Here is a 53039-nt window from a genome sequence, read left to right as displayed (position 1 = left end):
TTCGCGTTCGGCGGTGGCGTGTGGACGCCGTAGATGTCGAACATCGTCTCCATGAACTCACGAAAGACGACGCGGTGCTGGTCGGTGACGAAGTAGGCCTGGCCCGGGTGGCCGCGCCGCCAGCCGAGGATCAGGCTTTCGACGACGTTGTCGACGTAGGTGACGTCCGTCGTCACAGCCCGTGCCGCGCGGCCCGGATCGGGCCCCACGGCACCCCTCGGCACACCTCTCGAACGGTGACGCGTCGGCGTCAGCGGGAGCGGTTGGCCCACCAGGTCTGGCCTGCCTCGGGCAGGGTGGAGATCGGGTCGTAGTAGGGGTAGCGCCGCTGCAGAGCCTCGCCCCGGTCCTCGGCGTCGGCCTTGTCCACGCTGGTCAGGTAGTTCTTGGTCCAGTACGAGATCCCCAGCTCACGGTCGTAGTCGGCCAGCTGGTGCACCCACCGCTTCCCGACATAAGGCACGTCGCACACGATGCGCGGCGTCGCGTACCCGGGCAGGTACCCCATGATCGAGTGCTGCAGCTCCTGCGCCTCATGCACCGAAACCCGCCAGTGCTCCGCGTTCGGGATCATGTCGCACATGTAGAAGTAGTACGGCAGGATGTTCGCCTCGCCCTGCAGCGCGAAGCACAGGTCCAGCAGCTGCGCCGGCGTCGCGTTGACCCCGCGCATCAGGACGCCCTGGTTGCGGACGTCGCGGACACCCACGTTCAACGCCGTCTGGGCCGCCTCCGCCACCAGCGGGGTCACCGACTGGGCGTGGTTCACGTGCGTGTGGATCGCCAGGTTGACACCCCGGCGCTGGGCGGTCACGGCGACGCGCTCCAGGCCTTCGACGACCTTCGGCTGGAGCCAGTGCTGCGGCAGCGCCGCCAGGGCCTTCGTCGCCAGGCGGATGTCGCGGACCGTGTCGATGTCCATCAGGCGCATCAGGAACGACTCCAGCTGCGGCCACGGCACGTTGGCCACGTCGCCGCCGGAGACCACCACGTCGCGCACGCCCGGGGTCTTCTTCAGGTACGCGATCATCGCGTCCTGGCGGTCGACCGGCTTGAGCGTCAGCTTGTGCTTCTCGACCTGCTCGGTCGAGTTGCCGACCAGGTCCATGCGGGTGCAGTGGCCGCAGTACTGGGGGCAGGTCGAAATCATCTCGGCCAGCACCTTGGTCGGGTAGCGGTGGGTCAGCCCCTCCACGACCCACATCTCGGCCTCGTGCAGCGAGTCGCGTTCCGAGTGCGGGTGGCTCGGCCACGTGACGTCGCGGTCGCTCTTGACCGGCAGCATGTACCGGCGGATCGGGTCGGCGTAGAACGCCTCGGTCACCTTCGCCGGGTCGGTGCCCGCCGTCGGCGCCATCGTGTTGAGCATCTGGGGCGGCAGCAGCATCGACATGGTCGCCATCTCGCGCTGGTCGGCGAGCAGGTCGTCGTAGAAGCGCTCCTCCAGCAGGTCGCCCATCAGGGCGCGCAGCTGCTTGGCGTTGCGGACGCAGTGCACCCGCTGCCATTGCGCGTCACGCCACTCGGCCTCGGTCACGCCGTGCCAGCCGGGGAAGCGGCGCCAGTCGGGTTCCACCAGCTCGGCGCGGGCGTACTCGTAGGGCTGGTCGAAGGCGGCGGCAGGCGTCACAGGTTCCTGGGTCGCAGTCACTTGTACTCCTAGTCGTCGGGAACGCGTTAAAATATCCTGTCATATCGTTCTCGCGGAGTAAATCTTCCTGCCTGCTGGGGTGTCTTCACCCAGGTGCCGAGGGCCCCGCCGCCCGGGGGAGACTCAAGGGCGTGACGGACGAACACACGACGCTCCTGCTCGGCGGGCGCATCTACACCCCCGCCGGCCCGGACGCCACGGCGATGGCGGTCACCGGTGGCACCGTGGTCTGGGTCGGCCAGGACGCCCCGGCCCGCACCCTCCACCCCGGCGCCGACGTCGTCGACCTCGACGGCGCGTTCGTCGCGCCCGCCTTCGTCGACGCCCACGTCCACGCCACCGCCACCGGCCTGCACCTGAGCGGCCTCGACCTCACCGGCGTCCGCAGCGGCGCCGAACTGCTGGCCCGCGTGCGCGACGCCGTCGTCCCCGGCCAGGTCCTGCTCGCCCACGGCTGGGACGAAAGCGGCTGGACCGACTCCCGGCTGCCCAGCCGCGCCGAGCTCGACGACGCCGCCGGCACCACGCCCGTCTACCTCAGCCGCGTCGACGTCCACTCCGCGCTGGTCTCCACCGCGCTGGTCGAGCTGGCGCCGGCCGACCGCGACGCCGACGGCTGGTCGCCCGCGGGCCCGCTGACCCGCGCCGCCCACCACGCCGTCCGCGCGGCGGTGCGCGCCGCGATCACCCCCGAACAGCGCGAACGCGCCCAGCGCGCGTTCCTCGCCGAGGCCGCCGCCCAGGGCATCGTCAGCGTCCACGAATGCGCCGGCCCCGACATCTCCGGCCGCGACGACCTCGCCGCCCTGCTCGCCCTCGCCGGACCGGACACCCCCGAGGTCGTCGGCTACTGGGGCGAGCTCGGCGCGATCGGCACCGCCCGCGAGCTCGGCGCACGCGGGCTGGCCGGCGACCTGTTCGCCGACGGCGCCCTCGGCTCCCACACCGCCGCCCTGACAACGCCGTACGCCGACCACACCGGCTCCGGCACCCTCTACCTCGACGCGCACCGCATCGGCGAGCACCTGGCCGCCTGCACCGAAGCCGGGCTGCAGGCCGGCTTCCACGTGATCGGCGACGCCGCCGTGGCCGAGGTCGTCGAAGGCTTCCGGCTCGCCGAGAAGGAGGTCGGCCAGCGCGCGCTGGCAGCCCGGCACCACCGGCTCGAGCACCTGGAGATGGTCACCGCCGAGCAGGCGAAGCTGCTGGCCGGCTGGGGTGTCGTCGCCTCGGTGCAGCCGCTGTTCGACGCGCTCTGGGGCGGCGACAGCGGCATGTACGCCGACCGCCTCGGCGACCGCGCCGCCGGGCTCAACCCGTTCTCGACGCTGGCCGCCGAAGGAGTCCTGCTGGCCTTCGGCTCCGACGCGCCGGTGACGCCACTGGACCCGTGGGCGAGCGTCCGCGCGGCCGCCTACCACCGCACCCCGGGCGCCGGCCTGTCCCCGCGCGCCGCGTTCACCGCCCACACCCGCGCCGGGCACCGGGCGGCCGGCGTCAACGACGGCGTCACCGGCAGTCTCGTCCCGGGCGCGCCGGCGCACTACGCGATCTGGGACGCGACCGACCTCGTCGTCGCGACCCCGGACAGCCGAGTGCAGCGCTGGTCCACCGACCCGCGCGCCGGCGTGCCCCCGCTGCCGCGGCTCGAACCGGACGCCGCCCTGCCGCACTGCCTGCGCACGGTCCGCGCGGGTGAAGTCCTCCACGACACCATCACCTAGAGTCGTCTTCCGTGGCAGTCACCGTGGCGGACCCCGAACCGGGCGCCCCGCACCAACCCGCCCGTACCCGGCGGTTCCCGCGTGCCTGGCTGCTGCGCCTGGCCGCGGCACTGGTGTCCGGGTTCGCCTACTACCTGAGCTTCGCCCCGCGTCCGCTGTGGTGGCTGGCGCCGCTGGCGTTCGCCGGGTTCGCGCTCGTGCTGCGCGGCCGCCGGAGCTTCCGCGGCGCGTTCGGCTACGGCTTCGCGTTCGGGTTCGTGTTCTTCCTGCCGCTGCTGACGTGGCTGCTGGACTTCCTCGGCCCCGACTTCGGGCCGTGGCCGTGGCTGGGCCTGTCGTTCGCGCTGGCGCTTTACTACGGCCTCGCCGGCGGCCTCATCACGTGGGTGTCCCGCCTGCCGGCCGGGCCGCTGTGGGCCGCGCTGGTGTTCGTCGCGCTCGAGACGCCCCGCGCGTGGTTCCCCCTCGGCGGCTTCCCGTGGGGCCGGGTCGCCTTCAGCCAGCCCGAAGGCGCCTTCCTGCCACTCGCCTCGATCGGCGGCGCGCCGCTGGTCGGCCTCGCCGTCGTCCTCAGCGGCTTCTGCCTCGCCGCCTTCCTCGGACGGCTCTGGGACGGCCGTGAAGCGCTCATCGCGGCGCTGCGGACCCGCCCGGCCGTCTTCGCCGCCACCGGCACGCTGCTGCCCGTGGTCGCCGGCCTGGCGCTGTGGCCGGCCGTCGGCACCGGCGCGCAGGACGGCGAGCTCACCGTCGCGACCGTGCAGGGCAACGCGCCGGACATCGGCCTGGCGCTGCAGGGCGAACGTACCGTCCTGCGCGCCAACACCATCGCCGAGAGCGAACGGCTGCTCGACGCCATCCACGCCGGGAAGGTCCCGAAGCCCGACCTGGTGCTGTGGCCGGAAAGCGCGACGACCGTCACCGGCCCGGACCCGCAGGTCGACCAGCTCGTGGCGAACTTCGGCGTGCCCGCGCTGATCGGCGCGATCTACGAGCTGCCCGACCGGCACCTGCAGAACTCCGTCATCGCGTGGGACCCGCACACCGGGCCCGGGCAGCGCTACGCGAAGCAGCAGCTGGTGCCCTTCGGCGAGTACGTGCCCGCCCGCAAGCTGGCCGAGCTCGTCACGCCGTTCCTCGACCAGGAGACCGTCGACATGGTCCCCGGCGACGGCACCAACCAGGCCGTGGACGTCGCGGGCACCAGGGTCGGCATGTTCGTCTGCTACGAGGCCGCGTTCGACTACCCCGGCCGCGACGCGGTCCGAGACGGGGCCGAACTGCTCGTCGTGCCGACCAACAACGCCTGGTACGGCGAGAGCGAGATGAGCGTCCAGCAGCTGGCCATGTCGCGGCTGCGGGCGGTCGAGCACGGCCGCGCCGTCGTGGTGTCCGCCGTCTCAGGAGTGAGCGCGATCGTCGCCCCCGACGGAACGGTTACCAGCTCAACGGGCCTTTTCACCGCCGATTCCCTGGTCGGGCGCGTCCCGCTGCGGACGCAGACTACGCTGTCGGATCGACTCGGTGCGTGGACGGAGTACGGGCTGCTGGCACTGGCGATCGCCGGGGTGGCCGGCGGGCTCGTGCTCCGTTTTCGCACCCGGCGCACCAGCGCCGGCACGGCAGGGGAAGCGGCGGACTGACCGCCGCGGATATCGGAGGAGCACGGATGTCGCAGGCGCCGCGGGGGGCCCGGGAAATCGAGCCGGTGCTGGTGGTGATCCCGACGTACAACGAGCGGGAGAACCTCGGCCCGATCCTGGATCGCCTGCACAAGGTACTCCCGGACGTGCACGTACTGGTAGTGGACGACGGCAGCCCGGACGGCACCGGCGAGCTCGCCGACGAGCGCGCGGCCGCGAACAAGAACGTGCACGTCATGCACCGGACCGAGAAGGCGGGGCTGGGGGCGGCCTACATCGCCGGGTTCCGCTGGGGCCTGGCGCGGGAGTACAACACGATCGTCGAGATGGACGCCGACGGCTCGCACGCACCGGAGGACCTGCCGCGGCTGCTGGACGCCGTCGGTGACGCGGACCTGGCCATCGGGTCGCGGTACGTGCCGGGTGGCGCGGTGGTGAACTGGCCGCTGAAGCGCCAGGTGCTCTCGCGCGGCGCCAACGTCTATTCACAGCTCGCGCTGGGCATGCGGACCCGCGACATCACGGCCGGTTTCCGGGCCTACCGGCGTCCGGTGCTGGAGAAGCTGGCGCTGGACGAAGTCAACTCGCACGGCTATTGCTTCCAGATCGACCTGACGATCCGCACGGCCGAAGCCGGGTTCGAGATCGTCGAGGTGCCGATCACCTTCACCGAGCGCGAAATCGGCGAGTCGAAGATGGACGGCTCGATCATCCGCGAGGCGTTCCTGCGGGTGGCCACGTGGGGCGTGGAGCGCCGCTGGCAGCAGCTGCGGCGGCTGCTCAAGCGCGGCTGACCCGCGCGGTCACGATCCACGTCCGGGCGCCCAGCAGCACGCCGTCCGGAGTCTCGTACGCCGCGAACGCGTCCCGGAGGCGGGTCGCGGCGGTCGCGGCGTCTTCGGTGGGCAGCTCCTGGACATCCTTGAGACCGAGGGCGAACTCGCTCGCCATCGCGGCGTCGGGGCCGTAGCAGACGGGTTCGTGCAGCTCGGTGAAACCGACGTCGGTGAATCCGGCGGCCCGCAGCAGCGCTTCGGTGTGGTCCCGGTCGCCGAGGGAGAAGTGCGGCCCGGCCGGTGGCGGGGTGGTGCCGGGCGCGACGGCGTCGTGCAGCACCGAATACCACTCGTTGCGGGCCCGTTCCTGCCACACCAGCAGCACCAGGCGCCCGCCCGGCCGCAGCGCGCGGGCGAGGTGGGCGAACGCCGCGGGCGGGTCGGTGAAGAACATCGCCCCGAACCGGCTGAGCACGACGTCGAACGCCGCGGCCGGGAACGCGCGGGTCTGCACGTCGGCCACCTCGAAGCTCGCCCCGCCGAGTTCGCGGGCCTTGGCGATCGCCTGCTCCGAGACATCGACGCCCAGCGCGGTCGCGCCCGCCCGCGCGGCTTCGCGGGTGGATTCGCCGGTGCCGCAGCCGACGTCGAGGATGTCTTCGCCCGGCTTGACGGCGGCCGCGGCGCGGAACCGCTCGTTGTGCGGCCGCACCTCGGCGTCGAACAGCGCCGCGAACCGGACCCGGTGCTCACTCATGCCGTCTTCTCCCGTCATCGGCCATCATGGGGCCGATGACGACCATCGTGGCCTTCCACGCCCACGCCGACGACCCCGTGGTGCTCAGCGGCGGCACCCTGGCCCGCGCGGCGGCCGACGGGCACCGGGTGGTGGTCGTCGTGGCCACCGACGGCATGTCCGCGGAACACCCGACCCCGCGGTGGGCCGAACTGGAGGCGAGCGCGGCCATCCTCGGCGTCCGGCGCGTCGTGCACCTCGGCTACGCCGACAGCGGGCACGGGCCCGAGCTGTACCCGGATCCGCCCGGCCGGCAGCGCTTCGCCCGCGCGGACACCGAGGAGGCCGCGCACCGGCTCGCCGCCCTGCTGCACGAGGAAAAGGCCGACCTCCTGCTCGGCTACGACCCCCACGGCGGCTACGGCCACCGCGACCACGTCAAGGTCCACGAGGTCGCCCGGCGGGCGGCCCGGCTGACCGGGACGCGGCTGCTGGAGGCGACGATGCCGCGCGACGTCGTCGTCCGGCTCGTCCGGGTGGTCCGTGCCCTGCGGATCCCGTTCCGGTACGACCAGGCCGCTCTCGGCCGGCTCTTCAGCCCGGCCTCGGCCATCACCCACCGCTTCGACGTGCGGCGGTTCGCCGGGCGCAAGCAGGCGGCGCTGGCCGCGCACGTGTCCGACGTGCGCGGTGGCGGGCGGCTCGCGTCGGTGCTGCGGGTGCTCGTGTGGCTGCCGGCGCCGGTGTTCGCGCTCGTGGCCGGCCGCGAGTGGTACGTCGAGGTCACCGACCGGGGAACGCGACCCCGACCGCTGCCAGTTTCTGCACGTTCTGGTCGGACTCGCCGGCGTCGGTGATGACGCCGGCGATGTCGGCGAACGGCAGCACGGTGAACCGCGAGGCCGCCCCGAGCTTTTCGGCGCTGGCCAGCACGTAGGTGTCGGCGGCGCGGCGGGCCAAGGTGCGTTTCATCGCGGCTTCCTCGGCGTCGCCGGTGGTGAGCCCGGCGTCGGGGTGGACGCCGGTGACGCCGAGCAGGAAGACGTCGGCGCTGATCGCCTGGGCGGCCTCGGCCGCGGCGGCGCCGCAGGTGACCGCGGAGTGCCGGAACAGCCGCCCGCCGAGCAGGAAGACCTCGATGCCGGGGTGGCCGAGCAGGGCGACGGCGACGGTCGGGCTGTGGGTGACGACGGTGGCTTCGAGGTCTTTCGGCAGGGCGTTGGCGACGGCGAGGGTGGTGGTGCCGCCGTCGAGGATGACCGTCGAGCGGGGCCGGACCAGGCCGGCGGCGATCGCGGCGACCCGGTCCTTGCCGTCGACGGCGATCGCCGTCCGGCTCGCGTAGTCGGCGACGGCGGGGGAGACGGGCAGCGCGCCGCCGTAGACGCGCTGGCAGAGCCCGGCGGCGGCCAGGTCGCGCAGGTCGCGGCGGATGCTGTCCTCCGAGACGCCCAGTTCGGCCGCGACGTCCTTCGCCAGCACCTTGCCGTCGGCCGCGAGCCGGGCGAGCAGCAGGTCGCGGCGTTCACCGACCAGCATGCACAATCCTCCTTGTTTTTGCCGAGTCGTGCACATTATGGTCGGGGGATGACCTCATCGGCAAGCCTGTCGCGCAACCCGCGCGTCCGGGTCACCAACGTGGAACTGCTGTCGTCGGCCTGGTACGTGCTGCGCCGCACGACGTTCGACTACCGGCACGGCGACGGCCGCTGGACGACCGAACAGCGCGAAACCTACGACCGCGGCAACGGGGCGACGGTGCTGCTGTACGACGTGGCGGGCGGGACGGTGCTGCTGACCCGCCAGTTCCGCTACCCGGTGTACGTCAACGACCATCCGGACGGGATGTTCATCGAGGCCGCGGCGGGCCTGCTGGACGCCGACGCCCCGGAGACGGCGATCCGCCGCGAGGCGCAGGAGGAGACCGGGGTGCTCATCGGCGAGCCGGAGCACGTGTTCGACGTGTACACGAGCCCGGGCTCGGTGACCGAGCGCCTCCACTGCTACGCGGCGCCGTACGACCCGGCCGACCGCGGCGAGGGCGGCGGCATCGCCGAGGAAGGCGAGGACATCGAGGTGCTGGAGCTGCGCTTCGAGGACGCCCTGAAGATGATCGGGACGGGCGAGATCGCGGACGCGAAGACGATCATGCTCCTGCAGTGGGCGGCCCTGCACGGCCCGTTTCGCGGCACGCCGGCATAGCGCGTACCCAGAGGGTCGGCTCACGAACCGACCCTCTGGGTACGTGAGCCGACCCTCCGGGTACGCCGGTTGGTGGCCTGGGCATGCGAAAGGCCCCCGCGGGGGGAGGTCGCGGGGGCCTTTCCGTTGTGGTGGGAGCGGTGGCTACGGGCCGACGCTCAGGGGCTTAGGCGGACCGGGAGGTCCGCCGGCCCTTCAGCTCGGCGAGACGTTCGTTCAACAGGTCCTCGAGCTCGGGGATCGTGCGCCGCTCGAGCAGCATGTCCCAGTGGGTGCGCGGCGGCTTGACCTTCTTCTGCTCGGGCTGCCCGCCGTCCACGATCTCCGATTCGCTGCCGTGCAGGCGGCATTCCCAGACCGTCGGGATCTCGGCGTCGTCGGAGAACGGCACCTCGAACTCGTGGTTCTTCGGGCAGGCGTAACGCACGGTGCGGCGGGGGGCGAGGTCGTGGTTGCGGTCGGTCTCGTAGCTGACCGCTCCCAGCCGGCTTCCACGAAGAACACGGTCGGCCATGATGGGTCCTTTCAGTCAGCTCCGGGTGGAGCCTGGGTGATGCTCACCCTATGCAACGACTTGGGGCCCCCGAGGATTCCCGGGCTGCCATGTCGTTGCTCACGATGAGCTGCGTCACCCAACGGCATCAGCTTCCTCTAGTAGGAGGCGTTTCGCGCTTCGGCGTGACGTCAATACGGCCTTCTTAGTGCTGATATCCCCCGGATGGGCTACTGGCACCCACGTCAGGTCAACCGTAACTGACCGTGATGACCAGTAACCGGCCCCAAGTCACCCGCTCGAAAGTGGCGGCGACACAATACCTGATAACGCACAGTAGCGTTTTCGGCCTCAAAACCGGCCAAAGCTGAAGATTCAACTACGGATTGTTCGGTATCTGCCACCACAACGGTGTCGCCCTCACGCACGACCTCGCCGTCGAGCACCCGCGCGTTGAACCGTCCCGGCAGCCCGCACCAGCACAGCACCTCCACCTGAACCGGCTGCAGTTCGTCCGCCAGTTCGAACAGGCGAGCGGCCCCCGGGAACAACCGGCTCCGGAAATCCGTCGCGATCCCGAAGCAGTACACGTCGATCTCGACCTCGTCGGCCAGCTCCGCCAGCTGGTCGACCTGCCCGGGGGAGAGGAACTGCGCCTCGTCCACCACGACGTAGTCCACGTGCTGCCCGCGCGACCACTCCTGCCGCACCAGGTCCCGCACGTCGGTGTCCTCGCCGACCTCCACCGCCTGCCGGCTCAGACCGATCCGGCTCGAGATCTGCGGCGCGCCCGACCGGTCGTGGCGCACCAGCACCAGCCCGTGCCGGCCCTGACGCGCGTGGTTGTGGTCGATCTGCAGCGCCAGCGTCGACTTCCCGCAGTCCATCGGCCCGTAGCAGAACTTCAGCCTGCCCACCGGCGGCGTCCCGCGGCGCGAGCCGGCCGCGGGAACCGACGAGAGGGCGTCGGTCGGATCGGGGCCGGCGGCCCGGTCGTTCAACAAGGTCACGACACCCGACCCTATCGGTGGCTTGACGAGCCCGTCACCTCGCGCCACGTGACAGCCGAAAGAGCCACGTCACAGCACCTCCGGCGGAGTGTTGCCCGCCGCCACGATCGCCCGCCGCACCGGCACCAGCCAGACCAGCACCAGCCCCGCCGCGAAGAAGACCACCAGCGCGATGATCGCCAGCCGGAACGACCCCGTCGCCTGCCCGACGCCGGCGAACAGCAGCGGACCCAGCCACGACGTCCCGCGCTCACCCACCACGTAGAGCGAGTAGTACTGGGCGTCCTTGCCCGCCGGGATCATCTGGCTGAACAACGACCGCGACAACGCGTTCGTTCCGCCCAGCACCAGCCCGATCCCCACGGCCACCGCCAGGAACTGCGCCAGCTGCTTCGGCTGCACGAAGTACGCCCCGGCCAGCACCACCACCCACAGCACCAGGCTGCCCAGGATCGTCTTCTTGGCCCCGATCCGCCGCGCCACCAGCCCGTGCAGCGTCCCGCCCAGGTACGCCACGAACTGGATCACCAGGATCGTCACGATCAGGACCTCGTTGCCGAACCCCAGCTCGTCCTTGCCGTACTGCGCCGACACCGTCACCACGGTGTTGATCCCGTCGGTGAAGACCAGGTAGCTGCCCAGGAAGGCCAGCGTCAACGGATACGCCTTCGCCGCCACGACCGTCTGCCGCAGCTCCGCGAACCCCGCCCGCAGCACCGACCGCCCCGGAGCGACGTCGACCGGCGTGTGCCGGCGGGGGAGCGCCCGCACCGCGGGGATCGTGAACAGCGCCCACCACAGCCCCGAGGTCAGGAAGCAGATCTGCACCGCCGTGTCCTTGCTCACCCCGAACGCGTCATGGCCGAGGTAGAGCCCCAGCTGCAACACCAAAGCGAGCCCGCCGCCCAGGTACCCGAACGCCCAGCCCTTCGCCGAGATGTCATCCCGCTCGTCCGGCCCGCCGATGTCGACCAGGAACGAGTAGTAGACGACCAGCGAACCGCCGTAGCCGATGTTCGCGATGACGAACAGCACCACGCCCAGCTGCCAGTCCGAACCGGCGAAGAAGAACATCGCCGCCGCGCCCGCCGCGCCCAGGAACGCGAACCCGCCCAGGATCCGGCGCTTGTTGTGGCTGCGGTCGGCCACCGCGCCGGCGATCGGCAGCACCAGCACCTGCACCACCGTCGCCACCGACAGCAGGTAGCCCCACACCGAACCGGCGGGGAAGTGCAGCCCGAACAACGTCACATCGCAGTTGTGGAGCGTGTCCGCCTTGCCGGCCGCGTCGAGGCAAGCGCGGTCCCCGTTAAGGGTGAAGTTCGACTTCGCGTCCTCGGCCGCGATCGTGCTCATCGAGAGGGCCCCGAACACCGTCGTCGTCGACGAATAGAACGGCGAATTAGCCCAGTCGTAGAAATACCAGCCCCAGCGCTCGCGCTTGGTCGAGCGCGTCCCGGCCAGCGTCATCCACGGCTCCTTCACCTCGAAAACCAGCAGGTCAGCGCGGAGACTACTGGGGCGCCGCGAACCAGGGGACCGGACCACCCGAAACCGTGTCCGCTTTGTCGTTTCGTGCTCATCCGCCACTTACGGGGAAGGCGCGGTCCGCGCGTGACCGCGTGTCGCTGACTCCCGTGAAGAGTGTTTCGTGTGAGACTCAGGCGAGCAGTGTGTCTCTTGTGGTCACTGGGACACGCTCCTACTGTGCTTCCCATGATCCAGAACCGGAGACGCACCGCCGCGAGAATCTTCCTTCTCGCGATCGCCGCCCTGGGTCTGCAGCTCACCGTCCCCGCCGTCGCCTCCGCGGACCCCGCGCCGACGGCCTGGGCCAAACTCCGCATGTGCGAGTCGAGCGGCCGCTACACCACCAACACCGGCAACGGCTACTACGGCGCCTACCAGTTCGACCTGCCCACCTGGCGCAGCGTCGGCGGCACCGGCCGCCCCGACCAGGCCGCCCCGTCCGAACAGGACTACCGCGCCCTCTACCTCTACCGCATGCGCGGCTGGCAACCCTGGCAGTGCGCCGGCATGCTCAAGCTCGCCGGCGACGCCGACGCCCGCAGCAAACGCGTCCCCACCTACGCCGAAGCCGCCTACATCGGCGGCGGCGGACCCGCCCCCGCACCCACCCCGCCGCCCCCGGGCGGCAAACCGCCGTGGCCCGGCGTCGTCTACGCCTACGGCGACTGCGCCGCCCCGCTCAAAACCTTCCAGCTCCGCATGAACGCCTTCGGCTACGGCTTCACCGGCACCGGCTGCTACTACGACAAGACCCGCACCGCGGTCCTGGACCTCCAGCGCGCCAACGGCATCAAGGACAGCGGCCTGCTCGGCCCCAAGACCTGGGACGCCGCCTGGAACGGCAAACCACCCCGCTGACGCTCACGGCTCCTGCGACCGCTGCCACGTCCCCCGCTCGATCAGCACCTCACGCAGCAGATCCGGCCGGTCCGTCACGATCCCGTGCACACCCAGGTCCAGCAACATCCGCATCTCCGCCGGATCGTCGATCGTCCACGTGTGCACCTCGATCCCGCACCGCCCGGCCACCTTCAGGAACGCCTTGTCCACCACCTTCAACGCTCCCTGCCGCACCGGCACCTGCGCCATCGCGCCCAGCACCAGCCGCCGCAGCGGCAACAACGGGAACCGCCCACAGCTCCACAGCACGAACGCCGACCGGGGCCCCACCGCCGTCGCCAGCTTCGGCCCCGCCAGCTTCCGCAACCGCACCAGCCGCGCGTCCGAAAACGCCGCCGCGGCCACCCGGTCGTACGCCCCCGTCCGCTCCAGCACCCGCACGAACGGCTCCACCGCCTGGTTCGCCTTCACATCGATGTTGAACCGCGCGCCCGGCAGCTCCTCCAGCACGTCCTCCAGCCGCGAAAGCGCGACCTTCCCCCCGACCTTGACGTTCTTCAGCTGCTCCCACGTCTGCGTCGCGATCGGCCCCGACCCGTCGGTCGTCCGGTCCAGGTTCGCGTCGTGGTGCACGACCACCACACCGTCCGCCGTCGCGTGCACATCCGTCTCGAGGTACCGGTACCCCTCCGCGCACGCCCGCCGGAACGCCGGCAACGAGTTCTCCAGCCCCTCGAGCTCATCGAGGTGCCACCCCCGGTGAGCGAACGCACGGGGGAGCGGATCAGCCAGGTACGGAAACGACGCCTGCATCCCCCAAGTGTGCCCTTCCGCCATGACCCCGGCATGAGCAACCGGTGGCCAGCTAGGGTCTCCCTGGTGAGGGAAGCCGCCGAACTAGCCCAGCCCGTCCCCGCCGAAGTCGTGCCCGCCCGCCGCGGCGCGCCCCGGCACTGCGGCTGGTGCGGACGACGCCTCCCCGAAGGCGGCAACGTCGGCCGCCGCCGCCGCTACTGCGGCCAGTCCTGCCGCCAGCGCGCCTACGAACGCCGCACCGCACTGCAGCGCAGCGGACTGCCCGAAGACGCCGTCGTCCTGTCCGACACCGAGGTCGCCGCCCTCCAGGACCGGCTCTTCCAGCTCCGCTGCGCCGCGGAAGACATCGTCACCGCGGCCGACGACGGCGCCGACGCGGGCGAGCTGCGCAGCCTCGCCCACGAAATCGCCCGCGCCGCCAAGGACCTCGAACAACTCCGCTGACCACCCGCGCGGGGGAGACCTCGTGAGTGTCGAGGACGGTTAGAACGCCCTCGACACTCACGACCCCAGACCGTCCAACGCCCGGTACGTCCGGTTGCTCGCCGCCGCCGCACGCTGCTCCCGGCCCGTCGCCTCGATGTAGTTCTGACTCGTCGCCAAACTCGCGTGCCCCAGCAACGCCATGATCTCCGACGCCGTCGCCCCGTCCTCCGCCAACCGCGTCGCGAACGTGTGCCGCAACGCGTGCAGATTCGCCCCCACCGGCACCCGGTCGTGCAACCCCGCCCCCCGATAACACGACTTCACCAGGTACTCCAGCGCACCCCGCCCGATCGGCTCACCCGACCGGTCCAGCAGCAACGGCGAACCAGGGGAGAACCGCACACTCGGGAACCGCACCCGGCACGACTCCCGGTACCGCTCGATCAGCTCCGCCAGCACCGGCTGCACCGGAATCGACCGATCCCGGCTGCCCTTCCCCGTCACGTGCAGCCGCAGCTCACCCGCACGCCCCACCAGCGACCGCGCCGTCAGCGCCCGCATCTCCGCCGCCCGCAACCCCGCCACCAGCCCCAGCGCGATCACCAGCACGTCCCGCTCCGGCCACGGATCCCGCGCGCGCCGCGAACCCGCGGCCGCCGCCGACAGCAACTGCTCCGGAGTTTCCTCACCCCGCAACGGTTTCGGCGTCAACGCCGGCGTCCGCGGCCGCGCCACCGCGCCCATCGGGTTGCCCTCCAGCAGCCCGTCCGCCACGCAGAACGTCAGGAACTGGTTCCACGTCGACCAGGCACGCAGCACCGAGCTCTTCGCGTGCCCGTCGGCGAACACCCCGAACACCGCCCGCAGCGCCGGCCCGCTCAGATCGGCGACCTCCAGGTCCTCGGCCGGGCGGCCGAGCTCCGAAACCAGGAGAGTGGTGATCCCGGCGAGGTCACGGCGGTAGGCGTCGGTGGTGTGCGGGGAGTCCTTGCGGGGCCGGCGGGCCGCGAAGAAGGCTTGCTGGGCCTCGGAAACCTTCATGTGGATCTTGTACAGCACACCACCGACAATTCCGGTCGCCGGGTCACCGCCCATTTCATGCATAATAGTGATTATGCATGAAATGTCGGTTTAGCCCGGAATGAACCTCCCGGGGGATCCAGGCTCTCTCGACGACGTCTTCGAGGCCCGGATCGCCCCTTCGGCACGCGCGGCGGGATGCGTACATATGTTCGACCGCCGTGGAGCCGTCTGAGATGCCTTCGGGGCGACCGACCGCCGGGCGAGCTCCTAAGACGTCAACTTCGCCAGCTGCTGGCTTGCGACGCCGTCTACGACCTTCTTGGTTTCGTCACCGTGACGTTTTTAGGTCGGGTGGCAGCGCATCGGATCCACGGCCTCAGGGGATCCTCCTGCGGCCTCCGGAGGCGCCTCAGGGGCCACCTGAGCCCGGACGGCAGCAGAACGCCCGCCGCGAACCTCAGCAGGAGCCGTCCTGATGAACCGGACGCACCTCCGGCGAACCCGGCCCGTTGGCACCCCCTCCCGGCTCTCCGCCACGTCGTGTCTTCAAGTGCCGATAATGTACATTATGTCAAGTAAGGTCAGTGCCAGTCGCTGATCATCACGTCCCGTGGGCTCGGGGCGCCCTCCCCGGTCTCGGCGAGCTGCTTGAGGCTCAGGAGGTAGACGGCCCACTTCGTGCTGCAGTGGTGCATGAACTCGACCGGCTCGCGCCAGCCTTCGTGCTTGAAGAGGACGATCGTGTAGTCGCCGCGCTGTTCGAGCTCCCAGCGGATGGTCGTGCCGATCCACTCCGGCGGCCCGTCGACGACCTCCCAGCGGACGAGCCGGCCCGGGTCGAGCTCGACGACCTTCATGTCGAACCCGCCGGGGATGAACCGGAACGCGATGACGCCGCCGAGGTCGGTGTCCCCCACGGTCTTCTCGGTCCACCAGGCCGACAGGCCGTCGAGGGTGGTGAGTGCCTCGTAGACCTTCTCGGGTGAGGACTTCTCGATGCCGATGCGGTGCAGGATGTCCATGGTCGTGCCTCTCTAGAGGTTCTTCTGGATGGTCTCGGCGATGCGCTTGATGCGGCGGAGCCGGGCGTCCCAGGTGGCGCCGACGTCGGCGAGCTGCGCGACGGCGCGGGCCAGCTGGGCTTCGTCGACGCGGTAGTGCTTTTCGCGGCCGGCGGGTGTCGCGTGCACGAGGCCGGCGCGGTCGAGGACGGCGAGGTGTTTGGCGACGGCCTGGCGGGTCACCGGGAGGTGTTCGCTCAGGCTGGTCGCGGTGGCGCTGCCGTCGTCGAGGAGCAGGTCGAGCAGGCGGCGGCGGGTCGGGTCGCCGATGGCCGACCAGAGGTCGTCGTCCACGGCGGTGCTCACGGGGCCGTCGTTCCGACCTTGGCGGCGTAGCCGGGCAGGCGGGGCAGGAAGTGGTCCCAGCCGCTGACGTGGTCGGCGTACTCGGCGGCGATCTTGGCTTCGTCCCAGCCGCGTTCGCGGAAGCCGGTTTCGGTCATCCGGAGTCGGGTGCCGGTGCCCGAGGGCTCGAGTTCGAAGACGACGAGGAACGAGTTGCCGGGTGCGGCGGTCTCGCCGTCGGCGTGGGTCCAGCGGAAGGAGAAGAGTTTCGGGGGTACGGCGTCGACGACAGTGAAGCGGACCCAAGTGCCGCCGAAGCCGATGCGGCCTTCTCCCCCGGCTTCGACGGGGTATTCGGCCTCGTCGGGCCACCATTCGCGGAGGTGTTCGGGGCTGCTGACGACGTCGAAGACGACTTCGGGGGTGGCGTCGATGTGGATTTCGCGGTCGAGGGTTCCGTGTTCCATGCCGGCTCCTTGTGCAACGTTTGGTTGCGTGTCACGTTAGCGGTGCCGGCGGCGATACGCAACCATCGGTTGCATGAAGGTCCTTCTGGACCCAGGCGACGTCGCGCCACGCGCCGTGCTTCCAGCCGACCCGGCGGTAGACGCCCGCGGGTTCGAACCCGAGTGCGCGGTGCAGGCCCGCGCTGGCGTCGTTCGGGAGCGTCATCCCGGCGAAGGCGCGGTAGAAACCGTTGTCCCGCAGGCGTTCGAAGAGCGTCTCGTACAGTGTGCGGCCGGCGCCGGTGCGGCGGCGGCCGCGTTCGAGGTAGATGCTCGTCTCGCACGACCACCGGTAGGCGGCGCGTTCGGCGAAGCGGTGGGCATAGGCGAAGCCGGCGACGCGGCTGTCGTCTTCGAGGACGAACCAGGCGTGGGCGTCGTCGATCCTCCGGGCCATTTCGGCGGCGGAGGGCGGCTCGGTCTCGAAGGAGATGACGGTGTCGGTGACGTAGGGCGCGTAGAGGGCGGCGCAGGCGGCGGCGTCGGCCGGGAGAGCGTCTCGGATCAGCATGGCTCACATGGTAGCCAGATATGGTCGTATAGTATCAACCCATGACCGATCCCCTGACCGCTCGCCTGGCCACCACCGTGCACGCGGCGCGGACGTCCCTGGGGCTCTCCGCCGCCGCCCTGGCCGAGGCGTCCGGGGTTTCGCGGGCGATGATCGGCAAGATCGAGCGAGGCGACGTGCAGCCGACGGCGGCGTTGCTGGCGAAGCTGTCGGCCGCGCTCGGGATGACGCTCTCGGAGCTGATCGCGCGAGCCGAGGGCGACGAACGACGGCTGGTGCGCGCGGCCGAGCAGCCGGTGTGGGTGGATCCGGGCACCGGGTACCGGCGGCGTGCGGTCTCCCCCGCCGCCGGCCGCCCGCTGGAGCTGGTCGAGATCGAGCTGCCCGCGGGTGCCGAGGTGCCGCTGCTCGCGAGCGCGTTCCTGCATCAGCAGATCTGGGTGCTGGACGGGCACCTGCGCCTGCGGGAAGGCGCCGAGGTGCACGAGCTGGACGCCGGGGACTGCCTGCAGCTGGGGACCGCGCCGGAGCGGGTGTTCGCGAACCCGGGGTCGCTCCCCTGCCGGTACCTGGTGGCGCTGGTGCCGCGGGCCGGCCGCTAGCTCGGCGGGATGGCGTCGACGCCGGTCAGTTCGGCCGACAGCGCCCAGAGCCGCGCGGCCTGCTCGGGATCGACGGCGTAGCCGCGGACGCCGACGCGGTGGCGGACGGGGGTGACGCCGTCTTCTTCGAGGGCGGGCTCGGCGACGTCGCAGTCTTCGAGGTAGACCCCGCCGAGGCCGTCGAGCCGGGGCGAGGTGGCGGCCCAGACCTGGGTGGCGGCACCGGCTTCCGGTGTTTTGAAGTAGCTGGTGGGATTGCCGTGTTCGTCGACCCAGCCGTTCGCTCGCCACTCGTCCCGCGGGACGTGGCGCAGGAGGTTGGTCATGATCGAGCCGGGATGCAGGGCGAAGGCCCGCACCCCGCGGTCGCGGCCGAGCCGGTCGAGGTGGACGGCGAACAGGACGTTGGCGGTCTTGGCCTGTCCGTAGGCGAGCCACCGGTCGTAGCCGTGTCCGAAGTGGACGTCGTCCCAGCGGATCGGCGAGAAGTGGTGGCCGCGCGAGGACACGGCCACGACGCGGGCGCCGTCGGCGATGGCCGGCCAGAGGTGGTTGACCAGGGCGAAGTGGCCGAGGTGGTTGGTGGCGAACTGGGCTTCCCAGCCGGGGCCCACGCGGGTTTCGGGGCAGGCCATGACGCCGGCGCTGCCGACGACGAGGTCGAGGCGGCGGCCGGTGGCGAGGAAGCGGCCGGCGAAGGCGTGGACACTGGCGAGGTCGGCGAGGTCGAGTTCGCCGACCTCGGTGTTCGCGATCCCGGCAAGGGCTTCCTCGGCCGTGGCACGCCGGCGAGCGGGAACGATGACGTGGGCGCCGGCGCCGGCCAAGGCACGAGTGGTCTCCAGCCCGATGCCGGAGTAGCCGCCGGTGACGAGAGCGAGCTTGCCGGTCAGGTCGAGGCCGGCGAGGACCTCGGCCGCGGTGCTGGTGGCGCCGAAACCGGAGCCGATCTTGTGCTGCGGAGTGGTCATGGTCCGACCGTAGGAGCTGGAGCGCGCTCCAGGGCAAGGGCGAGATGGTGGTGTGGAGCGGGTTCTGGTGCTGGGCAGCGACGGCGAACACGGCGGTGCTGCTGAACCTGTCGCTGCCGCGGTGTGCGTGGCGGGCGTTGCGCGGGGGCGCGAGCGGTGGGACTTCTGGTCGTGGCTGCTGACCTGCCGAAGGCCGCCTGTCGAGCCATAGTCAGGAACTACCCTTTTGCCATGGTGGAAGTGACCGTGGAAGAGACCGTGTCGTGCACTGCGGACGCCTTTCTCGAGCTGGTCATGGACCCGCGGCGGTACGCGGAGGTCGACCGCAAGCTGGGCCGGATCGACTGGGTGCACCGGGACGGGGACGTCACCGAGTTCCGGTTCCGTTCGGCGTTGCCCGGGCTGGGGCCGGGCCCGAAGATCGTGTCGCGGATGACCTTGACGCCGGGCGAGCGCGTGGAGGTGCGCCTCCCCGACCGGCCGGAGAACCGGCTGGCCCGGCGGTTCTCGACGTTCGAAGCGTCCTTCGCGTGCGTGCCGGCCGACGGCGGGATCCGGGTGACCCGGCGGATCGCGTTCGGGTTCGCCGCTCCCCTGCGCTGGCTGGCAGAACCGGTCCTGCGGCGGAAGCTGCGAGCCGACGTCGAGGCTGAGGTGCGGGGCGCGAAGCGGCTCCTGGAGCGTTGACTGAAGTAATGAATCAGTGCTTCACTTCTTGACGTGCCCTACCGCCGCACCCCGAAGGTCCAGGAACGTCTCGACGCCCAGCGCGAGACGATCGTCGCCGCGGCGACCGAACAGCTCGCCGAGCACGGCTACAGCGGCTGCTCCGTCTCCGCCGTCGCCGAGCGGGCCGGGGTGGCCGTCGGGAGCGTCTACCGGCACTTCCCCACCAAGGCCGACCTGGTCGTGCACGTGTTCCGGCAGGTCGTGACGCGGGAGGTCGAGGCCGTCCGGGCCGCGTCCGCCCGGCCCGGCGAGCCCGCCGAGCGCGTCTTGGCGGTGTTCGAGACCTTCGCCCAACGCGCCCTGAAAGCCCCGAGGCAGGCCTACGCCCTGCTGGCCGAACCGGTCGACGCGCGGATCGATGCCGAACGGCTCGAGTTCCGGCGGGCGTTCACCGAGGTCGTCGCCGAGCACGTTGCGGCCGGCGTCAAAGCCGGTGCGGTGCCGCCGCAGGACGGCCGGCTCACCGCCGCCGCGCTGGTGGGTGCCGCCGCCGAAGTCCTGATCGGCCCGTTGACCAGCGGTAACGCCGGTGACGTCGCCGAGCTCCGCACGTTCGTCGTCCGCGCTCTAGGAGGTTCCGATGCCCGCCACGCATGAGGTCACCAACCAGGTCCCGCCGCTGCAGGGCCACGACGTCGCCGACGACCCGACGCTGCTGGCCGGGCTCGAGCGGGCCGGCGCGGGCTGGGCGTCGGACGAGCTGCACGAGCTGGGCCGGCTGGCCGGGAGCGAGCAGGCTCAGGAGTGGGGCCGGGTGGTCAACGAGAACGAGCCGGTGCTGCGTACCCACGACCGGTACGGGCACCGGATCGACGAGGTCGAGTTCCACCCGTACTGGCACGACCTGATGACCGTCGCGGTCAAGCACGGTCTGCACGGCACGCCGTGGCAGGACCCCCGCGCAGGCGTGCACGCGGCCCGGGCGGCGAAGTTCTACGTCTGGGGGCAGGTCGAGGCCGGGCACAGCTGCCCGATTTCGATGACATACGCGGCGATTCCGGCGCTGCGGGCCAACCCGGAGCTGGCCGCGCGGTACGAGCCGCTGCTGGCGGCGACCGAGTACGACTTCGGGCTGCGCGAGCCGAGCACCAAACGCGGCCTGGTCGCGGGCATGTCGATGACCGAGAAGCAGGGCGGCTCCGACGTCCGCGCCAACACGACCACGGCCACCCCGAGTGCCGACGGCAGCTACACCCTCGTCGGGCACAAGTGGTTCACCTCCGCGCCGATGTCGGACATGTTCCTGACGCTCGCCCAGGCTCCGGGCGGGCTCTCGTGCTTCCTGCTCCCCCGCGTCCTGCCTGACGGCTCGCGCAACCCGATCCGGCTGCAGCGGCTGAAGGACAAGCTGGGCAACCGGTCCAACGCGTCCTCGGAGATCGAGTACGACCACGCCGTCGGCTGGCTCGTCGGCGAAGAGGGCCGCGGAGTCCGGACCATCATCGAGATGGTCAACAACACCCGCCTGGACTGCACGCTCGGCAGCGCGTCCGGGATGCGGCTGGGCGCGGTCCGCGCGGTCCACCACGCGACGCACCGGCACGCGTTCGGCAAGGCGCTGGCCGACCAGCCGCTGATGGCGAACGTGCTCGCGGATCTCGTGGTCGAGTCCGAAGCGGCGACGACGGTGGCGATGCGGCTGGCCGCGGCGGGCGACCGGCGTGACGACGAGCAGGAGCAGGCGTTCCGGCGGCTGGGCCTGGCGGTGTCGAAGTACTGGGTGTGCAAGCGGGCGCCGATGCACGCGGCCGAAGCGCTCGAGTGCTTCGGCGGCAACGGGTACGTCGAGGAGTCGGGCATGCCGCGGCTCTACCGCGAGGCGCCGCTGTCGTCGATCTGGGAGGGCTCGGGCAACGTCGCCGCGCTGGACGCGTTGCGCGCTATGGGAAAGCAGCCGGAGTCGGTGGCGGCGTTCTTCGCCGAGGTGGAGCAGGCGGCCGGCGGCGACGCGCGCCTGGACGACGCCGTCGACCGCGTCCGCAAGGAGCTGACCGACCTCGACGCGATCGAGTACCGGGCGCGGCGGGTGGTCGAGGCGATGGCGCTGGTGCTGCAGGGATCGCTGCTGGTGCGCCACGGGCACCCGGCGGTCGCGGACGCGTTCTGCGCGTCCCGCTTCGGCGGCGACTGGGGTATCGCGTTCGGCACGCTGCCGGCCGGGGTGGACACGGGCGCGATCATCGACCGCGCGGCGGTCCGCTGACCGACGTGCGCTGAAGGTGCCTTTCAGCCGAGCGCGTCGAGGGCGCCGGCGACCGCCGCGGCCTTGAGCTCCTCGACGGGGGCGTCGGGGAACTGCATGCAGACGTCCTGGAGGCCGCCCAGTGCCAGGATGGCGCGCGCCTGGTGTTCGAGGGTCGGCGAAGGGCCGCAGATCAGCTCGGTGAGCCGGGTCCGCCAGGCGAGCACCCGGTCGATGAGCCCGAGGTCGGCCAGCGTCGGCATCTCGGCCAGCAGCATGATGACGTCCGCGCGGTGGCGGTAGTTGAAGTCGAAGAACCCTTCGATCAGCTCCCGTACCGGCGCGTCCCCGCGGGCTTCCTGGCCGAGGAGGAAGTTCTCGCCGTCGTCGAGCATGGGCTGGACGATGCTGCGGACCAGTTCGTCGCGCGAGGGGAAGTGGTAGTAGAGCGCGGGCTTGGTGATGCCCAGCCGGTCGGCGATGTCCTGCAGGCTGGTGCGCTGCACGCCTTGGGTCGTGAACAGCTCGCGTGCGACGTCGAGGATGCGCTGCTTGGTGTCGGAGGGTTTCGGCACGACCCCAGCATAACTGACTTAACGATAGGTAAGGACCTGTGGTACAACTTACCTACCGTTAAGTCAGGGAGGTACTCATGCGGATTCTGATCTCGGGGGCCAGCATCGCGGGTCCGGTGCTCGCCTATTGGCTCACCCGCCACGGCTTCGACGTCACGGTCGTCGAACGCGCCCCGGTGCTGCGCAAGACCGGCGGCCACGCCGTCGACCTGTTCCGGCCCGCCATGGACATCACCGAACGGATGGGCGTGCTCCCGCGCGTCGAAGCCCGCAAGACCGGCACCACCCGGATGACGCTGCACCGCGAAGGCGCGCGCCGCCCGGTGCGGGTGGACCTGGCGAAGATCTACCGCGCCACCTCCGACCGGCACGCCGAGATCATGCGCGACGACCTCAGCGAGATCTACTACGACGCCGGCCGCGACGACGCCGAGTACCTCTTCGGCGACTCGATCACCAGCATCTCCCCGGACGGCGACGTCACCTTCGAGCACGCCGCGCCGCGCCGGTTCGACGTCGTCGTCGGCGCCGACGGGCTCCACTCGAACGTGCGCCGCCTGGTCTTCGGCGAGGAAGCCGGCCTGACGAAGTTCATCGGCGCCTACCTGGCCGTGCTCTCCATGCCGGACACCACCGGTCTCGGCGACGGCGAAACGGTCCTGCACCTCGGCCCGGGCCGGACCGCCGGCGTGTACAGCGCCCGCCACCTCGACGAAGCCCGCGCGGTGTTCCTGTTCCGCCGCGACGAGCCGCTCGACTACCACCACCGCGACGTCGCGCGGCAGCAGGAGCTGCTGCGCGAGGCCTACGCGGGGATGCACCCGCAGGTCGACGGCTGGCTGGCCGAGCTGACCGGCTCGGGCCCGTTCTACTTCGACTCGATCACCCAGCTCGGCCTCGACTCGTGGTCACGCGGGCGCGTCACGCTCGTCGGCGACGCCGGCTACTGCCCCGGCCCGGCGGTCGGCGGCAGCACCAGCCTCGCGGTGCTGGGCGCCTACGTCCTGGCCGGCGAGCTGGCCGCGGCGGGCGGCGACCACGAACGCGCTTTCGCCGCCTACGAACGGGAAATGGGCGAGCTGGTGCGCAAAAGCCGGGCGTTCGCCGTCGGAGCCGCCCGGAGCCTGATCCCCGGTTCTCGCGCCGGGGTGTGGGCGCTGGCGCGCGGCGGCCAGCTCGTCTCGGCCCTGCCGGCCCGTGTCACGACGGCGCTGGCGAAGCTCAACACCGGCGGTGTGCGGATGCACGACTCGATGCGGGTCAAGGACTACGCGGTCACGCCCGTGCGCTGAGCCCGTCGGTCAGGATCGCGACCATCCGCTGGTTGTACTCCAGGTCTTCGCCGCGCACCGGCTGGCACAGCAGAGCCACGGCGTGCAGGAGGTCCTTCGCGCTGACGTCGGCGCGGACCTCCCCCGCCGCGGCCGCCGCGCCCAGCAGGGCGCCCAGGACCGGTTCCATCCGCTCCATGAAGTAGCCGGGCAGCGCGTCGAACGCCGGGTCGCCCGAATGCAGGGCCGCGGCGAACCCCCGCTTCGTGCCGACGAAATCGGTGTAGCGGCGCAGCCACTTCCGCAGCGCTTCGCCCGGCTCGTGGCGGGCGCTCAGCGCCGGTCCGGCCTGCGCCACGACGTCGATTTCGCGGTGCAGCACCGCCGCGATCAGGTCGGCGCGCTGCGGGAAGTGCCGGTAGAGCGTGCCGACGCCGACCCCGGCCAGGTCGGTGATCTCCTTCGCGGGCGCGTCCACTCCCGAGGTCGCGAAGACGCTCTTCGCCGCTTCGAGCAGTGCGTCGACATTGCGCTGGGCGTCGGCACGCCGCCGGCGCGGTGCGGCGCTCTCGGTCATAACCCTCCTCGGGGTAGCTAAGCGGAAAGGCTTTCCGTATAGTTGCGGAAAAGCTTTCCGCTTAAGGCTACCCGAGGAGTCCCCATGCAGTACCGCACCCTGGGCCGGACCGGCATCAAGGTCAGTCCCTACGCCCTGGGCACGCTGATGTTCGCGACCTCGATCGGCAACGCCGATCCCGCCGACTCGGCCCGCGTCCTCCACAAAGCACTCGACGCCGGCATCAACTTCATCGACACCGCCGACGCCTACGGCGACTCCGAAGAGATCGTCGGCAAGGCACTGGAAGGCCGGCGCGACGACGTCGTGCTCGCCACCAAGTTCGGCCGTCCGACCGGCCAGGACCCCAACCACCAGGGCGCGTCACGGCGCTGGATCGTCACCGCGGTCGAGCACTCGCTCAGGCGCCTGCGGACCGACCACATCGACCTCTACCAGCTGCACCGCCCCGACCCCGGCACCGACATCGAGGAGACCCTCGCCGCGCTCACCGACCTCCTGCGCAGCGGCAAGGTCCGCGCGATCGGCGCGTCCGGTACCCCCGCTTCCGGCATCGTCGAAGCCCACTGGGCCGCCGAACGCCACGGCCTCACCGGGTTCCACACCGAGCAGCCGGTCTACTCCCTGCTCAACCGCGGCATCGAACGCGAGATCCTGCCCGTCAGCCGCCGCTTCGGCATGGGCACCCTGGTCTGGGGTCCGCTCGGCCAAGGACTGCTCACCGGCCGCCCGCACGACGAACTGCGCCGCGCCGCCCTGGTCCGCCACCTCAACGATGAAACCCGGCTCGACGTCGTCGCGAAGTTCACCGCCCTCGCCGCGGAAGCCGGCCTGCCCATGACCCACCTCGCGATGGCGTTCGCCATCACCCACCCGGACGTGACGAGCGCGCTGCTGGGGGCCCGCACGACGGCCCATCTCGACGACCTGCTGACCGGCCTGGACGTCACCCTCTCCGACGACATCCTCGACCGCATCGACGAGATCGTCCCGCCGGGCACCGACGTCGGCACGCTCGACCAGACGTACCGGCCGCCGGCGCTCGAGAACCGCGCGTTGCGGCGCCGGCCGCTCACCGGACGCGCCGCCGCCTAAGCCGTGTGGTGACGTTCGGCCGCGTCCCGCACCCGCGCCCCGTACCGGTCCCACCAGGCGGCGTCGCCGATGTCCTCGCGGTCGGCGCCGCCACGGCCGTCGATCAGCTCACGGACGATGTCCGCGTGGCCCGCGTGGTGTGCGGTCTCCGCGGTCACCCGCACGAGCAGCGAGCCGAACGTCGTCTTCCGCCGCTCCTCCGGCCACCACGGCACCGACGCCGGCGCATCAAGCGGCAGCTGCTCGATCGACTCGTCGGTGTGCCGCCACGCGGTCCGGTACAGCTCGACCAGCTCCTCCCGGGTCTCCTCGGCGGTGGCCCACATGTCCGCGCCGTCCCAGATCGACCCGTCCTCGACCCACGGCAGCCGGACCGGGGACGGCCGGCCGACGCAGTCGCCGAGGTAGCCGAGCTCGCCACCGGCCAGGTGCTTGACCAGGCCCAGCAGGTTCGTGGCCGTCGGGGTCATCGGGCGGCGGATGTCGTACTCGCTCAGCCCGGACAACGAGCCGAGCACGCTCTCGCGTTTCTCCTGGAGGTACCGGTGCAGATCGGCGGCGATAGCGTCCATGCGCGCACGTTAGCGCCGGGCACCGACAAAACAGGGCGGGCGCGCGAGGAGTCAGCACCCGCGCGCCCGCACCCCCAGTGGGCCCGGCGGGAACCCCGCCGTTGGGGAGAGGAGACACCGGGGACGACGCTGGATACCGCCCGGCGCCACGAAAATCCCTGCCCAGGCGGGGGTTCACCCCGTGAAGAAGCGTCCGGGAATCAGCCGAGCAGCAGCCCCGGATCGGACTCCGGCGGACCCGCGGGCCACCACTCGCCGCCCTCGCGCCGGTACGGGTGCCACCGGCCCCGCCGGTCGAGCCGGACCTGCACCTCCCCGGCCGTGCACCGGTTGCGGTCGAACACCGGCTCCTCGTCGGTGACGTCGGCGAGCGCGGCCCGCGCGGCCGCCAGCGCCGCCTTCGGGGGCGTCCACGGCGCATCCAGCACCTCGAGACCCTCACGCCCGCCGTGGGTCCACGCCGCGACCGCCCGATCGAACCCGGGCCCCTCGCCCATCCGCGAAGCCGCCGCGGGGAACTCCGCGGCCAGCCGGACCGTGTCGTGACGCCGTCCCGGCCACGGCTCGCCCGCCAGTATCGCCGCGGCCTGAGCCGAAGCGTTCGCCGCCAGCAGGGCGAAGGCGTCGGCGGGCACTCCGGGCGCGGCCGGAATCGACGGCGCCCCCGACGGCTGGAACCCCGCGAGATCCGGGAGCTCTCCCGGCGTCCGGTCCTCGACGACCAGGTCCACCCGCGGCGCCGTGCGGCTCTCCAGCTCCTCGCGGATCTCCCGCTCACCCTTGCCGCGCATCAGCAACAGCAGGAACGGGTCCGCGTCCAGCAGCCACGACGCCTGGAACGACAGCGCCGCCGCGTGCCGGCACGGCAGCTCCCAGCCCGCGCAGTCGCACTCCGGGTCCAGGTCGCCGATCCCGGGCAGCAGGTGGACGCCGGCGTCGTCGGCCGCCGCCACCAGGTCGTGCGGCATGTCCCGGTCCAAGAGCGCCGCCAGGTGCCCCGCCCGCGAGGCGACCCGGTCGAGGAACCGCGTCCAGTCCACTTCGGACAGCTCCGCCAGCCGCAGCTCGGTGTGGAACGGGCCGCCGTCGACGTCGTCGACCGCCGCGGCGATCCGGCCCGGGCTCACCGTGATCGGGCCGACCAGCCCGGCCGCGGCGTACTTGCGGCCTTTCTTCAGCTGCCCCAGGTCGAGCGCAGTGTCCTCCATCGCGCTCACCCAGGCCCGCCCCCACCAGGAGCGGGCCGAACGCCCGGCCGCTCCGAACGCGGGGAACCCGCGCACCGCCTCGTCGCTCATCCGCGGCTCCTCAGCTCGACGAGCTCCGCGAGCTCGGTGTCGGTCAGTTCCGTCAGCGCCGCCTCGCCACCGGCCAGCACGGCGTCGGCCAGCGCCCGTTTCTCCCGCAGCATGGCCGCGATCCGGTCCTCGACCGTGCCCTCGGCGACGAGCCGGTGCACCTGCACCGGCCGGGTCTGCCCGATCCGGTACGCCCGGTCGGTCGCCTGGTCCTCCACCGCCGGGTTCCACCAGCGGTCGAAGTGCACGACGTGGTCGGCGCGCGTGAGGTTCAGCCCGGTGCCGGCCGCCTTGAGCGACAACAGGAACACCGGTACCTCGCCGGCCTGGAACCGCTCGACGAGCTCTTCGCGCCGCGCGACCGGGGTGCCGCCGTGCAGCAGCTGCGTGCCGATCCCCCGCCCGGCCAGGTGCTGCTCCAGCAGCCGGGCCATGGCGACGTACTGGGTGAACACCAGCACCGCGCCGCCCTCGGCGAGGATCGTGTCGAGCAGTTCGTCGAGCAGCTCCAGCTTCCCGGAGCGGCCGCCGGGCTCTTTCAGGTACTGCGCCGGGTGGTTGCAGATCTGCTTGAGCGCGGTCAGCAGCTTGACGATCCGGCCGCGCCGGGCCATCCCGTCGCTCGCGGCGATGCCGGCCATCATCTCCCGCACCACCGCCTCGTACAGCGCCGCCTGCTCCGGGCTCAGCGCCACCGGCCGGTCGGTCTCGGTCTTCGCCGGCAGCTCGGGCGCGATCCCCGGATCGGATTTGCGGCGCCGCAACAGGAACGGCCGCAGCAACCGCGAAAGCCGCTCGGCCGCGACGCGATCCCCGGCCTCGATCGGTTTCGCCCATCGCGCCCGGAACTCGCTCAGCGACCCCAGCAGCCCCGGCGCCGACCAGTCGAGGATCGCCCACAGCTCCGAGAGGGTGTTCTCCACCGGCGTGCCGGTCAGCGCCACCCGCGCGGCCGCGGGCACCAGCCGCAGCGCCTTCGCCGTGCCCGACCGGTGGTTTTTGACGTGCTGGGCCTCGTCGGCGACCAGCAGCCCCCACCGGATCGCGGCCAGGGGCGCGGGATCGGTGCGCAGCGTGCCGTAGGTGGTGAGCACGAACCCGTCGAGTTCCTCGAGCGAGCGCGCGCTGCCGTGGAAGCGCCGCACCGGCACGCCCGGGGCGAACCGGCGGATCTCGCGTTCCCAGTTGCCCAGCAGCGACGCCGGGCAGACCACCAGCGTCGGCCCGGACGCGCGGTGCAGGTGCAGCGCGATCAGCGTGACCGTCTTGCCCAGGCCCATGTCGTCGGCGAGGCAGCCGCCGAGGCCGAGCCCGGTCACCGTGGCCAGCCACTGCAGCCCGCGCAGCTGGTAGTCCCGCAGCGTCGCGGCCAGCCCGGCCGGCGGCACCTCGGGCTCCGGCGCCGCCGACAGCCGTTCCCGCAACCGCGCGAGCCAGCCCTCGGTGACGACCTCGACCGGCTCGCCGTCCACCTCGGTGGTCCCGGTCAGCACCGCGCCCAGCGCGTCGACCGGCATCAGCGGCTTGAGCGTCCGCTCGCGGGCCTTCGCCGCCAGCGCCGGGTCGACCAGCACCCAGCGGTCGCGCAGCCGCACCACCGGCCGGCGGGCCTCGGCGAGCGCGTCCAGCTCCGCCGCGGTCAGCACCTCACCGCCCAGGGCGAGCTGCCAGTCGAACTCCAGCGCCCGGCCACCGCCGAAGAACGACGGCAGGTCACCCGGTGCGTCCCCGGCGTTCACCACGGCCCGCGCGGTCAGCGACCCCGCGAGTTCCGCCGGCCAGTGCACGTCGATGCCCACCGCCGCGAGCCGGGGGGCCGCGGCCGCGACCAGCTCGGTGACGTCGTCCTCGCCCAGGGTCAGCTCGTCCGGTACCGCCGAAGTGAGCAGCGGGCTCAGCGCCGGCCACACCTGCGCGCCCCGGCGCAGCGCGAGCACGACGTCGATGCGCGCCCGCGGCCCGAACCGCCCCGTCTCCCACAGCTGCGCCGCGTCGGCGACCTGGCCCGGCTCGGCGAGGCTGTGCACCTGCACGACGGCGTGGAAGCGGCCGGTTTCGAAGCCGCCGGGCGCCTCGACCCGCAGCGACACCCGGATGCCCGAGTCGAGCCCGGCGGCCAGCTCGTCGGCCCAGTCCCGCACCGGCTCCGCCCGCTGGGGCGCGACGGCGGCGAACAACCGCGTCCCGGCCGCCTTCGCCGCGGCGGGCGTGCGGGGCAGGGTGTCGGCGACGGCGTCGAGGAACGCCCGCAGCAGCGGCCCCGGCGCCCGCTCGTCCACCGGCATCGCGGCCGCGAGATCCCGCAGCCACGCGGCTTCCGCCGGTTCGAGCGGTCCGGCGCGCCAGGCGTCGTAGCCGGCCTCGGTGACGCCCGGCAGCAGCCGGCCCGCCGCGACGAGCCGTAGCGCGGCCCTCGCCGCGGTCGCCCAGAACGCCGTGGCGGGATCGGGGTCGTCGGCCCTCAGCAGTTCCGGCAAGCCCTCCACCAGGGACAGCCGGCGCCCGTCGAGCACCAGCCGTCCCGCGCGTGGGGGTTCTCCCGGTTCGAAGTCGGCGTTCAGTTCCCCAGCCTTTCGTATCGGCGCACGGACAACGGCACGAACACCGCGAGCAGCACCAGCGGCCACACCACCGCCATGAGCACGGAGTGCGCGCTCACCCAGGACGTCCCGGCCGCGCCCGGGTTGCCGAACAGCACCCGCGCCGCCGTCACCGTGGAGGACAACGGGTTCCACTCCGCCACGGTTCCCAGCCACGCCGGCATCGTCGCGGTCGCCACGAACGCGCTCGAGAGGAACCCGAAGGGGAATTCCAGGGTCTGCGCGAGCGTCACCATCGACGGATCGGTGGTCAGCAGGCCGAGGTAGATCCCGGCCCACACCAACGCCGTCCGCAGCAGGAGCAGCAGCCCGAACGCGGCGAACGTCTCGGCCGGGCTGCCGTGCGGCTGCCAGCCGACGGCGAACCCGCACCCGAGCAGCACCACCAGCGCGAGGACCGCGTTCACCAGGTCCGCCGCGACCCGGCCGGTGAGCACCGCCGAAGGAGCCATCGGCAGCGACCGGAACCGGTCGGTGACGCCCTTGGCGGCGTCGTCCAGCACCGCGATCATGGTGCCCGACAGCCCGAAGGCCATCGTCATCGCGAACATCCCCGGCATCAGGAACTCGCGGTAGGACCCGCCGCCGGGCACGGTCATCCCGCCGCCGAGCAGGTAGGCGAAGATCAGCACCATCAGGATCGGGAACGCCACCACGGTGGCCAGCCGGGCGGGCCGCCGCGCCAGGTGGGCGAGGTACCGCCCGGTGAGCGTCCAGCCGTCTTCGAGAGCCCATCTCATCGCGGCACCTTCCCCGTCAGCTCCAGGAACACTTCGTCGAGCGTCGGGTGCCGCAGCGCCACGTCGGCGACCGCCAGGTCCGCCGCCCCCAGCTCGCGCACCACGCCGGTCAGCATCGCCGCTTCGGCCGGTGCGCTGACCCGCAGCTCGTCGGTGACCGGCTCGGCCCCGGTGACCCGGGCCAGCAACGCCGCCGCCGCGCCGACGACGTCGGGATCGGTCAGCACCAGTTCGATCCGGGTCGCGCCGAGCGAACCCTTCAGCTCCGCCGGGGTGCCTTCGGCGATCACCCGGCCGTGCTCCACCAGCGAGATGCGGTCGGCCAGCCGGTCGGCTTCCTCCAGGTACTGCGTGGTGAGCAGCCCGGTCGTGCCGTCGGCGACGAGGGACCGCACCGCCCGCCAGACCTCGATGCGGCTGCGCGGGTCCAGCCCGGTCGTCGGCTCGTCGAGGAACAGCACCCGCGGGGCGGCCAGCAGCGACGCCGCCAGGTCCAGCCGCCGGCGCATCCCGCCGGAATACGCGGAGACCGGCTTCGACCCGGTGTCCGCGAGCTCGAACCGCTCCAGCAGGTCGTCGGCGCGTCGGGCGGCCTCGCGCCGGCCCAGGTGGTGCAGCCGGCCGAACAGCACCAGGTTCTGCCGCCCGGACAGCAGTTCGTCGACCGCCGCCTGCTGCCCGACCAGCCCGATCGAGGAGCGCACTTTCGCTGCTTCGGTGGCGACGTCGAAGCCGGCGACCCGGGCGGTGCCGCCGTCGTGGCGCAGCAGCGTGGAGAGCACGCGGACGGCTGTGGTCTTGCCGGCGCCGTTGGGCCCCAGCAGGCCGTGCAGCGAGCCGGCCGGGACCGAAAGATCGAACCCATCGAGGGCGTACGCGTCGCCGTAGCGCTTGCGAAGTCCCTCGGCGTGGATCTGCGGAGTCATCCTCCCCCTTTACTCTGTACTGTGTACGAAGTAGAGGTTAGCACAACTCTGTACGACGTACGAAAATCAGGTGAGCAGAATGAGCGGCGTGAGCACGGAGGACAACGACGGCGGCGACCCGCGACGGGCGATCGAGCTGCTCTGGGGCGTCCCCGGAACCCCGCGGCGCGGCCCGAAACCCAAGCTGACCACGGCCGACGTCGTGCGCACGGCCATCGCGCTGGCCGACGCCGACACGATCGACGCCGTCACCATCCGCCGCGTCGCCGAGCAGCTCGGCGTCTCCCCCATGTCGCTCTACACCTACGTGCCGGGCCGGGCCGAGCTGCTCGACCTGATGATCGACCACGCCCACGGCGAGCTGCCGATCCCCGACACCGACCTCGGCTGGCGCGAAGCACTGACCGCCATCGCCGACGCCCAGTGGGCACTGTTCCACCGCCACCCCTGGCTGCTGCAGGTCACCACCAGCCGCTCGGCGCTCGGCCCGCACAGCTTCGCCAAGTACGAACACGAGCTGCGCGCGGTCGAGGGCATCGGGCTCGACGACGTCGAGATGGACGCCGCCGTCGCCCTCGTCACCGGCCTGGTCCGGACCACCGCGCGCAGCTCCCTCGACGCCGCGCGCTTGGTCCGCACCAGCGGTCTGACCGACGCGCAGTGGTGGCAGCGCGCCGCGCCGGTGCTGGCCGGGATCCCGGCGGCCGCCGCGGAGCACTACCCCCTGGCTTCCCGGGTCGGCCAGGCCGCGGGCGAGGCCCACAACGCCGCGGAAGACCCGGCCTACACCTTCCGCTTCGGCCTCGCCCGCGTCCTCGACGGCATCGAGGCGCTGGTGTCAGAGCGTCAGCAGTAGTTCCGCGGGACGCCACGTCCCGCCGTCGGGCGCGCGCGGCACGTCGCCGGCGAGCGCCAGGTCCGGGAAGCGGGCGAAGAGCGCCGAAAGCGCCACCTCCGTCTCCACCCGCGCGATCGACGCCCCGAGGCAGAAGTGCGGGCCGTGCGAAAACCCCAGCTGCGCGGGCCCTTCGCGGGTGACGTCGAGCCGGTCCGCGTCGGCGAACACCCGCGGGTCGCGGTCGGCGGCCACCATCGCGGCCGTCACCCGCTCGCCCGCGCGGATCACCTGCCCGTCGAACTCGACGTCTTCCCGGGCGAAGCGGGGCGTGGTCAGCAGTTGCGGGCTGCAGAAGCGCATCAGCTCCTCGACCGCGCCCGGCCACAACGCCGGATCCGCACGCAGCGCCGCGAGCTGCTCCGGGTGCCGTAGCAGGGCTTCCACGGCGTTCGAGATCAGGTTCACCGGGGTCTGCCCGGCCAGCACGAGGTGCCAGACCAGCGTGACCAGCTCGGTGTCGGTGAGCCGGTCGTCGTCCTCGGCCCGCACGAGGTCACCGATCAGGTCGTCACCGGGTTCGGTCCGGCTGCGCGCCACCGCGTCCTTCGCGCCCTCGATGATCTCCGGGATCGCGGCGGCGAAGTCCGGGCCCACCCCGCCGGCGACCGCGGCGCCGTACTCCCGCCAGCGCGGCCGGTCGGCTTCGGGAATGCCGGTCATCTCGCAGATGACGTCCATCGGCAGCGGCCGCGCGAAGTGCGGCACCAGATCGACGACGCCGTCCTCGGCGTGGGCGGGCAGCTCGTCGAGCAGCCGCTCGGTGAGCGTCACCAGCCGTGGCCGCAGCCGCGCCGCACGTTTCGGGGTGAACGCCGGCGCCACGAGCCGGCGCAGCCGCAGGTGCTCGGGCCCGTCCTGTTCGGCCATCGTCCGCATGTACTCGAGGCAGTGCTCGGGGATGCCGGGAGGGCGCATGAAGCTCTCCGCTCGCACTTCGAACCGCGGGTCGGCGAGCATCGCGCGGGCCTGGGTGTAGCGGGTCAGGGCCCAGAACGGGCCGAAGCCGGGGATGACGAGTTTCGCCACCGCGCTCACTTCCCGGGCCTGGTCGTAGGCGGTGAACGGGTCGGTGAGGACCTTCAGGTCGGTCAGGTCGATTTCGGGGGTCATCCGCAACTCCACATGTTCACATCAGATGTTCTGATCATCTCAGTGGTCACGGTATCTTGACCGGCGACGCCGCGGCAAGGAGGACGATGGTCAGGCTCAGCAGGACGGAGACCCAGGAGCGCAACCGCGCGAAGGTCCTCTCCGCCGCCCGCGACGAGTTCGCCCGGCGCGGCTTCCGCGACGCGAAGATCGACGTCATCGCCGAACGCGCCGAGCTCACCCGCGGCGCGGTCTACTCCAACTTCCCCGGCAAACGAGCCCTGTACTTCGCGGTCCTGGCCGATCTCGCCGAACGGGCGTCCCGGCCCGCCACGCCACCGCCGCACCCCACCGCGGCCGACGTCCTGGCCGCGTTCGCGCGCGCGTGGGTCGCGCGCCTGCCCCTGGCCACCGACGACGACAGCGGCGACGCCCGCCTCGGCCGCGACCTGCTGCCCGAGATCCTCGCCGACGAGCACACGCGGCGGCCGTTCGCGCAGCTCATGCGCGTCGAGGCGATCCTGCTCGGGCTCGCCCTGGAACGGCTGCGCCCGGGACGGCGCCTGGTCCGCGTCGCCGAAGCCGCCCTCACCACGCTGCACGGCGCGAGCCAGCTCGCCGCCGCGGCGCCCGGCTTCGGCGAGCCGTTCCACATCGTCTCCGCCTGCACCGCGCTGCTCGACCTCGACCTCAGCGACGACTGGCCGGCCGTTCCGCCGATCACGAGCCAGGCCCGGCCCGCCGACCAGCCGTGGACCCCGCCCGCGGCCACCGACCTGCTGACCGGCGCACCGTTCCGGCCCGGCGACGGCGTCGTCACCATCCTCGGCCTGCACCGCGCCGCCGCCTTCGAAGAAGCCGTGCGCGCCGGCGCCGACGTCACCGCCGTCCTCGTCACCAGCGACCCCGGCGAACTCGCCCCGCTGGCCCGGCTCGCCGTCGCCGACCTGCGCGGCTGCCTCGACCAGGCCATCGCGCCCCCGGAACGGCCCCGCCTGCGGCTCGTCTGCGACGCGACCGGCGAGCTCGCCACGGCCGCCGGCGTCACCGCGGTCAGCGACGCCACCGAGACGGCCATCCGCGTCGAAGACGGCCGGATCGTCGTGCGCGCCGAGGGGTACGGCGCCTGCCACGCGGCAGCGACCGGGTAGGAGCGCCGGCCCCGAAAGGTCTTGAATGAGTCATTCAGGACCTCCGGCGACCTGAATGACTCATTCAAGACCACGGGGTGCTGTCGGTTCCGGGCCCGGCCGTTCGTCGGGTGGGTGAACCGGCGGAAGGAGTGGCGGTGGACGTCGAGAGCGCGGTCGCGGAGGCGTTCCGCGAGGAGTGGGGCCAGGTCGTGGCCACGCTCATCCGGATCACCGGCGACTGGGACCTCGCCGAGGAGTGCGCCCAGGAGGCGTTCGCCCTCGCCCTGCGCACCTGGCCGCGCGACGGCGTCCCGAAGCGGCCCGGCGCCTGGCTGACCACCGCCGCCCGCAACCGCGCCACCGACCGGCTCCGCCGCGAGACCGCCGGCGCCGCCAAGCTCCGGGAGGCCGCCCTGATGCACGTCATCGAAGAACCCGAGAGCGACGACAGCGGCGTGACCGACGACCGGCTGCGGCTCATCTTCACCTGCTGCCACCCGGCCCTGGCCACCGAAGCCCAGGTCGCGCTCGCGCTGCGCACCCTGGCCGGGCTGTCCACCGCCGAGATCGCCCGCGCCTTCCTCGTCCCGGAAGCCACCATGTCCCAGCGGCTCGTGCGGGTGAAGCGCAAGATCCGCCACGCCGGCATCCCGTACCGCGTCCCACCCGCGCACCTGCTGCCCGAACGCACCGCCGCCGTCCTCGGCGTGCTGTACCTGACGTTCAACGAGGGCTACTCCGCCAGCGCCGGACCCGACCTGCTGCGCCCCGACCTCGCCGCCGAAGCCGTCCGGCTCGCCCGCGTCCTGGCACGCCTCATGCCGGACGAACCCGAGGCCCTCGGCCTGCTCGCCCTGATGCTGCTGCAGCACGCCCGCCGCGCCACCCGGGCCGGCCCCGACGGCGAACTCGTCCCGCTCGAGGAACAGGACCGCACCCGGTGGGACGCGGGCGAAATCGCCGAGGGCACCCAGGTCCTGGAGACGGCACTGCGCCGGCGGCGGCCGGGGCCGTACCAGATCCAGGCCGCCATCGCGGCCTGCCACGCCACCGCCGTGACGCCCGCCGACACCGACTGGGCCCAGATCGCCGGGCTCTACGGCGAACTGCGCAAGCACGTCCCGAGCGCCGTCGTCGAGCTCAACCGGGCCGTCGCGGTCGGCATGGCCGACGGCCCGCTCGCCGGGCTCGCCCTGCTCGACGACCTGACGATGGACGGCTACCACCTGCTGCCGGCCACCCGCGCCGACTTCCTCCGCCGCTTGGGCCGCCACGCCGAAGCCGCCGGCTGGTACGCGAAAGCGCGTGACCTCGCGCCCACCGAGGCCGAACGCGCGTACCTGACGCGAAGAATTTCGGAGACGGTGTCGGTCCCCGGCGCGCCCGTTCGTCGGCCGGGTGAACCCCGACCACCGGAGGAAAGCCCATGACCACCCTCGCCGTCCCCGGCGCCACCCTCACCTACGACGTCACCGGCCGCGGTCCGGTGCTGCTGCTGGTTCCCGGCGGCCCCGCCGACGCCGCGGTGTTCACCCACATCCGGCCGGTGCTGGCCGAGGACCACACCGTCGTCACCTACGACCCGCGCGGCCTCGGCCGCAGCCCTCTCGACGGCGAACCCGGGGACGACGTCCTCCGCCAGCACGCCGACGACGTGCACCGGCTGCTCGCCGAAGCCGGCCCCGCGGACGTGTTCGCCAGCAGCGGCGGCGCCATCACGATGCTCGACCACGTCGTGCGGCACCCCGGTGACGTCCGCACGGTCGTGCTGCACGAACCGCCGGTCACGCGCTACCTGCCCGCGGGAGCCCTCGACGGGCCCGACATCCCGGCGCTGTTCCGCGACCAAGGCCTCGGCCCGGCCTTCGCCGCCTTCATGGCGCTCGTGGGGGTCGACCCCGTGCCCCCACTCGACCCGCGTGGCGAAGGCAACTTCACCTACTTCTTCCGCCACCTGATGGCGGCCACCGGCGGCTACGAACCCGATCTCGACGCGCTGCGGGCGACGTCCGCGCGGCTGGTCGTCGCCGTCGGCGAGAAGTCCGCCGGGTCGACGGCCCACGAAACCGCCCTCGGGCTCGCCACCGGCCTCGGCCTGACCGCCGTGGAGTTCCCGGGCGACCACGGCGGGTTCGCCCTCGAACCGGAAGCCTTCGCCGCGCGCCTGCGCGAAGTACTGGAAGGACGCTGAATGCGATACCTGCTGATGATCGCCGGCGACGAGACCGCCGAGGAACACCAGTACGACGGCTGCGACGGCTGGGGCGAAGACCTGGCCCGCCGCGGCAAGATCCACGGCGGAGGCGGCCTGCGCCCGCCGTCGGAAGCCACCACGATCCGCGTCCGGGACGGGGAAGTGCTGCTCACCGACGGGCCGTTCACCGAGGCCAAGGAACAGATCGGCGGCTACGTCGTCCTCGAGTGCGACGACCTCGACGAAGCCCTCGAGCTCGCGGCCAAGCACCCCGCCGCGACCTACGGCAGCATCGAAGTCCGCCCGATCTTCGTCCCGGAAGGACTCTGATGCCGGCCATCGTGGACCGCCCGGCCCAGCGGTACGTCGCCGAGCGCGCCACCCTCGGGCTCGAGGAGTTCCCGCGCATCGCCGACCGGCTGCCACCGCTCATCGGCGCTCTGGCCGGCCACGGGATCGTCCCGGCCGGCGCGCCGTTCTTCCGCTACCGCGTGCTGCACCCGGGGATGCGGTTCACCGTCGAGGCCGGGATCCCGATCGAGGGCGGGTTCAGTCCGGACGAACCGGCGTTCGTCGGCGAGGTCCCGGCCGGGAAGTACGTCCTGGAGACCTACGTCGGCGCCCCCGACGGCCTGGCCGCCGCGACCGCGGAAGTCCTGGCCTGGGGCGCCGCCGAGGGCGTCACGTGGGACGTCACCGAAGGCCCCGACGGCGAGGAGTGGGGTGGCCGCCTGGAAGTGCTGCGCACCAACCCTCTCGAGGTGCCCGACCCGGACCAGTGGGTCACCGACCTGCTCTTCCGCCTCGCGGACTGAGTCACTTCGTGGTGAGCACGGCGGCGATCAGGCAGCCGAAGCCCGCCGTGCTCACCACGGCGCGCAGCACGTTCCAGCGCACCCAGATCGTCTCGAACGCCGCCCGCACCGCCGCGTAGTCGTCCCCGCCGCTCTCCAGCGCGTTGTTCAGCGGGATGTTCACCACCGCGGTGATCACGATCATCGCCACCAGGCACGCGAACCCGGCGATCACCCACGGCCGCGGCCCCGGGGCGAGGAAGATCGCCACGCCCGCCAGCAGCGGCGCGCCCAGGAACGTCAGCAGGAAGACGGGGTTGACGATCGCGATGTTGATCCCGCGCATCGCCTCCACGAACGTCTTGTCGTCGCCGCGCGCGAGCCCCGGCAGCACCGAACACGCGTAGGCGTAGAACAGCCCGGCGATCAACCCGGCCGCGACCAGCGCGGCCACCAGCACCACAGTCGACATCGGTCTCTCCTTCCCCCTCACCGAGTCCAGACCCCGGTCGCCGCGGCGTCCCGCGCGAAGCCGGCGAAGTCCGTCGCCGGCCGCCCCAGCACCCGCTCGACGTCGTGGGTCACCGAGTCGTTGCGGCCGTCGAGCACCCGCGCGAACAGCTCGGTCAGCGCCCCGGCCTCTTCCTCCGGCACTCCGTACTCGACGGCCGCGGCGGCGTACTCCTCCGCGGAAACCGGAACATAGCGGACATGTCGCCCCGACGCGGCCGCAATATCCGCGGCGGCGTCGGCGAAGCTCAGCAGCCGCGGCCCGGTCAGCTCGTACAGCTGCCCGGCGTGGCCGGGCTCGGTCAGCACCTTCACCGCTACGTCGGCGATGTCGCGGACGTCGACGAACGGCTCGGTCACCGTGCCCGCCGGCAGCGCGATTGCCCCGCCGCGCACGGCGTCGAGGAGGAAGTGCTCGCTGAAGTTCTGCGCGAACCAGCTGCAGCGCAGGACCGTCCAGCCGGTCCCGGCATGTGCCACGATCCGTTCGCACGCCTCGGCTTCCTCCTCGCCGCGGCCGGACAGCAGCACCAGGTGCCGGATCCCGTGAGCCACGGCCAGTTCCGCGAACGCGCGAATGTCACCGGCCGCCTGGGGCACCACCAGGTCGGGGTAGTAGGTCAAGTAGACGGCGTCGATGTTCTCCAGTGCCGGCGCCCAGGTCCCGCGGTCACCCCAGTCGAACGGCGACGCCCCGCGCCGCGACGTGATCCGCACCGGCAGGCCGCGCTCCCGCAGCCGATCCGCCACCCGGCGCCCGGTCTTGCCGGTGCCGCCCACCACCAGGAAGTTCGTTGTCATGGCCGTGAGTCAACCGCCTGCCGGTAAGACTCTCCATAGCTCAAAGCCTCAATCGCATGTTTCAGCGTCTACACTCGGCCGCATGGACCCGCTGGCCGCGCTCCTCGACGGCCCTCGCGCCCACGGCGCGTTCCTGCTCCGCTCGGTGCTGACCCCGCCGTGGTGCCTGCGCATCGAGGACGAGGCGCCGCTGACCGTCGTGTCGGTCGTACGCGGCGAGGCGTGGATCGTCCCGGACGCCGGCGAGAGCGTCCTGCTCGGCGAGGGCGACGTCGCGATCGCCCGCGGCCCGGACCCGTACCTGGTCGCCGACCAGCCGTCGACGCCGCCGCAGGCGCTGATCCTGCCCGGCCAGGAGTGCCGCACCCCCGACGGCGGGCACCTCACCGACTACGCCGACCTCGGCGTCCGCACCTGGGGCACCGGGGGTCCGGTCGTGCTGCTCACCGGCACCTACGGCATGGAAGGCGAGATCAGCAAGAAGCTCCTGGCCGCGCTGCCGGCGCTGATCGTCCTGCGGGCGGCCGACTGGCCGACGCCCCTCGTCGGGCTGCTCGCCGCCGAGATCGGCCGGGACGTGCCCGGGCAGGAAGCCGTCCTCGACCGGCTGCTCGACCTCCTGCTGATCGCCGCGCTGCGCGCGTGGTTCGACCGCCCCGACACCAGCGCCCCGGCCTGGTACCGCGCGCACGACGACCCGGTCGTCGGGCAGGCCCTGCGATTGCTGCAGCACCAGCCCGCCGAGCCGTGGACGGTCGCCAAGCTCGCCGCCAACACCGGCGTCTCCCGGGCCGCGCTGGCCCGGCGCTTCGCGACGACGGTCGGCGAGACACCGATGGCCTACCTCGCCGGCTGGCGGCTCGCGCTCGCCGCGGATCTGCTGCGCCAGCACCCGGAAGCGACGATCGGCGCGGTCGCCCACCAGGTCGGCTACGGCAGCGCGTTCGCCCTCAGCGCGGCCTTCAAACGCGAGTTCGGGGTCAGTCCCCAGCGGTACCGGTCGGCGTGAACGGCACCGAGCTGTGCTCGTGGACGATCTTCCAGCCGTCCTCGCCCCGGCGGAACCCGACGGTCGAGCGCACCGCCATGTCCACCTCGGTGCCGTCGGTCATGGTGCCCTTGACCTGGAACAGGTAGTGCGCGAACGCGACATCGCCGTCGGCGACCACTTCGAGGTCCCGGACCCGCAGGCCGATCGCGGAGCGGTAGCCGCCGAACCATTCCCGCAGCCGCCGCCGTTCGACGTCCCGGCCGGTGTCGCGCAGCGGGCCGAGCGCGTCGAACAGCGTGACGTCCTCGGCGTACTGCGCGACCAGCGTCTCCACGTCCTTCGCCGCCACGGCCGCGACCCGGGCTTCGATGAGCTGTTCGGGGGTCATTTCAGCGCCTCGCCCAGCCGGTCGAGCCAGTCGCCGGTGCCCTGCTCGCGCCACTCGGGTTTCTCGGCGTCGTCGAGGAGCGTGTCCTGCTCGGTCAGGACCAGGCGGGTGCCGTCTCCTTCGCCGATCAGCTCCACCGTCGTGATCGAGACCGTGGCGAGTGAATCGCCGCCGCTCAACGTCGTGGAGTAGACGATCCGCCGCCCCGGCACGATGTCGTGGTACGTCGAGACGACCGACAGGGGCGTACCGTCCGGGCCCGCGGCCTCGACGGTTTCGCGGCCGCCGACGCGGAAGTCCAGCTCGTGGGTTCCGTCGGGGACGAACCAGCGGGTCTTGGCGGCCGGGTCCGCCCACGCGGCGAACACCCGTGCCGGCGGGGCGGGGTAGGTGCGTTCGAGCGTGAACGTGGCGTGCTTGACGGTCATGTCGTGCTCCCTTCCGACGTTCCGGGTGGCTCGGCGAGGAAGTCGCCGAGCCGGTCGAGCATGCTTTCCCACGTGGTGCGCTGCCGGCCGAGCCAGTGCTCGCCGGCGCGCAGCATCTCCGGTTCGATCCGGCAGGTGCGGACGCGGCCGGTCTTCTCCGACCGCACGATCCCGGCGGATTCGAGCACCTGCAGGTGCTGCACCACGGCGGCGAGCGACATGGTCAGCGGCTCGGCGAGCTCGCTGACCGAGGCCGGCCCGCGCACGAGCCGCTCCACCAGCGCCCGCCGCGTCCGGTCGCCCAGGGCACGGAACACCAGGTCCAGCTCATGGTCAAGCATGTACTTAAGTTATGCCTGTGCCGCCGAATAGTCAAGCAGTTACTTAAACATTGCCGCGACGTCCTCGGGCAGGCTCACCCGCGCCTCCCGCAGGACGGCCAGCGTCCTGGCCAGCGCACGCTCGGCGTTGTCGGCGCGGCCGGTGCAGGCCCGGAGTTCGGCGCCGAGGTTCGTGGTGGTCTCGTGCATGGACCGGACGGTCTGCTCGTGCGCGGCCTGCAGCTCGACCAGCCGCCGGTCGCCGTCCGCCCGGGCCTGGTCGAGAGCGGCCCGGTGGGCAGTAGCTGCCTTGGTCAGCTCTTCGCGGGCTGTATCGAGCCGTCCGGCGGCCGCTTCGGCGCGAGTCTCGGCCGCCGCCAGCCGTTCGGCCGCGGCTTCCGCGCGGGTCTCGGCCGCGTCGAGACGCTGAGTCGTCGTCTCCGCACGGGCTTCAGCCGCTTCCGCGCGCGCCGACGCGGCTTGGCTGCGCCCGCGTTCTTCGTCCAGAGCGCCGCGCGCGGCCGCTAGTTCGGCAGTCAGCGTGGCGATCGCCGCGGCCCGCTCGCCGGCCAAGGCGGCGGTGGCGTCGGCTCGCTCGGCGACCCTCCCGAGTTCGTCCCGCACCGCGGCCAGCTGCCCTTCGGCCCGCTGCTGCTCCTGCAGCGCGGCCCGCCGGGCGGCCCGGTCCTCGTCCCGCTCCCGCAGAGCCGTCGCCTTCTCCCGCTCGGCCTCCGCCGCGGTCCGGGCCGCCTCATCGGCCACGTCTCGCGCCCGGGCGGCTTCGGCTTCGGCGAGCCCGCGCTGCCGGCGGTGGTCGTCGGCCTCGGCCAAGGCGGCGTCCCGTTCGGCGAGCGCGGCCGCCGTGGTGGCTTCCAGCTGGTGCCGCAAGGTCGTGAGCGTCTCGACCAGCCCTCGCGCGGGTTCGAGCACGCGGTCGACCTGCCCGGCGAGCGCCGTGACCGCGGTGTCGTCCAGCTCCGTGTCGCTCTCCCGCAGCGACTCCGCCTCCGACAGGACAGCTTCGGCGTCGCGGCAGGTCAGGTTCCGGCGTCCCCAGGTCTTGCCGTCCTGACAGAACCGGGCCCGGCTGCCCCGGCCCACCGCCGGTGGCAGCGGCGCTCCACAGCGCCGGTACTCACAGATTCGGGCCTGACCTGCGTCTTCTGTCATGCGCGAGAGAGTATCAAAGCTTCTAATCGGAACTAGTAGTAGCTGTTCAAAATTAGAAGATTTCTGTCGAGGTGTCTGGGTTTGGATAAGGTCACATATCCTAAGTCAGAACAACCTAGAAGATCTCGCGGCAACCAACAGCGGATTGAGGGCCTCGAAAAACTAGAACCCCCCTTGATGTCAACTCAGAGTTGACGCTGCGGCCCGCTTTCGCTCCAGCAGGGCCCTCTCGGCCGCGTTGTGGGTCAGCTCGATCGCCGCCGTGTAAGCAGCCACCGCTTCCCCACTCCGCCCCGCCCGGTCCAGGAGGTCCGCGCGGATCGCGTGGTACAGCGGGAACCGCGCCAGATCCAGGTCCTCGACGAGGGCCAACGCCGGACCGGGACCGTCGACCTCGGCAACCGCCACCGCGCGGTTCAGCGCTACCACCGGCGTCGGCGTGAACGCCAGCAGCTGGTCGTACAACGCCTTGACCTGGGCCCAGTCCGTGGGCGCGTCGCTGTGGACGGCCTGGATCGCCGCCTGGATCTGGTACGGGCCCGGCTGGTTGCGGCGCAGGCACCGGCGGACGATCTCCTGCCCCTCGGCGACCAGATCCGCGTCCCACCCGGCGGGGTCCTGGTCGGCCAGCAGCACCAGGGCACCGGACGCCGTCGTGCGGGCCGCGCGGCGCGCGTCGATCAGCAGCATCAGCGCCAGCAGGCCCCAGACCTCCGGCTCGTCCGGCATCAGCCCGGCCAGGACGCGGGCGAGGCGGATCGCCTCGCGGCACAGGTCGTCGCGGACCAGGTCCGCCCCCGCGCTCGCCGTGTAGCCCTCGTTGAAGACGAGGTACAGCACGCCGAGCACCGCGGACAGCCGTGCCGGCAGGTCGGCGTCCCGCGGGACGCGGTACGGGATGCCCGCGTCGCGGATCTTGTTCTTCGCCCGGACGATCCGCTGGGCCATCGTCGGCTCGGCCACCAGGAACGCGCCGGCGATCTCCGCGGTGGTCAGGCCGCCGAGCAGCCGCAAGGTCAGCGCGACCTGCGTCGGCCGGGCCAGCGCGGGGTGGCAGCAGGTGAAGATCAGCCGGAGCCGTTCGTCGGGCACGGCGCCCTCCTCGAGGGGCTCGGCTGTGTCATTCGAAAGAGTGGCATGCAGCAGGGCGGCCTGGGCGTGCTTGTCCGCCCGGGCGGCTTCCCGGCGCAGGCGGTCGATGGCGCGGTTGCGGGCGGTGGTGATGATCCAGCCGGCCGGGCTCGGCGGCACCCCCTCCGTCGGCCACCGCCGGACCGCTTCGGCGAAGGCGTCCTGCACGGCTTCTTCGGCGACATCGATGCTCCCGAACACCCGCACGAGCACCGACACGGCGCGGCCGTACTCCGCGGCGAAGACCTCCTCGATGCTCATCCGGCGAACGGCCGCACCTCGACCGGCAGCGGCGCGACGGCGTCGGCGAGCCGGCTGCCCCAGGCGAGCGCCGCGTCGAGGTCGGGCGCGGTGATGATCGTGAACCCGCCGAGGTGTTCCTTGCCTTCGGTGAACGGGCCGTCGGTGACGAGCGTGTCGCCGTCGCCGGCCCGCAGGACGGTGGCGCTGGACGGCGGGTGCAGCCCACCGGCGAACACCCAGGCCCCGGCCGCCTTGAGGTCGGCGTTGAGGGTGTCGAGCTTCTTCATCACGCCGTCGAGCACTTCCGGCGGCGGGGTCGGCCCGTCGGGCTGGTAGATGCTGAGCAGGTACTGCTTCACGTCGGCTCCTTTCTCCGTCTCGTCCCTCATACGAACGGCACCCGGCCGGATCGACACGCCTCCCCGGAGAAAGTACCTACTTCCCGTAACCTCGGCGCGTGCCCGAGCTCGAACCGGTGACCGATGCCGCCCTCGCCGCCGCGAGCCCCCAGGATCGGCTCGCCCTGCTCGACGAAGCCGCCGCCCGGCACGTCGACGGGCAGCGGCCGCCGAACACGCTCAAGGCCTATGCCCAGGACTGGCAGGTGTGGCAGGACTACACCGCCGAAGCCGGGATCCCGCCGCTGTCGGCGTCGATCGGCGCCCTGACCGGGTTCGTCGTCTGGCTCGAACGCGGCCGCACGCTGCGCCCGGACGAACGCGCTGTGCCGGAGGTGCCCGAACGGGCCGCCCCGGCGGCGCCGTCGACGATCGAACGGCGGCTCACCGGCGCGCTCGCCGGGCTGCGGCACCACAAGGTCGTCGTCGACCCCGAAGCGAGCCGCGCCGCGTGGCGCGCGCTGAAGGGCTACCGGCAGCGGCTGGCCCGCGAGGGGATCCAGCGCGGCCGCGGCAAGGCCACCATGGTCACCCTGACCGACCTGCGGGCGATGTCCCGGGCCTGCCCGGACACCCTCGCCGGCGCCCGCGACCGCGCGATGCTGCTGATCGGGTTCCCCATCGCCGCCCGGTGTTCCGACCTGGCGAACCTGCTGGTCACCGACGTCGAGCCGGTCGACGACCGGGGCCTGGCGGTGACCGTGCGGCACGGCAAGAGCACCGGCGACACGGTCGTCCCGCGGCGCGAAAACCCCGACACCGACCCGGTGCGGGCGTGGCACGCATGGCGCTCCGGCGCCGGGATCACCGAGGGGCCCGCGTTCCGCCGGGTCGACCGGCACGGCAACGTCGGCGAGCCCGCGCTGAGCACGACCGGGGTCAACCAGATCCTCACCCGGGCCGGCGTCCGCGCGGGCCTGCCGTACCCGGTGACCGGGCACTCCCTGCGGTCCGGGTTCGCCACCGAGGCCCGCCGCGCCGGCGCGGACGACCTCGCGATCGCCGACCAGGGGCGCTGGGTGCGCGGCAGCCGCGCGCTGTACGAGTACATCCGCCGGGTCGACCAGTGGAACGACAACGCGGCGGGCGTGCTCGACCTCTGAGTCACGGCGGCGGGGTCACGGCGTCCGGGTGGCGCCGACGACCTCGCCGTCGAGGCGGGCGAGCCAGCTGCCGCAGACGCAGCGCACGTAGTCGAGCCGGTGGGTGGCGGGCCGGGCCGCGGTCGCCGGCAGTTCGGCGAGCGGCCAGCCGCAGCGGGGGCAACGGTTTCCGTCCATGCCCCGATCGTGGTGTAATGACTTTGTGCACTTCAACCCTTACGGCGGCCCGGCCGCGCTCGTGGCCGCCGACCTGGTGAACGCCGGGTCGGCGAGCGAGCTGCTGGAGGGGATGGTCCGCAACGGCATGTCCATCCCGGCGCTGACCGACGACGAGGCGACGCGGATCGCCGCCTGGGCCCACCGGCTGCGGCCGGTGTTCGCCGCGGCCCCCGAAGCGCGTCCGGACCTGGTCAACGACCTGCTGGCCGAGGCGGCGTGCCGGCCGTACATCGCCACCCACGACGGCAAGCCGCCCCACCTGCACTACTCGGCCGAGGACGCGGGCCCGGTGGGTCGCGTGCGCGCGTACACCGCGGGCGGGCTGGCCCACCTCGTGTGCGAGGCCCCGGACCGCCTCGGGATCTGCGGCCGCGAAGGCTGCGAAACGGCGTACGTCGACACGTCCCGCAACGGTCGCCGCCGCTTCTGCTCGACGCGCTGCGCGACCCGCGTCCACGTCGCCGACCACCGGGCCCGGCAGCTGACGGCCTAGGCGAAGACCTCGGCCAGCCACGCCTCCCAGCCTTCGGCCTCCACGTCGGTGTCGATCTCGGTGAAGTGGTGCCGGCCGACGCCGATCCGCCAGCCGAACGCGTTGCGGCCGTAGAACCGGTACAGCGCATCCGCGGTCCGGACCCCGAGGAAGTGCGGCGTGACGTGGTCCGCGACGCCGTGGATACCGCGCACGCTCACCGGGTCACCGACCCGGAGGCCGGGCGGGACGCCGAGTGCCTTCGTCAGCTTGGCGAAGCCGTCCGGCCGGGCGGACGGCTCGGGCGCCTCGGTCATCGCGTAGGTGGCGCTGCGGCCGGGGAAGTGGGTCAGGTACTCCCCGAGCGAGTGGTAGTAGAACGCGGTGTGCTGCCGGCACGCGTCGTAGTTCGTGTCCCAGTCCTCCAGGAAGACGCCGCGGTGGACGAACTTCAGGTGGGTGGCCTCGCCGCGGGGTTCGAAGGTGTAGTCCAGCTCGTTGAACCAGCCGTCCTTCTCACACCGGGTCGCGAAGTGCTCGCCGGGCTGCCAGACGGTGACCTCCCCGCCGTAGAAGGTCAGCCCGGACTCGCGGCCGCCGGCCCACGGCTCGTAGGAGATGGGCCACGACCAGCTGCCCGTCTCGACCGTGATCGCGCGCCAGCACTGCTCCGGCGTGGCGGTCAGGGTGCCCTCGAACCCGACCTCGAACTCTTTCGTCATGGCTGCCTCCTCGACGTCCTCTTGCCAGGACGTCATGCGGGGAGGGCCGGATTCGACAGATCCCGCGAGTGAATCCCATGGGCGTGCTCCGCCCGGCGGGCGCCTGCTTAAACTGCTGACATGAGCAAGCGCTTAGTGGTCATGGGGGACTCGTTCACCGAAGGCGTCGGGGACGACGACCCGGCCGCCCCGAACGGCGTGCGCGGCTGGGCCGACCGCGTCGCCGAGCAGCTCGCCGCGCGCGAGCCGGATTTCCGCTACGCCAACCTCGCCGTCCGCGGCAAGCTGCTGCCGCAGGTGCTGGGCGAACAGCTCGAGCCGGGGCTCGCCCTGGAACCCGACCTCGTCTCCCTCTACGCCGGCGGCAACGACCTCATGCGGCCCAAGGTCGACATCGACGCGCTGCTCGTCGACTACGAAACCGCCGTCGCCCGGATCCGGGCCACCGGCGCCCGCCTGATCCTGTTCACCGGGGTCGACGGCGTCGAAGACCCGCTGTTCCGCGCGATCCGGGGCCGGGTGGCGATCTACAACGAGCTCGTGCGCGGTATCGCCGCCCGCCACGACGCCCTGCTGGTCGATCTGTGGTCGATGCGGCAGCTGTGCGACCGCCGGTTCTGGGCGCCGGACCGCCTGCACCTCAACGCACTCGGGCACACCGAGGTCGCCATCGAGGTGCTGCGGGTCCTCGGCGTCGAGCACCCGCTGATCAGCCCGGAACTGGCGCCGCGCGCGGTGCTGAGTCCCGCCGCGCGCCGCAGCGAAAACCTGCAGTGGGCGCGGGAGCACGCGCTGCCGTGGGTGCGGCGGCGGGTGAAGGGCGAGTCGTCCGGGGACACCATCGCCCCGAAGCGGCCGACGCTCGAGCCGGTCGGCTCAGCGCCGCTCCCCCGCTGACACCTGCGGGCGGAGGCCGTCGAAGAGGATCGTCACGGCCCGCTCGCGCAGCCGCGCGTCCGGGCCCGCGTACTCGGCGGCCTTCGCCACGCCGATGATGATCGTGATCAGCTCACCCGGGACGAGGTCTTCGCGGACCGCGCCCGCGGCCTGGGCGCGGGACAGGAGCACCCCGAGCGCGCCGAGCAGCCGGGCGCCGATGTCGGACTTGGCGTGCGGCACGCTCACTCCGGCGGCGGTGAGCGCTTCGAAGTAGGCGTTCTTCGCACTGGACATCTCGATCCAGCCGGCGAGGAAGGTGAAGAACGCGTCTCCCGGGTCGGCGGAGTCGGCCGCCACGACGGCTTCGGCCTCGTCGGCGAACCGGTGCAGCCGGGCGACGAGCACGGCCTCCAGCAGGGCTTCCTTCGTCGGGAAGTGCCGGAACACGGTGCCGATGCCGACACCGGCGACGCGGGCGACCTCTTCGGTCGGCGCCCCGGTGCCCCTGGCGGCGAACACGCTCTCGGCCGCTTCCAGCACGCGCGCCCGGTTGCGCCGGGCGTCGGCGCGCAGGGGTTTCGTTTCGGCGGCATCAGCGGCGGGGGTCACCTCCCGATGGTACTGCGCCGTTCGTTCCCGATCCGACCACATGCACGGCCGGATCCGGCCGTGGCAACGGTTACGTGCCGCTCGGGGGGCGGCCTGCTTCTGGCCGGATCGGGAACGGGGACGGGTCCGGCAGCGTCTCCAGCAGCCGGGCCAGTGCGCGCGGCACGTGGGAGCGCCAGCCGCCGCCCATGATGCGCCGGGAGACGCGCTCGAACTCGTCGTCCGGGTCGAAACCGGTGTGGCTGAGGAACAGCCGGGTGCCGGTGCCCTCCGGTTCCAGCCGCCAGGTGACCGTCCACCGAGGACCCCAGCGGATGCTGAGCTTGCGCTCGGGCTCGACTTCGAGGACTTCGCACGCCACCGGCCCGCCGGCGAACCCGGCCGCGGGCACCGGCTGGGCCAGCAGCTGGAACCGGTGCCCCACCACGGGTTTGATGTCGTTGGGCATGTTGATCCAGCGCTCGAACAGGTCCGGCTCGGTCAGCGCGCGCCACACCTTGCGGGCCGGGTGGGCGAGGAACTGGTCGACGTGGATCGCGGCCGGGTCGTCGTCGGTCACAGGTCGTCCTCTTCGTCGAGCAGGTCACGCAGGTTGGCGAGCTTGCTCCGCCAGAACCGCTCGTACGGCGTGAGCCAGTCGGCGACCTCTTCGAGCGGGGCCGCGTCGAGGCGGTAGACGCGGTTGCGGCCTTGGCGCTGCTCGCTGACCAGGCCGGCCTCCCGGAGCACCCGAAGGTGTTCCGAGAGGCTGGGCCGGGCCATCTCGAACCGTTCGGCGATCGAACCCGCGGCCATCGGGCCGTCCAGCAGCAGCCGCAGGACTTCCCGCCGCGCCGGGCTGGCGAGGGCGGCGAATACGTCGTCGTTGACCGGCATCAGTTCGGGACGCTGCCGAAGTCCGACGGCTGCAGCAGGCCGAGCGTGTGGCCGTCGAGGTCCTTGAAGGACGTCGCGCGCCCCCACGGCCGCTGCTCCGGGTCGGCGACCTCGACACCGGCCGCCCGCAGCGTGGCGACGTCGGCGTCGAGATCGGTGGTCTGCAGCTGGAAGTGGCGCGGACCGGGCTCGATCCCGGTGACCTGCTGGTCGGTCAGCACCACGCCCGTCTTCGCGCCCTTCGGCGCGACCATCACGAACCGGCCGCCTTCGGGCGTGCGGCGGTCGACGAGTGCTTCGAAGCCGAGCTTGCCGACGTAGAAGTCGCGCGCGCGGGCGTGGTCGGCGACGGGCAGGGTCAGGAACTGCACGTGGGTGATCGTCATGCCCGCGACATTACGTAGGAGATCTCCTACATGTCAACCGGGCTGCCGAACCACCGCTCCAGCGCCGCTCGCAGCGCCTTCCGCTCGGTGTCGTCGGGCTCGGCCGAGCTGGTCGCCCAGGCGACGTAGCAGTCCGGCCGCAGCAGCATCGCCGTCGCCGGCGCCTCCCCCGCGGGCCGGGCGGCGACGAGGTCGACGCGGTCGGTCCAGCCGCGCAGCTCGGCACCGAGTGAGCCGCCGGTGAGGTCCAGCAGCAGCGGCCGGGCCGTCCTGGTCAGCCCGGCCAGCCGGATCCCGTTGTCCAGCACCACGTCCGGGGCCCACCGGCCGTCGAGCGGATGGTCGGTGGCCGCGTCGTAGCGGATGTCGGCGCCGGACATCAGGTCCGCGATGTGCCGGACGGTGCCCGGCAGCCGGAGCAGTTCGCCGAACAGCTCCCGCAGTGCGGTGACCTCACTGCCCGGCGCGATGAGCGCGGACTGGGCCTGGGTGTGCATGACGACGCGTTCGGCGGCCGGGCGGCGTTCGGCCTCGTAGGTGTCGAGCAGTCCCGGCGGCGCCCAGCCGCGGATTTCGGCCGCGAGCTTCCAGCCGAGCCCGATCGCGTCCTGCATGCCCAGGTTGAGCCCGGGACCGCCGATCGCGGAGTGGACGTGCGCGGCGTCGCCGACCAGCAGCACGCGGCCGTCGCGGAAACGTTCGGCCAGCCGGGTGTTGCGCCCGTGCAGCCGCCGCGTGAGGTGCGGGCCGTCGCCCGTGGGCGGGTTCAGCGGGACGTCGGCGCCGAGGACGCGGCGGATGCTCGCGTGCAGCTCGTCCAGGGTCATGGCGATGTCGTCGCCGGTGTCGTCCTCGACCCACTCGATGGTCGTCACCGACGTGCCGGTCTCGAGCGGCGCGTAGATGAACAGCCCGGTTTCGGTGCGGTAGTGGAACAACGGCGGGACGACGCCGTGGCCCGGCACCCGCAACCCGCCGGTGCCGGGGTCGAGGACCTCCGGCGGGATGGTGACGTGCGCCGACCGGGAGACGCTGCGGTCCTCGGTGACACCCGGGAAACCGATGCCGGACAGCTTCCGGGTGACGCTGCGGCCGCCGTCCGCGCCGGCGAGGTACCGGGTTTCGAGGGTGTAGGGGCCGTCCGGGCCGGCGACCTGGAGGGTGACGCTTTCGGCGTGCTGCTCGAGGCCGGTGAGCTCGTGCCCACGGCGGATCTCGACCCCGAGCTCGGTGGCGCGCTCGGTGAGCATCGCCGCGATCCGCCGTTGCGGCACGGGCAGGAGGTGGAACGCGGTCTCCGGCGCGAGCGTGAGGTCGAGCGGCAACGCGCCGAAGACGAACCGGGGCCGCGGCGGGCCGAGCGGCCCCGCGAGCCGGTCGTGCAGGCCGCGGCGGTCGATCATCCGGACGACCTGGCCGACCATGCCGTTGGCGCGGTGTTCCGTGGTCGGTTCGGGCAGCTTTTCGAGGACGAGGGGCCGGACACCGGCGAGGCTGAGCTCGCAGGCGAGCATCAGGCCGTTCGGGCCGGCTCCGGCGATGACGACGTCGTGCATGACGAAACTCCTCGGGCGTGGGGAAAGAACGGAAAAGGGCAGGACGAATCAGCCCGGCGGGTGCCGGGCGCCCTCAGTGGTGCGAGAGGTCAGTGCGAAGGGGTCAGCGCGGTGCGGGCAGTCCTGCGGCGACCTGCCCGAACACGTCGCGCAGGAGCGCGGCCATCGAGGCCGGTGGTTCGGTGCCGAGCCATTGCTGGATGGTCACGGTGAGCGCGGCACTCACCGTGGCCGCCACCAGCCGCGGATAGAGGTCGTTCGTGGCGTCGGTGCCGGTGCGCTCGGCGATGGCCGCGGCGAACTCGGCTTCGGCCGCGGCGCCGGCTTTCGCGAACTCGCTCTGCAGCGCGGGCTCGGAAACCATCAGCCGGACCCCGCTGAGCCACTGGTCGTCCGGGACGACGGTCTCGGCATCGCCTTCCCCGAGGGCGAATCCGGCCAGCGCCGCCTCGGTGACGGCGGTCCAGATCGGTTCGTCCGCCGGCCGGTGCCGCAGCTGCTCGGCGATCGCGTGGGCCCGTTCGAAGTGCCGGGCGACGATGGCCTCGCCCTTGGTGGTGAAGTAGTTGCTGAAGGTGCGGGTGGACACCCCGGCCTCGGCGGCGATGTCCTCGATCCGGACGTTGTCCAGTCCCCGCTCCACCACCAGCCGGATGGTGGCCCAGCTCAACGCGATCCGCGTCTCCCGCTTCTTGCGCTCCCGCAGCCCCTGGGCGTCCATGGGTCCACCATAGCGGAACTTGCAGAGTCTGCAAAGTTGCAGATTCTGCACTTTGGTCCTCACCGACCGGACGAGATAGTGGTCATCGATCGCCGAAACCGTCGACGGGCGTCACACTGTTGTGTGACATCAGTCACCGGAGGTGTTGCGAGATGGTCTTGGGCGACAACGGAGTCACTCACAAGGTGGAACCGGACAGCAAGTACGGAAGAGTGCAGGTACGGCGTGCGGCGCTGGCGAGCGCGATCGGCACGACCATCGAGTGGTACGACTTCTTCCTCTACAACACCGCGGCGGCTCTCGTCTTCCCGCACCTGTTCTTCCCGGCGTCGAGCGCCTACGCGGGGGCCATGCAGTCGTTCGCGACCTACGCGGTCGGGTTCGCCGCGCGCCCGGTCGGGGCGGCGATCTTCGGGCACTGGGGTGACCGGATCGGCCGCAAGACGACGTTGATCGTCACGCTGCTGCTGATGGGTATCTCCTCCGGCATCGTCGGGATGCTGCCCGGCACGGCGGCGATCGGGTTCGCCGCGCCGCTGATCCTGGTGCTGCTGCGGCTGGTCCAGGGCATCGCGATCGGCGGCGAGTGGAGCGGTTCGGTGCTGCTCGCGATGGAGTGGGGCGATCAGAAGAAACGCGGCCTGCTCGGCAGCTTCGCGCAGATCGGTGTCCCGGTCGGGCTGGTGCTCGGCACCGGCGGCATGACGCTGCTGTCGGCGACCCTCTCCCCCGAGGACTTCGACTCCTGGGGCTGGCGGCTGCCGTTCCTGGCGAGCCTGGTCCTCGTCGCGGTCGGCCTGGTGATCCGGCTCAAGATCCTCGAGACGCCGATGTTCGCCAAGCTCGTCGAAAGCGGCCGGACCGCGCGGACGCCCGTACTCGACGCGATCCGCCACCACTGGCGCGAAATCCTGCTCTCGGCCGGCGTGCGGTTCAGCGAGCAGATGCCGTTCTACCTGTTCACCAGCTACGTGCTGGTCTACGTCGTTTCACGGCACGAGTTCAGCAAGACGTTCGTGCTCAACGCGGTCCTCGTCGGCGCCGCCTGCGAGCTGGCGATGATCCCGTTCTTCTCGACGCTGTCGGACCGCATCGGCCGCAAGCGGGTGTACCTGGCCGGGGCGGTGTTCACCGGCGTGATCGCGTTCCCGTACTTCACGATCCTGGCGCACGGCGACCACGCGCTGGTGTTCGTGGCGGTCGTGGTGTCGTTCATCCCGCACGCGCTGCAGTACGGCCCGCAGGCGGCGCTGATCGGCGAGAGCTTCCCGACGCACCTGCGTTACGGCGGCGCGGGGCTGGGCTACCAGCTGGCGTCGGTGTTCGCGGGCGGGCCGGCGCCGCTGCTGGCGACGTGGCTGCTGCACCAGACCGGGACGCCGTACTCGATTTCGGGGTACATCATCTTGTCGGCGGTGGTCACGGTGCTGTGCGTGATCTTCCTGAAGGACCGCTCGAAGGCCGACATCGACGACGTGACCGTCTACCAACGCACCTGAGGGTCCCTGTTGGCCACCGGCCAGCGCCCCAATGTGGCGTTCGGTGTGTCAGACGCACCGAACCCCACACGCGGTGTTTCCTCCCCCCCCCACGCCCCACTTGGGTGTTCTAAACCCCCGGGCCCGCTCGTGGGACGG

Annotated in this window: 61 protein-coding genes; 24 read left to right on the top strand and 37 right to left on the bottom strand. The window is 72.2% G+C overall.

The annotated features are described in order from the left end of the window. Positions 1-250: 250 nt before the first annotated feature. Positions 251-1651, bottom strand: a complete 1401-nt coding sequence (locus ACZ4TR_RS09760; protein ID WP_465286662.1) for a KamA family radical SAM protein — start codon at positions 1649-1651, stop codon at positions 251-253. A 131-nt stretch (positions 1652-1782) separates the two neighbouring features. Here ACZ4TR_RS09760 and ACZ4TR_RS09755 point away from each other — a divergent pair, with 131 nt between their 5' ends. The 3 genes from ACZ4TR_RS09755 to ACZ4TR_RS09745 are packed head-to-tail and all read left to right on the top strand — an operon-like array spanning position 1783 to position 5812. Then, positions 1783-3375 carry an amidohydrolase gene (locus ACZ4TR_RS09755; RefSeq protein WP_465286661.1) on the top strand — a complete coding sequence of 531 codons (1593 nt, stop codon included), beginning with the start codon at positions 1783-1785 and terminating at the stop codon, positions 3373-3375. 11 nt (positions 3376-3386) lie between these two features. Then, complete coding sequence (gene lnt / locus ACZ4TR_RS09750) at positions 3387-5018, top strand: apolipoprotein N-acyltransferase (RefSeq protein WP_465286660.1); 1632 nt, start codon at positions 3387-3389, stop codon at positions 5016-5018. Between the two features lie 26 nt (positions 5019-5044). Continuing rightward, entirely contained in the window at positions 5045-5812 is a 768-nt protein-coding gene (locus tag ACZ4TR_RS09745; RefSeq protein WP_465286659.1) for a polyprenol monophosphomannose synthase, read from the top strand. On the opposite strand, the gene ACZ4TR_RS09740 is transcribed toward ACZ4TR_RS09745, so the two are convergent. Beyond that, the gene (locus tag ACZ4TR_RS09740) at positions 5799-6551 is read right to left on the bottom strand and encodes a class I SAM-dependent methyltransferase (RefSeq protein ID WP_465286658.1); all 753 of its coding nucleotides are present in this window, start codon (positions 6549-6551) and stop codon (positions 5799-5801) included. The genes ACZ4TR_RS09745 and ACZ4TR_RS09740 overlap by 14 nt on opposite strands. A gap of 35 nt (positions 6552-6586) precedes the next feature. On the opposite strand from ACZ4TR_RS09740, the gene ACZ4TR_RS09735 reads away from it, so the two are divergent. After that, entirely contained in the window at positions 6587-7387 is an 801-nt protein-coding gene (locus ACZ4TR_RS09735; RefSeq protein WP_465286657.1) for a PIG-L deacetylase family protein, read from the top strand. Here ACZ4TR_RS09735 and ACZ4TR_RS09730 read toward each other — a convergent pair. After that, the gene (locus ACZ4TR_RS09730) at positions 7314-8069 is read right to left on the bottom strand and encodes a DeoR/GlpR family DNA-binding transcription regulator (protein ID WP_465286656.1); all 756 of its coding nucleotides are present in this window, start codon (positions 8067-8069) and stop codon (positions 7314-7316) included. The genes ACZ4TR_RS09735 and ACZ4TR_RS09730 overlap by 74 nt on opposite strands. A gap of 48 nt (positions 8070-8117) precedes the next feature. Here ACZ4TR_RS09730 and ACZ4TR_RS09725 point away from each other — a divergent pair, with 48 nt between their 5' ends. Continuing rightward, entirely contained in the window at positions 8118-8732 is a 615-nt protein-coding gene (locus tag ACZ4TR_RS09725) for an NUDIX domain-containing protein (protein ID WP_465286655.1), read from the top strand. 166 nt (positions 8733-8898) lie between these two features. On the opposite strand, the gene ACZ4TR_RS09720 is transcribed toward ACZ4TR_RS09725, so the two are convergent. The 3 genes from ACZ4TR_RS09720 to ACZ4TR_RS09710 form a co-directional block, all read right to left on the bottom strand. Beyond that, positions 8899-9246: an RNA polymerase-binding protein RbpA gene (locus ACZ4TR_RS09720; RefSeq protein ID WP_003081521.1), complete on the bottom strand. Its 348-nt coding sequence runs from the start codon at positions 9244-9246 to the stop codon at positions 8899-8901. 224 nt (positions 9247-9470) lie between these two features. Continuing rightward, a complete protein-coding gene (locus ACZ4TR_RS09715) occupies positions 9471-10235 on the bottom strand; it encodes a thymidine kinase (protein WP_465286654.1) in 765 nt (254 codons plus the stop codon). Between the two features lie 69 nt (positions 10236-10304). Then, a complete protein-coding gene (locus tag ACZ4TR_RS09710) occupies positions 10305-11705 on the bottom strand; it encodes an MFS transporter (protein WP_465286653.1) in 1401 nt (466 codons plus the stop codon). Between the two features lie 246 nt (positions 11706-11951). Here ACZ4TR_RS09710 and ACZ4TR_RS09705 point away from each other — a divergent pair, with 246 nt between their 5' ends. Beyond that, positions 11952-12623, top strand: a complete 672-nt coding sequence (locus tag ACZ4TR_RS09705; protein WP_465286652.1) for a transglycosylase family protein — start codon at positions 11952-11954, stop codon at positions 12621-12623. Positions 12624-12626: 3 nt separating this feature from the next. On the opposite strand, the gene ACZ4TR_RS09700 is transcribed toward ACZ4TR_RS09705, so the two are convergent. Next, on the bottom strand, positions 12627-13418 hold the full coding sequence (locus ACZ4TR_RS09700; protein WP_465286651.1) for a glycerophosphodiester phosphodiesterase: 792 nt from the start codon (positions 13416-13418) through the stop codon (positions 12627-12629). Positions 13419-13484: 66 nt separating this feature from the next. On the opposite strand from ACZ4TR_RS09700, the gene ACZ4TR_RS09695 reads away from it, so the two are divergent. Then, positions 13485-13865: a hypothetical protein gene (locus ACZ4TR_RS09695; RefSeq protein WP_364524330.1), complete on the top strand. Its 381-nt coding sequence runs from the start codon at positions 13485-13487 to the stop codon at positions 13863-13865. A 57-nt stretch (positions 13866-13922) separates the two neighbouring features. Here ACZ4TR_RS09695 and ACZ4TR_RS09690 read toward each other — a convergent pair whose 3' ends face one another. The 5 genes from ACZ4TR_RS09690 to ACZ4TR_RS09670 form a co-directional block, all read right to left on the bottom strand. After that, the gene (locus ACZ4TR_RS09690) at positions 13923-14906 is read right to left on the bottom strand and encodes a tyrosine-type recombinase/integrase (RefSeq protein ID WP_465287334.1); all 984 of its coding nucleotides are present in this window, start codon (positions 14904-14906) and stop codon (positions 13923-13925) included. 545 nt (positions 14907-15451) lie between these two features. Next, positions 15452-15892 (bottom strand): SRPBCC family protein, encoded by a 441-nt coding sequence (locus ACZ4TR_RS09685; protein WP_465286650.1) that lies wholly within the window; start codon positions 15890-15892, stop codon positions 15452-15454. A 12-nt stretch (positions 15893-15904) separates the two neighbouring features. Further along, on the bottom strand, positions 15905-16237 hold the full coding sequence (locus ACZ4TR_RS09680; protein ID WP_465286649.1) for an ArsR/SmtB family transcription factor: 333 nt from the start codon (positions 16235-16237) through the stop codon (positions 15905-15907). Beyond that, on the bottom strand, positions 16234-16683 hold the full coding sequence (locus tag ACZ4TR_RS09675; protein ID WP_465286648.1) for an SRPBCC domain-containing protein: 450 nt from the start codon (positions 16681-16683) through the stop codon (positions 16234-16236). Before ACZ4TR_RS09675 ends, ACZ4TR_RS09680 begins: the two co-directional genes overlap by 4 nt. Positions 16684-16714: 31 nt before the next feature. Further along, positions 16715-17233, bottom strand: coding sequence for a GNAT family N-acetyltransferase (locus ACZ4TR_RS09670; RefSeq protein WP_465286647.1), 519 nt, complete (start codon positions 17231-17233; stop codon positions 16715-16717). Between the two features lie 41 nt (positions 17234-17274). Between ACZ4TR_RS09670 and ACZ4TR_RS09665 the strand changes: the two genes are divergently transcribed. Next, on the top strand, positions 17275-17835 hold the full coding sequence (locus tag ACZ4TR_RS09665; protein WP_465286646.1) for a cupin domain-containing protein: 561 nt from the start codon (positions 17275-17277) through the stop codon (positions 17833-17835). Here ACZ4TR_RS09665 and ACZ4TR_RS09660 read toward each other — a convergent pair. Beyond that, complete coding sequence (locus tag ACZ4TR_RS09660) at positions 17832-18806, bottom strand: SDR family NAD(P)-dependent oxidoreductase (protein ID WP_465286645.1); 975 nt, start codon at positions 18804-18806, stop codon at positions 17832-17834. The two genes, ACZ4TR_RS09665 and ACZ4TR_RS09660, sit on opposite strands and share 4 nt — an antisense overlap. Positions 18807-19037: 231 nt before the next feature. Here ACZ4TR_RS09660 and ACZ4TR_RS09655 point away from each other — a divergent pair, with 231 nt between their 5' ends. From ACZ4TR_RS09655 to ACZ4TR_RS09645, 3 genes are read left to right on the top strand one after another with little or no spacing between them, the layout of a single operon-like run. Beyond that, entirely contained in the window at positions 19038-19493 is a 456-nt protein-coding gene (locus ACZ4TR_RS09655; protein ID WP_465286644.1) for an SRPBCC family protein, read from the top strand. 33 nt (positions 19494-19526) lie between these two features. Continuing rightward, positions 19527-20132, top strand: a complete 606-nt coding sequence (locus tag ACZ4TR_RS09650) for a TetR/AcrR family transcriptional regulator (RefSeq protein WP_465286643.1) — start codon at positions 19527-19529, stop codon at positions 20130-20132. After that, positions 20116-21738 (top strand): acyl-CoA dehydrogenase family protein, encoded by a 1623-nt coding sequence (locus tag ACZ4TR_RS09645; RefSeq protein ID WP_465286642.1) that lies wholly within the window; start codon positions 20116-20118, stop codon positions 21736-21738. The genes ACZ4TR_RS09650 and ACZ4TR_RS09645 overlap by 17 nt, the downstream gene beginning before the upstream one ends. Positions 21739-21761: 23 nt before the next feature. Here ACZ4TR_RS09645 and ACZ4TR_RS09640 read toward each other — a convergent pair whose 3' ends face one another. Beyond that, on the bottom strand, positions 21762-22292 hold the full coding sequence (locus tag ACZ4TR_RS09640; RefSeq protein WP_465286641.1) for a TetR/AcrR family transcriptional regulator: 531 nt from the start codon (positions 22290-22292) through the stop codon (positions 21762-21764). A 77-nt stretch (positions 22293-22369) separates the two neighbouring features. Here ACZ4TR_RS09640 and ACZ4TR_RS09635 point away from each other — a divergent pair, with 77 nt between their 5' ends. Further along, the gene (locus ACZ4TR_RS09635) at positions 22370-23584 is read left to right on the top strand and encodes an FAD-dependent monooxygenase (RefSeq protein WP_465286640.1); all 1215 of its coding nucleotides are present in this window, start codon (positions 22370-22372) and stop codon (positions 23582-23584) included. On the opposite strand, the gene ACZ4TR_RS09630 is transcribed toward ACZ4TR_RS09635, so the two are convergent. Next, positions 23568-24140 (bottom strand): TetR/AcrR family transcriptional regulator, encoded by a 573-nt coding sequence (locus ACZ4TR_RS09630; protein ID WP_465286638.1) that lies wholly within the window; start codon positions 24138-24140, stop codon positions 23568-23570. The genes ACZ4TR_RS09635 and ACZ4TR_RS09630 overlap by 17 nt on opposite strands. Before the next feature lie 84 nt (positions 24141-24224). On the opposite strand from ACZ4TR_RS09630, the gene ACZ4TR_RS09625 reads away from it, so the two are divergent. Then, positions 24225-25235 (top strand): aldo/keto reductase, encoded by a 1011-nt coding sequence (locus tag ACZ4TR_RS09625; RefSeq protein WP_465286637.1) that lies wholly within the window; start codon positions 24225-24227, stop codon positions 25233-25235. Here the strand turns inward: ACZ4TR_RS09625 and ACZ4TR_RS09620 are convergent. From ACZ4TR_RS09620 to ACZ4TR_RS09600, 5 genes are all read right to left on the bottom strand, one after another. Then, the gene (locus tag ACZ4TR_RS09620; RefSeq protein WP_465286636.1) at positions 25232-25807 is read right to left on the bottom strand and encodes a DinB family protein; all 576 of its coding nucleotides are present in this window, start codon (positions 25805-25807) and stop codon (positions 25232-25234) included. The two genes, ACZ4TR_RS09625 and ACZ4TR_RS09620, sit on opposite strands and share 4 nt — an antisense overlap. A 200-nt stretch (positions 25808-26007) precedes the next feature. Continuing rightward, complete coding sequence (locus ACZ4TR_RS09615; protein ID WP_465286635.1) at positions 26008-27105, bottom strand: SWIM zinc finger family protein; 1098 nt, start codon at positions 27103-27105, stop codon at positions 26008-26010. Then, entirely contained in the window at positions 27102-29618 is a 2517-nt protein-coding gene (locus ACZ4TR_RS09610) for a DEAD/DEAH box helicase (RefSeq protein ID WP_465286634.1), read from the bottom strand. Before ACZ4TR_RS09610 ends, ACZ4TR_RS09615 begins: the two co-directional genes overlap by 4 nt. 44 nt (positions 29619-29662) lie before the next feature. Beyond that, positions 29663-30445 carry an ABC transporter permease gene (locus ACZ4TR_RS09605; RefSeq protein WP_465286633.1) on the bottom strand — a complete coding sequence of 261 codons (783 nt, stop codon included), beginning with the start codon at positions 30443-30445 and terminating at the stop codon, positions 29663-29665. After that, positions 30442-31371, bottom strand: coding sequence for an ATP-binding cassette domain-containing protein (locus tag ACZ4TR_RS09600; RefSeq protein WP_465286632.1), 930 nt, complete (start codon positions 31369-31371; stop codon positions 30442-30444). The genes ACZ4TR_RS09605 and ACZ4TR_RS09600 overlap by 4 nt, the downstream gene beginning before the upstream one ends. Before the next feature lie 79 nt (positions 31372-31450). Between ACZ4TR_RS09600 and ACZ4TR_RS09595 the strand changes: the two genes are divergently transcribed. Beyond that, on the top strand, positions 31451-32227 hold the full coding sequence (locus ACZ4TR_RS09595) for a TetR/AcrR family transcriptional regulator C-terminal domain-containing protein (protein ID WP_465286630.1): 777 nt from the start codon (positions 31451-31453) through the stop codon (positions 32225-32227). Here the strand turns inward: ACZ4TR_RS09595 and ACZ4TR_RS09590 are convergent. Then, positions 32210-33379: a cytochrome P450 family protein gene (locus ACZ4TR_RS09590; protein WP_465286629.1), complete on the bottom strand. Its 1170-nt coding sequence runs from the start codon at positions 33377-33379 to the stop codon at positions 32210-32212. The genes ACZ4TR_RS09595 and ACZ4TR_RS09590 overlap by 18 nt on opposite strands. Positions 33380-33465: 86 nt before the next feature. On the opposite strand from ACZ4TR_RS09590, the gene ACZ4TR_RS09585 reads away from it, so the two are divergent. The 5 genes from ACZ4TR_RS09585 to ACZ4TR_RS09565 all read left to right on the top strand — a co-directional run bounded on the left by ACZ4TR_RS09585 (position 33466) and on the right by ACZ4TR_RS09565 (position 37500). Beyond that, positions 33466-34509: a TetR/AcrR family transcriptional regulator gene (locus ACZ4TR_RS09585; RefSeq protein WP_465286628.1), complete on the top strand. Its 1044-nt coding sequence runs from the start codon at positions 33466-33468 to the stop codon at positions 34507-34509. A gap of 137 nt (positions 34510-34646) precedes the next feature. Then, the gene (locus tag ACZ4TR_RS09580) at positions 34647-35921 is read left to right on the top strand and encodes an RNA polymerase sigma factor (protein WP_465286627.1); all 1275 of its coding nucleotides are present in this window, start codon (positions 34647-34649) and stop codon (positions 35919-35921) included. Next, entirely contained in the window at positions 35918-36682 is a 765-nt protein-coding gene (locus ACZ4TR_RS09575) for an alpha/beta fold hydrolase (RefSeq protein WP_465286626.1), read from the top strand. The genes ACZ4TR_RS09580 and ACZ4TR_RS09575 overlap by 4 nt, the downstream gene beginning before the upstream one ends. Next, positions 36683-37015: a YciI family protein gene (locus tag ACZ4TR_RS09570; RefSeq protein ID WP_465286625.1), complete on the top strand. Its 333-nt coding sequence runs from the start codon at positions 36683-36685 to the stop codon at positions 37013-37015. Further along, the gene (locus tag ACZ4TR_RS09565) at positions 37015-37500 is read left to right on the top strand and encodes a GyrI-like domain-containing protein (RefSeq protein WP_465286624.1); all 486 of its coding nucleotides are present in this window, start codon (positions 37015-37017) and stop codon (positions 37498-37500) included. The genes ACZ4TR_RS09570 and ACZ4TR_RS09565 overlap by 1 nt, the downstream gene beginning before the upstream one ends. 1 nt (position 37501) lies before the next feature. Here ACZ4TR_RS09565 and ACZ4TR_RS09560 read toward each other — a convergent pair whose 3' ends face one another. Both ACZ4TR_RS09560 and ACZ4TR_RS09555 read right to left on the bottom strand, forming a co-directional pair. Further along, positions 37502-37951: an anthrone oxygenase family protein gene (locus ACZ4TR_RS09560; protein ID WP_465286623.1), complete on the bottom strand. Its 450-nt coding sequence runs from the start codon at positions 37949-37951 to the stop codon at positions 37502-37504. 17 nt (positions 37952-37968) lie between these two features. Beyond that, positions 37969-38790 carry an NAD(P)H-binding protein gene (locus tag ACZ4TR_RS09555; protein WP_465286622.1) on the bottom strand — a complete coding sequence of 274 codons (822 nt, stop codon included), beginning with the start codon at positions 38788-38790 and terminating at the stop codon, positions 37969-37971. An 82-nt stretch (positions 38791-38872) separates the two neighbouring features. Here ACZ4TR_RS09555 and ACZ4TR_RS09550 point away from each other — a divergent pair, with 82 nt between their 5' ends. Further along, positions 38873-39799, top strand: a complete 927-nt coding sequence (locus tag ACZ4TR_RS09550) for an AraC family transcriptional regulator (protein ID WP_465286621.1) — start codon at positions 38873-38875, stop codon at positions 39797-39799. On the opposite strand, the gene ACZ4TR_RS09545 is transcribed toward ACZ4TR_RS09550, so the two are convergent. From ACZ4TR_RS09545 to ACZ4TR_RS09520, 6 genes are all read right to left on the bottom strand, one after another. Then, positions 39771-40169: a YybH family protein gene (locus ACZ4TR_RS09545; protein ID WP_465286620.1), complete on the bottom strand. Its 399-nt coding sequence runs from the start codon at positions 40167-40169 to the stop codon at positions 39771-39773. The two genes, ACZ4TR_RS09550 and ACZ4TR_RS09545, sit on opposite strands and share 29 nt — an antisense overlap. Continuing rightward, a complete protein-coding gene (locus ACZ4TR_RS09540) occupies positions 40166-40597 on the bottom strand; it encodes an SRPBCC family protein (protein ID WP_465286619.1) in 432 nt (143 codons plus the stop codon). The genes ACZ4TR_RS09545 and ACZ4TR_RS09540 overlap by 4 nt, the downstream gene beginning before the upstream one ends. Continuing rightward, positions 40594-40938 (bottom strand): ArsR/SmtB family transcription factor, encoded by a 345-nt coding sequence (locus tag ACZ4TR_RS09535; protein ID WP_465286618.1) that lies wholly within the window; start codon positions 40936-40938, stop codon positions 40594-40596. The genes ACZ4TR_RS09540 and ACZ4TR_RS09535 overlap by 4 nt, the downstream gene beginning before the upstream one ends. Before the next feature lie 39 nt (positions 40939-40977). Next, positions 40978-42087 (bottom strand): hypothetical protein, encoded by a 1110-nt coding sequence (locus ACZ4TR_RS09530; protein ID WP_465286617.1) that lies wholly within the window; start codon positions 42085-42087, stop codon positions 40978-40980. A gap of 180 nt (positions 42088-42267) precedes the next feature. Further along, a complete protein-coding gene (locus ACZ4TR_RS09525) occupies positions 42268-43479 on the bottom strand; it encodes an RNA polymerase sigma factor (protein WP_465286616.1) in 1212 nt (403 codons plus the stop codon). Then, complete coding sequence (locus tag ACZ4TR_RS09520) at positions 43476-43820, bottom strand: YciI family protein (RefSeq protein WP_465286615.1); 345 nt, start codon at positions 43818-43820, stop codon at positions 43476-43478. The genes ACZ4TR_RS09525 and ACZ4TR_RS09520 overlap by 4 nt, the downstream gene beginning before the upstream one ends. 98 nt (positions 43821-43918) lie before the next feature. On the opposite strand from ACZ4TR_RS09520, the gene ACZ4TR_RS09515 reads away from it, so the two are divergent. Then, complete coding sequence (locus ACZ4TR_RS09515; protein WP_465286614.1) at positions 43919-44962, top strand: site-specific integrase; 1044 nt, start codon at positions 43919-43921, stop codon at positions 44960-44962. A gap of 15 nt (positions 44963-44977) precedes the next feature. On the opposite strand, the gene ACZ4TR_RS09510 is transcribed toward ACZ4TR_RS09515, so the two are convergent. Further along, complete coding sequence (locus ACZ4TR_RS09510) at positions 44978-45139, bottom strand: hypothetical protein (protein ID WP_167379534.1); 162 nt, start codon at positions 45137-45139, stop codon at positions 44978-44980. Positions 45140-45164: 25 nt separating this feature from the next. Between ACZ4TR_RS09510 and ACZ4TR_RS09505 the strand changes: the two genes are divergently transcribed. Beyond that, positions 45165-45674, top strand: a complete 510-nt coding sequence (locus ACZ4TR_RS09505) for a CGNR zinc finger domain-containing protein (protein WP_465286613.1) — start codon at positions 45165-45167, stop codon at positions 45672-45674. Here ACZ4TR_RS09505 and ACZ4TR_RS09500 read toward each other — a convergent pair. Then, positions 45671-46375, bottom strand: coding sequence for an SRPBCC family protein (locus tag ACZ4TR_RS09500; protein WP_465286612.1), 705 nt, complete (start codon positions 46373-46375; stop codon positions 45671-45673). The genes ACZ4TR_RS09505 and ACZ4TR_RS09500 overlap by 4 nt on opposite strands. A 120-nt stretch (positions 46376-46495) precedes the next feature. Between ACZ4TR_RS09500 and ACZ4TR_RS09495 the strand changes: the two genes are divergently transcribed. Beyond that, a complete protein-coding gene (locus ACZ4TR_RS09495; RefSeq protein WP_465286611.1) occupies positions 46496-47272 on the top strand; it encodes an SGNH/GDSL hydrolase family protein in 777 nt (258 codons plus the stop codon). Here the strand turns inward: ACZ4TR_RS09495 and ACZ4TR_RS09490 are convergent. The 6 genes from ACZ4TR_RS09490 to ACZ4TR_RS09465 all read right to left on the bottom strand — a co-directional run bounded on the left by ACZ4TR_RS09490 (position 47252) and on the right by ACZ4TR_RS09465 (position 51402). After that, positions 47252-47863 (bottom strand): TetR/AcrR family transcriptional regulator, encoded by a 612-nt coding sequence (locus tag ACZ4TR_RS09490; RefSeq protein ID WP_465286610.1) that lies wholly within the window; start codon positions 47861-47863, stop codon positions 47252-47254. The genes ACZ4TR_RS09495 and ACZ4TR_RS09490 overlap by 21 nt on opposite strands. A gap of 70 nt (positions 47864-47933) precedes the next feature. Further along, positions 47934-48422 carry an SRPBCC family protein gene (locus ACZ4TR_RS09485; protein ID WP_465286609.1) on the bottom strand — a complete coding sequence of 163 codons (489 nt, stop codon included), beginning with the start codon at positions 48420-48422 and terminating at the stop codon, positions 47934-47936. Next, positions 48419-48739, bottom strand: a complete 321-nt coding sequence (locus tag ACZ4TR_RS09480; RefSeq protein WP_284744830.1) for a metalloregulator ArsR/SmtB family transcription factor — start codon at positions 48737-48739, stop codon at positions 48419-48421. The genes ACZ4TR_RS09485 and ACZ4TR_RS09480 overlap by 4 nt, the downstream gene beginning before the upstream one ends. Continuing rightward, positions 48739-49125 (bottom strand): VOC family protein, encoded by a 387-nt coding sequence (locus ACZ4TR_RS09475; RefSeq protein WP_465286608.1) that lies wholly within the window; start codon positions 49123-49125, stop codon positions 48739-48741. The genes ACZ4TR_RS09480 and ACZ4TR_RS09475 overlap by 1 nt, the downstream gene beginning before the upstream one ends. A gap of 26 nt (positions 49126-49151) precedes the next feature. Next, positions 49152-50681 carry an FAD-dependent monooxygenase gene (locus ACZ4TR_RS09470; RefSeq protein ID WP_465286607.1) on the bottom strand — a complete coding sequence of 510 codons (1530 nt, stop codon included), beginning with the start codon at positions 50679-50681 and terminating at the stop codon, positions 49152-49154. 103 nt (positions 50682-50784) lie between these two features. Continuing rightward, the gene (locus tag ACZ4TR_RS09465; RefSeq protein WP_465286605.1) at positions 50785-51402 is read right to left on the bottom strand and encodes a TetR/AcrR family transcriptional regulator; all 618 of its coding nucleotides are present in this window, start codon (positions 51400-51402) and stop codon (positions 50785-50787) included. Between the two features lie 152 nt (positions 51403-51554). On the opposite strand from ACZ4TR_RS09465, the gene ACZ4TR_RS09460 reads away from it, so the two are divergent. Then, positions 51555-52901: an MFS transporter gene (locus ACZ4TR_RS09460; RefSeq protein ID WP_465286603.1), complete on the top strand. Its 1347-nt coding sequence runs from the start codon at positions 51555-51557 to the stop codon at positions 52899-52901. Positions 52902-53039: the final 138 nt, after the last annotated feature.

The organism is Amycolatopsis sp. NPDC028719, from assembly GCF_055565395.1.
The sequence above is the reverse complement of the archived record's forward strand: the minus strand, read 5'-3'. Positions and strand labels throughout refer to the sequence as shown.

What these genes read in the sequence shown, in the direction of transcription:
- ACZ4TR_RS09525 (WP_465286616.1), bottom strand. Translation starts at nt 43,479, where the DNA reads ATGAGCATCGAGGAGGTCTTCGCCGCGGAGTACGGCCGCGCCGTGTCG.
- ACZ4TR_RS09720 (WP_003081521.1), bottom strand. Translation starts at nt 9,246, where the DNA reads ATGGCCGACCGTGTTCTTCGTGGAAGCCGGCTGGGAGCGGTCAGCTAC.
- ACZ4TR_RS09480 (WP_284744830.1), bottom strand. Translation starts at nt 48,739, where the DNA reads ATGCCGGTCAACGACGACGTATTCGCCGCCCTCGCCAGCCCGGCGCGG.
- ACZ4TR_RS09465 (WP_465286605.1), bottom strand. Translation starts at nt 51,402, where the DNA reads ATGGACGCCCAGGGGCTGCGGGAGCGCAAGAAGCGGGAGACGCGGATC.
- ACZ4TR_RS09745 (WP_465286659.1), top strand. Translation starts at nt 5,045, where the DNA reads ATGTCGCAGGCGCCGCGGGGGGCCCGGGAAATCGAGCCGGTGCTGGTG.
- ACZ4TR_RS09730 (WP_465286656.1), bottom strand. Translation starts at nt 8,069, where the DNA reads ATGCTGGTCGGTGAACGCCGCGACCTGCTGCTCGCCCGGCTCGCGGCC.
- ACZ4TR_RS09615 (WP_465286635.1), bottom strand. Translation starts at nt 27,105, where the DNA reads ATGAGCGACGAGGCGGTGCGCGGGTTCCCCGCGTTCGGAGCGGCCGGG.
- ACZ4TR_RS09555 (WP_465286622.1), bottom strand. Translation starts at nt 38,790, where the DNA reads ATGACAACGAACTTCCTGGTGGTGGGCGGCACCGGCAAGACCGGGCGC.
- ACZ4TR_RS09605 (WP_465286633.1), bottom strand. Translation starts at nt 30,445, where the DNA reads ATGAGATGGGCTCTCGAAGACGGCTGGACGCTCACCGGGCGGTACCTC.
- ACZ4TR_RS09575 (WP_465286626.1), top strand. Translation starts at nt 35,918, where the DNA reads ATGACCACCCTCGCCGTCCCCGGCGCCACCCTCACCTACGACGTCACC.
- ACZ4TR_RS09670 (WP_465286647.1), bottom strand. Translation starts at nt 17,233, where the DNA reads ATGCTGATCCGAGACGCTCTCCCGGCCGACGCCGCCGCCTGCGCCGCC.
- ACZ4TR_RS09565 (WP_465286624.1), top strand. Translation starts at nt 37,015, where the DNA reads ATGCCGGCCATCGTGGACCGCCCGGCCCAGCGGTACGTCGCCGAGCGC.
- ACZ4TR_RS09655 (WP_465286644.1), top strand. Translation starts at nt 19,038, where the DNA reads ATGGTGGAAGTGACCGTGGAAGAGACCGTGTCGTGCACTGCGGACGCC.
- ACZ4TR_RS09700 (WP_465286651.1), bottom strand. Translation starts at nt 13,418, where the DNA reads ATGCAGGCGTCGTTTCCGTACCTGGCTGATCCGCTCCCCCGTGCGTTC.
- ACZ4TR_RS09675 (WP_465286648.1), bottom strand. Translation starts at nt 16,683, where the DNA reads ATGGAACACGGAACCCTCGACCGCGAAATCCACATCGACGCCACCCCC.
- ACZ4TR_RS09635 (WP_465286640.1), top strand. Translation starts at nt 22,370, where the DNA reads ATGCGGATTCTGATCTCGGGGGCCAGCATCGCGGGTCCGGTGCTCGCC.
- ACZ4TR_RS09665 (WP_465286646.1), top strand. Translation starts at nt 17,275, where the DNA reads ATGACCGATCCCCTGACCGCTCGCCTGGCCACCACCGTGCACGCGGCG.
- ACZ4TR_RS09530 (WP_465286617.1), bottom strand. Translation starts at nt 42,087, where the DNA reads ATGACAGAAGACGCAGGTCAGGCCCGAATCTGTGAGTACCGGCGCTGT.
- ACZ4TR_RS09495 (WP_465286611.1), top strand. Translation starts at nt 46,496, where the DNA reads ATGAGCAAGCGCTTAGTGGTCATGGGGGACTCGTTCACCGAAGGCGTC.
- ACZ4TR_RS09500 (WP_465286612.1), bottom strand. Translation starts at nt 46,375, where the DNA reads ATGACGAAAGAGTTCGAGGTCGGGTTCGAGGGCACCCTGACCGCCACG.
- ACZ4TR_RS09625 (WP_465286637.1), top strand. Translation starts at nt 24,225, where the DNA reads ATGCAGTACCGCACCCTGGGCCGGACCGGCATCAAGGTCAGTCCCTAC.
- ACZ4TR_RS09535 (WP_465286618.1), bottom strand. Translation starts at nt 40,938, where the DNA reads ATGCTTGACCATGAGCTGGACCTGGTGTTCCGTGCCCTGGGCGACCGG.
- ACZ4TR_RS09740 (WP_465286658.1), bottom strand. Translation starts at nt 6,551, where the DNA reads ATGAGTGAGCACCGGGTCCGGTTCGCGGCGCTGTTCGACGCCGAGGTG.
- ACZ4TR_RS09710 (WP_465286653.1), bottom strand. Translation starts at nt 11,705, where the DNA reads ATGACGCTGGCCGGGACGCGCTCGACCAAGCGCGAGCGCTGGGGCTGG.
- ACZ4TR_RS09510 (WP_167379534.1), bottom strand. Translation starts at nt 45,139, where the DNA reads ATGGACGGAAACCGTTGCCCCCGCTGCGGCTGGCCGCTCGCCGAACTG.
- ACZ4TR_RS09585 (WP_465286628.1), top strand. Translation starts at nt 33,466, where the DNA reads ATGGTCAGGCTCAGCAGGACGGAGACCCAGGAGCGCAACCGCGCGAAG.
- ACZ4TR_RS09595 (WP_465286630.1), top strand. Translation starts at nt 31,451, where the DNA reads ATGAGCGGCGTGAGCACGGAGGACAACGACGGCGGCGACCCGCGACGG.
- ACZ4TR_RS09685 (WP_465286650.1), bottom strand. Translation starts at nt 15,892, where the DNA reads ATGGACATCCTGCACCGCATCGGCATCGAGAAGTCCTCACCCGAGAAG.
- ACZ4TR_RS09545 (WP_465286620.1), bottom strand. Translation starts at nt 40,169, where the DNA reads ATGACCCCCGAACAGCTCATCGAAGCCCGGGTCGCGGCCGTGGCGGCG.
- ACZ4TR_RS09600 (WP_465286632.1), bottom strand. Translation starts at nt 31,371, where the DNA reads ATGACTCCGCAGATCCACGCCGAGGGACTTCGCAAGCGCTACGGCGAC.
- ACZ4TR_RS09620 (WP_465286636.1), bottom strand. Translation starts at nt 25,807, where the DNA reads ATGGACGCTATCGCCGCCGATCTGCACCGGTACCTCCAGGAGAAACGC.
- ACZ4TR_RS09630 (WP_465286638.1), bottom strand. Translation starts at nt 24,140, where the DNA reads ATGACCGAGAGCGCCGCACCGCGCCGGCGGCGTGCCGACGCCCAGCGC.
- ACZ4TR_RS09660 (WP_465286645.1), bottom strand. Translation starts at nt 18,806, where the DNA reads ATGACCACTCCGCAGCACAAGATCGGCTCCGGTTTCGGCGCCACCAGC.
- ACZ4TR_RS09550 (WP_465286621.1), top strand. Translation starts at nt 38,873, where the DNA reads ATGGACCCGCTGGCCGCGCTCCTCGACGGCCCTCGCGCCCACGGCGCG.
- ACZ4TR_RS09645 (WP_465286642.1), top strand. Translation starts at nt 20,116, where the DNA reads ATGCCCGCCACGCATGAGGTCACCAACCAGGTCCCGCCGCTGCAGGGC.
- ACZ4TR_RS09570 (WP_465286625.1), top strand. Translation starts at nt 36,683, where the DNA reads ATGCGATACCTGCTGATGATCGCCGGCGACGAGACCGCCGAGGAACAC.
- ACZ4TR_RS09470 (WP_465286607.1), bottom strand. Translation starts at nt 50,681, where the DNA reads ATGCACGACGTCGTCATCGCCGGAGCCGGCCCGAACGGCCTGATGCTC.
- ACZ4TR_RS09590 (WP_465286629.1), bottom strand. Translation starts at nt 33,379, where the DNA reads ATGACCCCCGAAATCGACCTGACCGACCTGAAGGTCCTCACCGACCCG.
- ACZ4TR_RS09475 (WP_465286608.1), bottom strand. Translation starts at nt 49,125, where the DNA reads ATGACGATCACCCACGTGCAGTTCCTGACCCTGCCCGTCGCCGACCAC.
- ACZ4TR_RS09540 (WP_465286619.1), bottom strand. Translation starts at nt 40,597, where the DNA reads ATGACCGTCAAGCACGCCACGTTCACGCTCGAACGCACCTACCCCGCC.
- ACZ4TR_RS09725 (WP_465286655.1), top strand. Translation starts at nt 8,118, where the DNA reads ATGACCTCATCGGCAAGCCTGTCGCGCAACCCGCGCGTCCGGGTCACC.
- ACZ4TR_RS09735 (WP_465286657.1), top strand. Translation starts at nt 6,587, where the DNA reads ATGACGACCATCGTGGCCTTCCACGCCCACGCCGACGACCCCGTGGTG.
- ACZ4TR_RS09460 (WP_465286603.1), top strand. Translation starts at nt 51,555, where the DNA reads ATGGTCTTGGGCGACAACGGAGTCACTCACAAGGTGGAACCGGACAGC.
- ACZ4TR_RS09705 (WP_465286652.1), top strand. Translation starts at nt 11,952, where the DNA reads ATGATCCAGAACCGGAGACGCACCGCCGCGAGAATCTTCCTTCTCGCG.
- ACZ4TR_RS09560 (WP_465286623.1), bottom strand. Translation starts at nt 37,951, where the DNA reads ATGTCGACTGTGGTGCTGGTGGCCGCGCTGGTCGCGGCCGGGTTGATC.